Raw genomic sequence first — 57,671 nt, forward strand, 5'->3', positions numbered from 1 at the left:
TTTTTTTAGAGTCGTTATGTTCGACTTTTGGGCGAAGAGGGACTTGAACCCCCGACATCCTGCTTGTAAGGCAGGCGCTCTCCCAACTGAGCTATTCGCCCTTGATTTGTATATCTCTCAATCAACGAGATGAAAAATACCATAAGATCTTATAATTGGTCAATAGTATCTTTTAAAAAAACATCAACTCTGTCTGTTAATTTGTTAGAACTATCATAAACATAGATAAAAAAACTCTTTTTATTTGGAATAATCTCAATTTCAAACTGATTATCTTTAAATAAACTACTTATAATCTTAAAGTCTCCCTTAAAATTTGGTTTATCAATATAGACTCCATTAAGTATAATTTTATCATCAAAATACTTAATTGTTGTTGAACCTAATATTCCAGAAGAAAAATTAACTACAGAGATATAAGATTTACCATTAAAATAGTTAGAAATACCAATAAAGTTCCACTTTTGATCTAATAATACCCTATTATGGGGCTCACTATCGATCCAGCTATCTAATAACTTATCTAGGGATGTGGAATAACCTACAACTTCCCCATAATAAAACGATGTAACCCCTGTATTTTTGACCCTTACCTCTAGGGAGTCACCCATCTTACCTTTATGGGTAATAATTGACCTACTTACTAAATAATCTAGATGATTCTTAGATGATCTAAGTAGGTTCTCTGAACTAACCAATGTATTTAACCCCTTCTCCTGCCTATATAGGTTAATTTCATCTTGTAGAGGGGAATTAGAGAAGAGATAGATAGACTTAATAGATATAAAAAAAAGTAGTATTAGAGTTTTGGGAATGTTAATTGTTTCCCACCTATAATATGGGCGTGGATATACTCAACTTCCTGTCCACCCTCTTCTCCATTGTTAAAAATTACTCTATAACCCTTATTTAAACCTAACTCTTTTGCTACAACTGCGACTCTTTTAATAAACTCCCCAGTTTTAACAACATCTTGCTCCTCAAAATCGCTAAACCTTTGGATCTTTTCCTTTGGTATAACTAATACATGTATTGGGGCAATTGGGTTAATATCCTTAAAAGCGTATACAACATCATCTTCGTAAATCTTAGTAGATGGGATTTCTCCCTTCAAAATTTTATCAAATATAGTTTCATTCATATACCCATTATAAAAGTGTTATAAATATTTGTACAGACTCTATTAATTAGAAAGCATAACTATGATATTATTCAACTATTATGGCTGAAGAAACAACAAGAAATATTGGAATTATGGCACACATAGATGCCGGTAAAACAACTACGACCGAAAGAATTCTCTATTACACAGGTAAGAACCATAGAATTGGTGAAGTAGATAATGGTAATGCAACAATGGATTGGATGGAACAGGAGCAAGATAGGGGAATAACAATAGTTTCCGCTGCTACTACATGTTTTTGGCATGACCACCAAATAAATATAATTGATACACCGGGGCATGTTGATTTTACTGCTGAAGTAGAGAGATCTTTAAGGGTTTTAGATGGAGCAGTAGGAGTTTTTTGTGCTGTTGGAGGCGTAGAACCCCAGTCAGAAACAGTTTGGCACCAGGCCGATAGATACAGTGTACCAAGAATTGCATATATAAATAAGATGGATAGAATCGGTGCAAATTTCTATAATGTTCTAGAAGATATTAAAACTAGGTTAGGAGCAACACCTGTTCCCCTTCAGATACCAATGGGAGAGGAGTCATCATACTGTGGGAATATAGATTTAATTACTATGGAAGAGCTAAGATGGGACTCAATGAGCGATGGTTCAGTTATTACTCGATCACCTATTAAAGATGAGTGGTTAGCAAAAGCTGAAGAGTGGAAAGAGAAACTACTTGATGAATTAGGTGTATATTCTGATGAGATAATGGAGTTATACCTTGAAGGTAAAGAGGTTCCTATAGAGCTATTAAAATCAGTTATTAGAGAGAACACAATTAATCAATCTATAGTTCCTATTTTTGTAGGTTCTTCCCTTAAAAACAAGGGAGTTCAACCTGTTTTAGATGGTGTAATTGACTTCCTTCCGGCTCCAGAAGAGTTAGAGCCGGTAAAAGCCCATAGTGTTAAAAAAGATGAGGATATACTTATAGAGAGATCTGCTAAGGGTGACCTTGCCGGTCTTGTATTTAAAATCCAACAGGATAAGGATGCTGGAGCACTATGTTTTATTCGTATCTACTCTGGAGTACTCAAATCAGGAACTGCTGTATATAATGTTAATAAAAAGAAGAAAGAGAGAATTGGACGAATTCTAAGAATGAGTGCAAACTCATCGGAGCAGATATCCTCAGTAGGTGCAGGGGATATCGCTGTAGTAGTTGGGATGAAATTTGCACAGACCGGAGATACAATAACAACAGAGGGTAACCAAATACTATTAGAACAGATGGAGTTCCCAGAACCTGTAATATCCGTAGCTATTGAACCTAAAACAGTTAGTGATCAGGATAAGATGAAAAATGCTCTTGAGAATTTAAAAAGAGAGGATCCTACATTTAAAGTTGCAGAAGATGCTGAAACAGGACAGTTAGTTATATCAGGGATGGGAGAGCTACACTTAGATGTTTTAGTAACTAGGGTTCTAAAAGAGTATAAAGTAGCTGCAAATGTGGGTAACCCTCAAGTATCCTACAGGGAGACAGTAACAAGTGAAGTTGTTCACAATGAAATTTTTGAGAAAACCCTAGGTGGTAAAGAGAACTTTGCAGATATAACTTTAAAAATATCTCCACAGTCCAGAGGTGAAGGTAATTTATTTATCTCTGAGTTAAAGAAAAATCAACTACCTCTAAATCTTGTAGAGTCTATAAAAAATGGAGTAGAAGCTGCCTTTGGAGCTGGTTCCCTAATGGGTTACCCAACAGTAGATATTAAAGTAACACTTGTTGATGTTAATTATGATGAGTTAAAGGCAAGTGAAACAGCATTTGAAGCAGCTGGAGCACTAGGTTTTGACTCCGCCTTTAGAAAAGCAGCACCAGTTTTATTAGAACCCCATATGAACCTTGATGTTCTATGTCCTGCAGACTATGTAGGTGAAGTAATTAGTGGTTTAACAAAGCGTGGTGGTATTGTTAATAGCATGGAGAGTAAAATTGCCCATGAGCATGTAAAAGCTCAAGCACCCCTTGTTAAGATGTTTGGTTATACTACAACCCTTAGAAGTCAAACCCAAGGACGTGGTACCTTTGCAATGGAGTTTAGTCACTACGCTCCTAAAGAGTAGTTTTAATAACATGGATAGGATAATATATCCTATCCATATATTTTTTATTAACTTTAAAACTAAACAATAGAGTTTATAAACCCTTTCAAGGACTCTTCTAATATGTCTATAACAATATTAAAACCGTCATCTGCACCATAATATGGGTCTGGTACATCACTATTTCTATAATTTGTTGAGTAGTCTGTCATTAATGATACTCTGTTTTTATACAAGTTACTTTTATCTAGAGATAGAACATCCCTTAAGTTACTTTTATCCATAACAACTATATGATCAAAATTAGTAAAGTCCTCTGTTGTAAACTGCCTAGAGTTTGAATTTAACTCATAACCTCTTTTTTGGGCAGCCCTTCTCATTCTAACATCAGGTGTTTCTCCTACATGGTAGGCAGAGGTTCCTGCTGAATCTATATAAAACTGGGAATCTAATCCCAAATCAGAAACTATACTTTTAAATATTCCCTCTGCAGTTGGACTTCTACATATATTACCAAGACAGACAAACAGAACTTTTATCATAAGACCTCCAAAACTACTATTTTACAAACTCTATTTAGTATAAAATTATTACATATTATTGTTTCAAAAGGAATATATATGTTAATTACTAATGAGTATTTTGAAGGAAAAGTTAAATCCATATCATTAACCACAAGTGAGGGCCCTGCAACTGTAGGAGTAATGGAAAAGGGAGAGTATCAATTCTCTACAACGAAAAAGGAGATTATGATTGTAACATCAGGTAGATTAAAGGTTAAACTCCCAGGTAAAGAGAAGTACAAAACTATAGTAAAAAACAGATCTTTCCAAGTTTATGAGAATAAAACATTTGATGTAATTGCAGAAGAAGAGTGTTCCTATATATGTTATTATAAATAAGCGAATAGGGATGATTTACTGTATCTACTCCATCTCTAATTGTATTAAATATAATCTGAAATCAAACTCTAATTGAAAGTAGTTTGACTCCATATTTTGACATAGGGAGTAGAATTTCTTATCATGATTTTTCTCTTTTAAATGGGCTAATTCATGAACTACTATCATTTTTAGAAATTCATCTGGACACTTTTTAAATATAGATGAAATTCTAATCTCAATTACAGACTTTGTTTTTCTTCCATGGGAAAAAGATTTTGAACTATTTAATCCTAAGGCCTTATAAACCCTATCTATACTATCATCATAGGATACTTTATGAAGAGGTTGGGATTTTTTAAGATACCTATTTTTTAACTGTTTTGCATAGAGAAGTAACTCTTTATTATTAGATATAGAGTGATAATTAGGATATCTATCTAATAGATACTTTTCTAACATATTATTCTCGATTAAAGAACAAACAGAATTATAGGTTTCTGTAGAGTAGTTTGATATTAGACTTAAATCTATCTCTTCTATTTTAGGCATGGGATAGATTTTATATATAAACCTAAGTATTGGCTATAGTAACTAATACTTAGGTTATACTTTTTTAACCCATAACTACACTAATTTTATTAATTGATCCTTCTTTTTGTGGCGGAACAATATTACCACTAATATTTGTACCATTTACAGATATCATTCGAACCCCTTTTTCCACACAGTTAGGGTTAGTGAAATTAATTATATATCTTGCTCCTCTAAAGTTTCTCTCCATTTTGAAGTTACTCCACTTAGGGTCTACACAGGGATCAATAACAAGCCCACCATAATCAGCTCTTACACCAAAAATGTACTCTGTTAATGCCATATGCATTGTTGGTGCAGTTCCAGTTAACCAAGTATGGCCTCCTCTCCCATGACTATCTATCCCCTTTCCTCTAACATACTCTGGGTATACATAGGGCTCAGACTTATATACATCCTGATCAGCACTCATATTCTCCGGAAGGTTTTTTTGGTAGTGGGCAACAGCTTCAGCACCTTGTCCAACCATACAGTAGGACTGTACTAACCAGGCATTTAAATGCATAAAAATCCCACCATTCTCCTTCATTGCAGGAGGCTCTTTCTCTATATTCCATGTTCTTTTTGGCAGCTTTTTATTTTCCGACAGGTCTGAATACACAGGATAACAGAGCATAGCACCCCATTTTGAGTCTAAATATTTTTTAACCGCATCTAGTGACTTACGCCCCTGTTCTTCATCTGCTACTCCAGAGTTAATACCAAAGGCCTGGGGTTCTAAAAATATTTTAGCAAACTCACTCTCAGATGAACCAAGATCAGCCTCCTGTTCTTCATTAAAGAGAGCTCTTTTAAAATAACCCTCCTTATCCATACAGTACTCTTTTATTGAATTCTTAATTTTTAATGCTCTATCCTCGTACTCTTTAACTAACTCTACTCTTCTATCTGAAGCTCTAAATAGATTAGCCATATCAATTAAGCCTGAATATAGTTGTTGGGCAACCATTACAGATTCAACATCTCTATTCGGGCCACTTCCTTTTCTATTTTCATTAAGGTCATCATTCCAATCACAATCCTTCATATATGGTAGATGTCTTGGAGAAGAGTCTGCCCAAACAGAGTCTAACCCTTTTATACAGTGCTCAAGAATACTCCCTTTAAAATCACCTAGACCCTCTTTTTTATCGGCGTAATCTGTAACTTCATCTAAAAAATTAAAATCTCCACTCTCTTTACAATATTTAACAACTGCATTTGCAAACCATATAGGGTCGTCAGATGCTTCTATGGATCTATTACCTAGCTGATCTATAAAAAAATTATGATAGGTCTTCCCGCTATTAAACATCTGGGTAGATATATGTTTTAAAACTCCAGCCATCTCCATACCCCTATATGGAAAAGTATATAGAATATCCTGAAGTATATCCCTAAACCCCCAGCCATACTCATATCCTGTATGATACCTAGACTTCATCCTATTTAATATATATACAATTTCACACTGGTATTGCAGCCACTTAAAACCATGATTTATTTTTTCATCAGGAGAGTAAATATTTAGTCTATTTAGTGTTTTTTCCCACCAAGAGACAACATTTTTAATCATAAACTCTCTTTTATCCCCATTGTGTATTAGATCTAAATACCTTTTAAACTCTTTTTTACCATTATTATAGTAGTCATTCGTAGATCCAGATATTAAGGTTACTGCAAATTCTAGACTCTCCCCTGGGTTAATAGTCACTTCATTTTTAAAAACACCACAGGCGTTTCTTAAATAGGGAGTATTTTCCGACTTTAATGAGTCATTTAAAATTGCTCCTGGATTTTTTTGGTTATTAAACCTGCTTCCATAAAAGTTCTCAAGATTTGTATCATACTTTGTGCTCTTGTTATTAAGTGTAGAGTGGAAGATAGCAACATTTCCAAGCATTCCATTAATATCATCCCTATTATCCTTAATCGATATTCCATGATTCCTACGAAATACAATTGATTTTAACTCTGAGTCATAATATGACCCACCAAAAAAACCGTCATTATCACCGGCAAGAAGCCTATCTAGAGCATCCCCCATATGTATTGGAACAAAGGGATAAAGGGTCAAGTTTTTAACTTTATCGCTACAGTTTTTAATAGTAACATTCTGTATCCAGCCATCAAACTCTTCTGGAACAACCATCACCTGAGTTGTTTTTATTCCGTTATATTCACTATTAAAGGTTATTTTCCCAAACTCTAGTGTAGTATTTAAACTCTGATTCTTTTTTCTTATTGGTTGCCATGTAGTTGTAAATAGATCCTTATCATCCCTATCATATATATAGATATACCTACCCATATTATCCTCGTCATTAAGGTGTAGTTTTGTATCTACAAATGTATTTTCATGGGTACCACGAACATCAAATCCACCCCCTGTATATGTTACACCACTACAAAAAGTCTCAGTCCCTGGTTGATTTACCCGTATTAAGTAGTGAAGCCAGGGTTCCGGGGTGTAGGGATTTGTTATTTTATATTTATCATCTGGGGTAAAAAAGCCGTACTTGTTCATTCATCTCTCCTATTTTATCTTTACATAGCTATTTTCAATCAAAATTCTACCCTCTTTTTTAAGGGCATAAATTATACTATCTATATCATTTTCACTAACTTGGATTTTCTTTTCATGTTGTAGTAATTGGGGTATATCTTTAATAAATAAAATTTTATTTTGTTTAATAGTATTAATAATTAAACTCTCTACCTTATACTCTATCTTCTGCTTATTTTTCATTTTCTCAATATGAACTCTATTAATAACCTCTGCTATTGGTTTAAGATCCTCAAAATACTCCTTTTTACACTTTATATAGACAGCTATTTTATCCTCGGTTCCTGAATTTCTACAAAACATAGAGCCTATAACTATTCCATCTAAGTAGATTGAGGCGTACAACATACTACTATCTTCTTTCGATTCAAACTCTACACTATAACCTCTATCTAATTTTTTAACTCTACTTAGAATTAGATCCTTATCTTTATTCCAAATATCACTGCTTGGATAGAATAGAGTTTTATTTACAAAATATGTGTAGAATGTATGACTAGACCCCTCATCGTAGGGGTTTGAAGCATGGATAGTATCTAAACCAAGGGTATTTATGGCGTAAATTGTAAAAAGAGTTGTAATTAATCCATTGCCAGACTTAAGAGAAACCTCTTTACCTCTGGAGTTTTTAAATATAAATGGAAGTATCAGATGTCCCGAAGACTCTAATCCAAGGAGTAGATCTCTATCTTTAAATGTACCGATCCATTTATCTCCTACGCTAACTATTTTAGAGTTCAAGCCTAGTTTTTTAGAAGCCCAATAGGAAGTCATTATATCTGACTCTACAGTTGTTATAAAATCCTTGTTTAAATTTTTAGGGTCAGTATGACAAAGGTATGTTGCAATTAAATAACCACACTTATCTCCATCTAATACAACTACACTATCATCATTCTTATTATATAGTAGGACAAATCCCCTATCACCATCACCATCTAGGGCTATTCCGTAGATAGGATCCGATGACTTACAGCCTAGATCAAACATTTTTTTTACTAAAGTGTTTGAGTTATTATACTCATTTCTAAAAAATGTCCCATGACCCTCTATTTCCGCAACTCCGCAGCCCTTATTAATATTATACCCCTTAGGAGCTGGGTCTATACTTATAAAATTTAATTCTTTTCTCTTTAAAAATTTCCTAGAAAGGTCAAAATAAGCACCAGAAGCACTATCTAATAAAAGGATAGACTTCTTTAGTTTCTGGTATATATCTATAGGTAAAATAGTGTCTAGAAGCTCCAGGGCCTCAATATTTAAGCTTTTATATTCAATCTCATCCCTATGACTCTCCTCTGACTTATCAATGTATAATTTGTAGATCCAAGCTGAAAAAGAGTAGTCTCCATATAAACCCTCAGGGAGGTTTTTACTACCATCTAGAAAGAATTTTATCCCATTTTGATTACTTGGATTATGACTTGCTGTTAAAACAGAACCACAATGTAGTTCCTCTTTTAACATTTTATATGGAATAAATGGAGTTGGAATTACTCCAACATCCAATACCCTAATACCAGCTCTATTATACCCTGCTATCATAGCACTATTTAACTTCCAATTAGTAACAATATCTCTACCATCATTACCTATACAGGCAAAACTGTTTATTGTAACTCTTTTAGAATCTAATAACATTTTAGAGTAAGCATAAGTTGTTATCTCAATAAGTTCTGGGGATATTAAATTATCATTAATAAAAGAGGATATAGGATCTTTTATATCCTTTATGGAGACTTTACCTCTTAAACCATCTGTACCTAAAAAAGAGAACCTAGATTGGAGTATAGTTTTTTCTACTTTTTGAGAAAAACTCCCCTCTAACATAGGGTAGATCCTTATTATCTTTCCAATATCTAATATAACAGGATACTTATACTCTTCTAAATAGCTTGATAACAGTATACATTTTAAAAACTCATACTCAATCTTACTAAATTTTGTTGTATCAAGATTCTTATCTATTTGGGATATATCTAAAACAAAGATATTTCGTATAGCTAAACTGTTTATAATCTTATTTAACTCGTTCACACTCTATACCATCACAACTTCTACTAAAAGATCACGACCTGAAAAGTAACTATTAGGTATTGTATACCCCTCTATTTTCTTACCATTTACATTGATACTTTTAACACCCTTATTACTACCATTGGGGTTTTCAAAATTAATAGTTACCCTACAACCTCTATACTGTCTAACTGCAGAGAATTTTTTCCACTTTGATGTAACACAGGGATCAATTATTAAACCATCATATGCTCGTCTAACCCCATATATCCAATCTATTAACACGCCTAATCTTGTAGGGGCTGTTCCTGTTAACCAAGTGTGGCCAGCCTTCCCGTGGTCATTAGATGCAGGTCCAGAACAGTACTCAGGGTATACAAATCTTTCTACAGCGTACTGATATGGGTCATCCTTGGAGCAGACAGATGGAAGTGTTTTAATATATAGGTCATGGGCCTCTTCTCCATACCCAAATTTACATAGAGATGCTATATACCAGGATTCAAGGTGTCTAAACTCCCCTCCATTCTCTTTTTTACCTGGAGCATTTCTCTTCCATGCCTGCCCATCTTCAGGAAGTCCACCCTCTACCATAACCCTATCTCCTTGACAGATTGAGATACCATAGACATCCTCTAAATCTTCTTCACAGGATTTTTTACATTTATCAAATCTACTTTTATCAGCAATACCTGAGAATCCAGACCATGCAATTGGTTCAAAGAATGTAAAACCATCGGTTTTAGAGCTCCCCATATCCTTAAGTCCATTCTCACCAATTCCCTTTATCTCATCTTCAATTTCAGTTAAATCTAACTTTGATAACCCCATATCCAGGGAATTCAATACCTGCTTATAATCCTCTGGTGCTAAAGCTCTTATGTAGTGACCTTTCTCATCAATACATCTCTTTTCTACAGAATTTTTAATACTTCTAGTCCACTCTTTATACTTTTCAACAAGATCTAACCTAATTTTTTTTACGTTAAACAAATCGATCAAATCATTTAAAGCTTTATAGAGTTGTTGAGCAGCCATTGTGGATGTATGGGTAAAAAGCCCAGAGAGATCATCATTCCAATCTGCCATTAACATATATGGTAGCCCTTGATCAGAACATCTATAAACCTTCTCTACAGCAACAATTAAATGATTAAGAAGAGTATCTTCTCTATTATCAATATAGGGAACACTAATATCTAATATGGCAAAATCCCCAGACTCTTTAATATATTCACAAGTTGCATAAACTAGCCATAGGGGATCATCTGCAGTTACAAAGTCCTTATTCCCCTCAGCTGATACAAAGAAATTATGATATACAAATCCATCGGAAAACATCTGTTTAGCTGTAAAAAGTATAAGCTCTTTAGCCTGTTTAGGACTGTATGGTAGTAGGGCTAATAGATCCTGAAGAATATCTCTAAAACCATAACCATACTCAAAACCAGAGTGGAATCTAGACTTCATTCTATTTAATAAAGCAACCATTTCACACTGATATTGTAGCCATTTATAACTAGGTTTCAACTCCTGATCCAGACCATGAACATCTATCTGTAACATTGCTATTTTTTTACTCCAACCCTCTTTTACTTGATTAAATTTTGCCCAAGCATTTGTAGGTTGTAAAATATCATTAAGGTAGTTTTTTAAATCTCTCTTTTTATTTAAGTAGTAATCCTCTGTTGATGAGCAGAGGGTTACTAAAACAATCTCTCTCTCTTCCCCAGCATTTAAAGTTAACTCATTTTTAAGTGTTGATAAAGCAGAGCATAACTCGTGGGCATCTCTATTAGGTAGTTCCCAATTATCAACTACTGCCTGGGGATTAGCCATTGTATTACTGTGGTGACCAACAAACTCATCATACCTTGTTGCACACTGGTTATTTTTTAAGGATGATGTATGGACTACAACTTTTCCAAACATATAGTTAATTTTCTCTCCGTCTGATTCAAACTCACGACCATAACCGTATCTCCATACTGTTCCGTTTACATCTTTATCTACAATTGCCCCACCCATCATTAGTGTATTAAATCCTGAGAACTGAATCTCCCTTGCATCACCAATATTTATAGGATTAACACTAAACATCGATAACTTTTTATCCCTATCAGAGTTATTTTTAACCTTAATAATTTGGACCATAGCATCAAAATCATCTGGAACAAAGCATGTGGTATTAACAGAGATATCATTATATTTTGTTGAGTATTTTACATAACCAAAACCGTATGTTGTTATTAACTCCTGCTCCCGATTTAAAGTTGGGTACCAAGTATTTGTAAAATAAGAACCCGTCTCCTCAAAAAAATATGTATATGGACCTAACATTCTAGTTTTATATGGGTCTTCATGAACAAATCCATTAACAATGTCCCCCTCTTGAGTTCCAATCCTGGCAAATGCTGTCCCATTATTTGTTAGTCCCCAACAAAGAGCATCGGTAGGTTTTTGTTCTCTTCTAGCAAGAAGCATTAGCCAAGGCTCCCTAGTTTTATTATTTATATCCTCTTTTATTACAACTTCATCATATTCATTAAATTCAAAGTCTCCATTTTTTCTAACAGTTTTCATTCTACTCCCCCGATTTATTTTATATCATTTATTTTCTTCACGTGAAAATAACTATAAAACATATTAAACATGAAATCTTTGTTCGTCAAGTTTTTATGTGAAAATAAAACTACAAACTATTTAAATAGTTAATGCTATTATTTAAATGATCTTCTTCCTCATACTCTAAAACAGCAATCTGTATATCTAGCCCTAGTTCCTCTATAAAGTCAAAAAGTTCATTATAAGGAATAATTCCAGAACCTAAAGAAGTCCAACTTGACCTATTTTGATCACTATCGGATGTATCAATTAAGTGTAGATAGAGGGGCAAGTTTAAAAACTTAATATAAGTTAATAGCTCCTTAGTTTTATACATAGGGTCAATTTTAGAAGAGATCCAAGAGATAAAGAGCCTTGGAATATCAAGTAGAGGATAGAGTTGTAACCTCTCCCTCTTAAATAGCAAAATAATCTCTTTATAGTGTTCTATACACTTTAAAATATCACATTTTAGTGGATAGAAGTTCTCTAATAGAGGTGTGATACCATGGTTATTCAAGGTCTTAACAATATCTAAAATATCTTTTATAGGCGCAGTATAGTCATGATGGAAAACTACAAGACTTTTTTGAGGTTTAATACTTTTTACAACGTGTAAAAGATCAGGATTCAAAGCTTTTCTATTTAAATAAGTAGGGGCATGGAGTAGGAAATTAAGTGAATTAGTATAACTATGGTTAATATTTTTCCCTAACTGATCATCAATAAAGAAGTTATCCCCTAAAAATATCTGAATGTAGTCTAAATCTAGTTTCTTTGTAATTTCAATGGAGTAGATAGGATCCCAATTATGTTTATAGGATAGAGATGTGGATAGGGAAATATTTTTAATCATAAATAAAAATATACCCTATCCACTATTATTTCAATATAAACATATTATTAAAGAAGAACAGCTTTAATTCTTCTAACACCTGCAGATGATGATTGTTCTTTTTTAATTTTGAAAACACCTAAATCTCCAGTGTTTTCAATATGTGGTCCACCACAAACTTCTAGGCTAAAATCACCCATTTTATATACCTTAACCTGCTCACCATACTTACTGGAGAATAGAGCCATTGCGCCTAGATCCTTAGCCTCTTCTACTGTCATAGTTTGCATTGTTATTGGTAACTTATCCTCTATAGCCTTGTTAACTAAGGCCTCAACCTCTTGAATCTCTTCCTTAGTCATTTTATCAGGATGGCTAAAATCGAACCTTAATCTCTCAGAAGTAATATTACTTCCCTTCTGATTTACATGGTCACCTAAAACAATTTTTAGAGCCTTATGCAGAAGATGTGTTGCAGTATGATATTTAGTAGACATTACAGAGTCATCTGCCATTCCACCTTTAAAGATCTTATCAGCACCCTGTTTTGATAACTCCTTATGTTTTTCAAAGGCCTTATCAAAACCATCTCTATCTACAGTCATCCCCTCTTCTTTTGCTAACTCTTCTGTTAACTCTAGGGGGAATCCATAGGTATCGAATAGGGTAAAAGCAACTCTACCAGGGATTATTAATTTTGGATTCTTTTTAAGATTAGGAAGTAGTTTAGAGAATTCCTGCTCACCCTTTTTAAGGGTTAGACCAAACTTATCCTCCTCTGCTTCTAATACAGAGAAGATAAACTCTCTCTTTTCATTTAACTCAGGGTATTGATCTTTATACATATCAATTACAATATCTGCAGGTTTAGAGATAAATTTTTCCTCTAAACCTAGTTTTTTACCATGACGAATAGCTCTTCTTAACAATCTTCTTAAAATATAACCTTGACCTACGTTAGATGGTTGTACACCCTTCTCATCACCAATAATAAAGGTTGATGTTCTTATATGATCACATATTATTCTTATGGACATATCAGTATCTTCTGATTCCCCATATTTAGCACCACTTAGTTCCTCTATCTTTTCAATTAGAGGTATAAATAGTTCTGTTTGATATACGGATTTTTTACCCTGTAGCATAGTTATAGTTCTCTCTACACCCATACCTGTATCAACACATGGCATTGCAAGAGGTTTAAATGAACCATCCTCCTGTTTATCATACTGCATAAATACATTATTCCATATTTCAAAATATTTACCACAACCGCAGCCAGGAATACACTCAGGAGAACACACTTCCTTACCTGTATCGATAAACATCTCTGTATCAGGTCCACATGGTCCTGTTTGACCAGCAGGACCCCACCAGTTATCCCCCTTTGGGAGTTTATATATACGACTATCAGGAAGGCCTAACTCCTTCCAATAACCAATAGAATCGTTGTCACATGGTGCATCATTGTCACCCTCAAAAACAGTTACAGATAACTTATTTATATCTATTCCTATAACGTCTTTTAGAAAATTAAAACTCATATTAATTGCTTCTTTTTTAAAGTAATCCCCTAAAGACCAGTTCCCTAACATCTCAAAAAAAGTTAGATGTGTAGCATCTCCTACATCATCAATATCACCTGTACGGATACACTTTTGAACATTAGTTAATCGTTTTCCTGCGGGATGAACCTCACCTAGAATATAGGGTACTAAGGGGTGCATTCCTGCAGTAGTAAAAAGTACTGTTGGATCATTTTCTGGTAACAATGATTTTCCAGAAATCTCTTTGTGATTATTTGATACAAAAAAGTCTATATATTTTTTTCTTAAGTCATCTGCTTTCATAAAGTGAATAATACAATAAAAGTTACTTTTTTATCAATAGATCCAATCATCTTCCCCTAGTATTCTAAGATCTCCATCGGCCTCTTTTTTATGAATTAATTCAATAAACTCTTTTGTCTTTTTATCAGCGTCAGATTTTTTTATTAAACCAATTAAATCCATCTCACTTTTTACAAGAGCTCTTCGTCCTTCTGACATAGCTGACCAAATTCTAGCTTGTATCTCAGTGGACTCTCCCTTTATTAGATAGACAAGATCCGTATCTGATAATTCACTGATTATTTTTTGAAAATCCAAGGTATCAATATTATAGATAATATCTATAGTGTATAATCTGTCCCTAATAACTTCCCCAAGAAATGGATCACTCTCTTCAATTTTACTTAATATACTATTTTCAGAATCCCTATCCATATGTTTTAAAATATCAGCTAATGTACCTCGACCATCAATATCTTGATACTCATTATTACCTAATAACTTGATTTTTTCTTTTAGACTCTCTCCTATTATAGAAATAACCTGGGGACTTACACGTTTTAACTTTGAGAGTCTTTTTACAACATCCCTTTGGGTATCAGGGGGAAGGGATTCAATTATAGGTGATGCAAGTTTAGGTGATAGATAACTTAGTACTATTGTTAAAACTGATGCACTCTCCTTTCTTAATACTAACATTCTCTGTCTAAAGTCCAAATCATTTAAAAATGAGAAGGGTTTATCTGCACTATCAGGTACTGCTGAATAGAGTATCTTGTTCCCCTTCTCCTGTCCAAAAGCACTTACAAGAATAGATCTAGCAGTCTCTATTCCACCTTGATTTCTATTAAATAGATCGCTATTTTTTCCAAACTCCTCTAATAGTTTAGAAGCTTCACTCTTACTTACCCTGTCAATCTTTGTAATTTCCATAGAGATCAATTCGATCTCCTCTGGAGGTAGGTGTTTAATAACCTTTGATGCCTCTTCTTTTCCTAGAACAAGAAGAAGTTTAGCCACTTTTTGATACTTATTATCTTTTATAGGTTTGACTACAGTTTTTATTAAACCATCTCTTTTAGGTTGATCAGGTGTATAGTTATTGTCATCTATTTCATCAACTTCAGGGTTGTTATCCTTTGTTGCACTTTGGTATGCCTTTATTCCTCGTTTAAATTGATTCATATAGACATATTACATACTAGTTCAATTTATTTACAATACTTATTGACTAAATTGTAAGATTTTAATATAAATATACTCGTAAATGCCGCTGTAGCTCAGTCGGTAGAGCAGGGGACTGAAAATCCCTGTGTCATGAGTTCAAGTCTCATTGGTGGCATAAGAGTTAAGACATTTAATGTTTTAACTCTTTTTTTATATACTTAATAATTGCCGGAGTGAGTCTTTTTACAGTATCTTCAACTATTAAGTTGTTATTTTCTCCAATTTTGTACTCTAAGTTGCTAATTAACCCCTCTATATCACTCCCATCCCTATTATTACTATTTATATTATCATAATTTGTTAAATCCATTAAAACATCTCCTGAGTTATAGGACTCTTCACTAACATAGTTTGAACACGCCTTTAATAGAGAGATAATCTCATCCTCGTTGTTTAAAACTTTTAGTTCCCCATTTTCATCCCTATAGATCTCAGCCTCCTGTTTTAAAAGCATAGTATCATTAGCTTCTAGAGAGTCAATAATCAATTGTAAAATCTGTACATCCTTAGCAAAAACGTAGCCCATATAAAAGATTATAAGTGTTAATATTAAAAGAAGTGTTGTTAATAAGGCTAACATTATGTAGTTTTCATACTGGGTAACCTTATTTTGACTTATGACAACACCATTATTTGGTAGTTTAATTCCGTCTTTTGTAGTAAAGAATCCTTCTCCTAAGTTGATCTCAATATAGTTATTTAATTCACTTTTAAGAAGGTTTATTACTTTAGTATGGTCGTTTAATATACTACCATCTGGATAGTAAATTACGGAGTCAATAGTATAAAACTGTATATCATTTCTTAGATCGACTAAATCCCCTACACTGTAGTTAACACCATAATATTGTGCCTCTAAAATTCTAGTTTCTCTCTCCACAAGGGATGTAACTACTTTGTTATCAATTACAATAATTCCAACTACATAGATCATAACAATAGATACACCTATTTTCATAATTCTGTCTTGAACCCACACTGAATCTGTTTTCATTCTCTTTAAAAAATTAAAAACCCTTAAAAATCGTAATATTCTAATTATTTTAAAGAATCGTCCAACCTTAATTATTTTAAATATTGATAAGAGAGGTGTGTTATCCAAAAAGAAAAAGATCCCTGGTAAACTAGCTAATAAATCTACCCACCCATAACCATTTAAAAAATATAGCTTAGGGTTAAAAGAGATCATTCGTATAGCAAAATCTATAACAAAAATTACAGATATCACTTTATTAGGTGTAAGAACAAAGCCTTTTAATGCCGTATATTCACAAAATAGCCCAATTATTGAAATTATTATTAAAAATGGATTAATTGCATCTAAAATTTTTATTACCTTTTTAAAGCTCTCTCTTGGTTCTACTAACATATATTTAAATCCCCACTTCTATTTACTATAATTATATTCAAATAAGTCTTTTGCTGTAATAATATCTAGTTTTACACCCTTAAACTTCTTATAGGTATTTAAAACCTCTATAGACTCATTTTTATATGCTGATATCTTTCTAGATGCAATATTAAAGGCGTTTGTAACTAACATTTTTCTTCTAGTATCACTACTGTATAACTTTTCTAATTTAAGTCTTTGATCTAGGGATATACTATTGAACTTATTAGATATTTCGTAAACTTGAGCAGCTAAAACAAGATTGTATGTGTGCACAAAGAGTATTGTTACATAATATATTGACCGTACTCGCCCTATTCTATCGTTAATAAAAGCTTCTACATTTGATATTATATTTAGATTTGACAATTGGGATTGATTAGCACCATTTAGTAAAATATAAAGCCCTGCATAACAGAATACGTCCTGGGGATCTTCCCCTCTCTGCTTACTTACAAAGGTTAAAAAGTCTATAAAAAAATTAATAAACTTACTGTTTTTATATCCTAAACAGATTGCTAAAACCTGGGGATTTAACTTCTTTTTATTAATCGAGTCATTTAAATACTTAATAATTTCACTCTCATCAATCTCTTTACCACCATTTATTTTTTTTACATTAGTTGGTATTAAATTAAAATTCTTAGTAGTTAACTTCAAAAGCTCTGTTGCATAATCCCTCTCTGAGTTGGTAGTTGTACTACTTTCTGATTTTGTTATCTGATTTATTTTTAGAAGATTATAATAGAGTAAAACATCATTATTACTTAAACCAATGGACTCTCTGTTTAAAACATCAATCAATCTCTTCTGTTCTAAATTATCAATATTTAAAAGATCAATTCCTTTTAAATTATTTCTAAAAATATCCTTATTTATTAATATTTTCTCTTCTGGTAAGTAAGTTGATAGTTGCTCTTCTGTGGTTATATCGTTATTAAAACCTCTACTTAATAATAGGGGATAATCAATAGAGCGATTATCTCCCTTATTAGAGTTTTTCCATATTTCTAAAAATATTTTATAAGTGGGTCCTGGGTCGTTTGATATGATACTACTTATACTTTTAAAAAGATTAGACGGTATCATTTTTTTGTTATTAATAGCATTGATTATATATGTTGCTAACTTTATTGTTTCTTCTCTCTTCATGGTTTTAATAATAGTATTAGTTCATTACTCATGCAATACTATTCTAAACTCACAAAATTTTCCTGCTGAAGACTTAATATTTAACTTTCCTCCAACACTTTCTACATGATTTTTAATAACACTCATACCAATACCCTGTCCAGCTAGATTATTAACACTTTTTTTTGTGGAAAAGCCTGGATGAAATATAAGTTTTACAGCCTCTGAACTTGTCATATTTTTCACTTTTTCAACTGGAAATCCTTTCTTTTCTATAGCAGCTTTTTTAATATTATTAATACTTAATCCTGCTCCATCATCCATATAACTAAAGACTATTTTATCTCCAACCTTATTTAATGATAATTTTATCTTGCCCACTGGATCCTTTGATCTTTTAACTCTCTCATCCCTATCCTCAATACCATGGGCAAGGGAGTTCCTAATAAACTGGTTAATAGAGTCCTTTAGAAGACGTCTATACTTTTCTGGGATCAAATCATTATCATACTCTGTAACATCTAGTTCGACCTCTTTCCCATGCTCAATTCCTAACCTATTTAGGGATTTTTTTAAAGACTCCTCAAAAATATATTTCTTATTTTTTACATCAGATCCTACCTTTTTTTGAAAAGAGACAATTTTATCAATTAAATCATTTATTTGATTAATATCATGTTTTAATTCTGCAAGATTTACTGTTAGTTTTAACAACTCCCTCCATGTTGGATTAGTATCCTTTAACTCCTTAATATACTCTTCAAAATCTTGTAATTTACTTGCTACCGTATTTAAACCTAAAAGTAGAGCATTACCCTTTATACTATGAACTAAAGAGAAGATATAATTAATAGTCTCTCCTGTATCATCAGACTCTACTTTTAAAAGCTCATTTATCTTATTAATCTCATCATTAGTATCCTTTAAAAACTCATCCATTAATTCAGGGTTTACATGAATAATCTGAAATAGACTCTCCATATTTTTAAGACTCTCACTCTCTTCTTTCTCAAGCTGCTCTTCAAGTAAAACCCTCTCTGTTACATCCTTAAATAGACCTAATATCTGTATTGCACCGTCTTTTAACTTAATTCTTTGAAAATCAAACTCTAACCAAACCTGGGATATATCACTACTATTAGCTGAAAAATTCATCAATATCTTATCTATAGGGTTTATAGAGCTTAAAAGTGTTGGGTTAACAGTTTTGTTAAAAAACAGCTCTAAATAATCCTTTGTTGCAACAAAATCCCTTTGTGGTAATTTATCTTTTATTAAGTCTAAAAATGATTGATTATCTTTAGGCTCTCCAAAAAGTTCATTAAAATATGTTGATCTCTCATCTGCAAGTTTAAGTTCACTATCTAATAAAAAGATCCCCTGTTTTACATTACTTAAGATCATTGTAGTCTGTCTTCTTTTCTCAACAAGGTCATTTGTTGTAACTTCTAACTGTTCAAAGGCTTTTATTCTAATTATTTCAAAAGCTACAGTAAAAAAAGATACTCCAACATAGCCTCCTAATGCCCTTGTAGCCATCTCTGGTATAAGTTCTAAACCTTTTAGACTTGGTATATGAAACATTATAAAATATGAACTAATACTAAAAAGAGATGTTAATATAGACCCGTGTATAATACCTAAGAAAAATATCGATACTAATGGAAATAACATCATCCAAAAGTATCCAGCTTTTTCTGCCCCATGGGAGTACAAAAGTAGGGAGAAAAATAGATAGGCTATATAACTTACAAATGTTGTACCTATACTAATTTTCTTAGTTATACCAACTACAACCATTGATACAGCTATAAGTAAAGCAGTGGAAGCTGTAATAACAGTTACTATTATTTCACCCTTAAAAACATCATATATAGCAAAAATAGAGAGAATGATTATACCAATTGATGATATACTATTTAAAACAGCGCTTCTTGATTTATCTCTTAAACCAGAATCTTCCTTTAAACCATTAAATATTAGTGAGAGCAAGATTTTTTTTAGCATTGGATAGCCACCTTAATTTATTTTATTATATTTTCTAAACCAACTGAAACATGGAATAAACCCATGGATGTTTCAAAAGGAATAGAGATAATAGGCATGTTATGATTTGTAGGCCATGCAATTTTATGATTATTCCCTTTAACTATAGAAGGAAGAGAAATTACTAATCGGAACTGCTCTAAACCTTTTTTTGCGTTACCAGCTATAATATTAACAACTTCTCCTGTTGAATCTACTACATCATCATCTAAATCCTCAATTGGGTATCCAACTAACTTTTCGGTTAACTTTATTATAAGATCCTTTGGGAAACTAAGTGTAATAACACCTTTTGTCTCTCCAGCTATTCCAATAACTGCAGATAGATCCCAACCTAGATCTTCATTTTTATCAAATAAAAAGGGAGTTTTTAAAATAGGTTCTTCCCCATAAAACTCCTTAAAAATATTTATTGTAGCTTCTATAAATGGTTCTATATATTTTGTGTCCATAATCTCCCCTATTTCACTGACTCAAGAACTTGGTCTATTTTTTCTAATAATTTATCATCTTTAATTGGTTTTATCATGTAATCGTTAACACCGGCTTTTACAGCTTCAATTACATTGTATTTAGCAGCTTCTGATGTAATCATTATAATTGGGAGTTTAGCGTGTTTAGGAAGGGATCTTAACTCCTTTACTAGATCCAAGCCGTTTAAGTGGGGCATATTCCAATCTACAAGGAGTATATCAATGTTCTCTTTTTCAATAATGTTAAACGCGTCAACACCGTTGTCCGCTTCAACAAACTCATGATTTGCTTTTTTATCACTTAATAATGAGTTTTTTACTATATTCCTCATTATCCTTGAGTCATCTACGACTAAAATTTTCATAATTATTAAATCCTATTTTTTAAATTATATTACCATTAATAAATAAAATCGGTCAAATAGTTAAATTTATTTGCTCCAATATGGTTAGAAGCCTTTTTTCTGAAACTTTTACTGGAATCTTAATATTACCTGCAAATACAGAGACTCTAAACTCTTCTAATAAAACAGTGTACTCTCTCATTAGTTCTAACTTTTCCATTGAAGCTGCAGGGGATAGATCTTCTAATATTTTTGCGTACTTTTGTTCATAATATAGAATAATATCCCTCTTCTCCCTATCTTTTATTAAATTTAGAGGTCCTTTATTAATCCTCTCATTAAGGGCCTTTAGATATCTTAATAGGCTGTTATAATTTTCTGCTTTTATTAAAAAATCATTAGGCATCAACCTTATAAGTTCGTTATTAATATCCTCGACAAAGGATTCTCCCCTATTACCTAATTTATCAATAACTCTTGATAGACTCTCTCTTACGTTTTTATACTCATACAATATTGGTATAACTCTACTAATATGCTCCTTTGAGAGTTCTAACAATCTTGGAGAGAGGGATTCTACAAATAACTCAAAATCTGATCTACTACGAATGTTTTTATCTACACAATCTTTTATTAATCTAAAAAATAGCTGTTTATAAAACTCTTTTTCTCCATCAAAATAGTTAGTGATCATAGACTGATCCTTAGTTAATAAAATATCCTCTTTGATAGCTTTTAACTGTTTATTCAATCTATTAATAATAAGCAGGGATGTTCCTTCTATATGCTCTTTCAAAGCCTCTTTTTCCCTATTAAAAAGTAATAAACTTACTGTATCACTATTTACCTTAAGACCAGGATAGTATTTTATGCCTTTTATAATAACACTTTTTTCTATAGGCTCTTTAAAGTCCCAAGTTGTGATATTAGTCCTTTCATACTCCTCTTTAGCTTGCTTTACTTTTTTAATATTATTTAACCTTTTGCTATAATCATCATATAAAATATCTCCATCCCGGGAGGATTTTATCTCTTTACCTTTTTCATCAATAATAGCTACTCTTATTTTTAAATATTCAGGGAGTTTATTATCATCCCACTCACCTACAGGTATATTAAATCTCCAGTTTCTATAGATGTAGTTGCTTAATTGTAAATGCAAATTAGAATCTGTAACTTCCATATTCTCTATAATATCATCTACAGTAGAGTTTATTGGAATTAATCTTTTTCTATAAACCTTAGGAAGTCCCTTTATTAGAGCAGTTATTCTATCTTTTAATAAACCAGGTATTGCAGTATCCAATTTCTCTTTTGGGACATCCATAGCAACACGAGCAGGAACTTTAATAGTTACACCATCTAACTCCTTCCCTGGATCAAAATTATAATCAATTTTAAATGTAGAGTCTCCTAGGGTATATGTATCAGGAAACTCATTTAGTCCACCGGGTATTGAAGTATATAGGTCTTCTTCCTTCATTCTTAAAAAATCATCCCCACTTTTTTTCCTAATTAGTGATGTTAATTCATTTAAGGATGATATATTTGTTATTTTTTGAGTATAAAATGTATCAATTGCACTTGAATCTACCAAAATATTTCGTAGTCTAAGTTTATCTTCCATTTTACTAATTTTTTCAATTAAGGAGAGATTAAAGTCTAAAAACTTATACTCCTTTCTCTGTTTTGGAGTAAGCTCTCCCTCAACTAAACAAGTCTGAATAAATATTTTTGTAGCCTCATTTTTATTATACAGACCATAGTCCACATCCCTATTGTATACAATTGGTAACCCAAAAAGAGTAACCCTTTCAAGGGCTCTAACCTGGCCTAATTCAGTACTGTAATATGGTGCTGAGTAACTTCTTTTACAAAGCTCTCCTCCTAATCTCTCTAACCACTCTACATCTATATTTCCAACTGTTCTTAAAAATAGTCTACTTGTTTTAACCTGTTCAAAGGAACAAACCCACTCTCCTCCATTATTAAAGAGTCCTGATCCTGGATAGATCATCCCCTCTCTATCCCTTGTTAATCTGTAAAAGTTTTTCTCTCTTTTAAGGGCTATAGTGCTTAAATACCCGGTTAAAATAGATCTATGAATTCTTCCATAATTGTTATTAAGCTCTTTTTTTGTCCAATCTTCCTGGGGGAGAGATGTAATTGTTATATTATTCTCTTTATTAAGTGTAATAATCTGATTATATATATCACGCCACTCCCTCAATCTTTTGTAGGAGATAAAGTTCGTTTTACACCAGTTTTTTATTTTACCGTTTGTTGATGCTCTTTTATTTAACTCTATCTGATACTCATTCCATATATTTAAAAGGGTTAAAAAGTCAGATTCTGGGTGTTTAAATCTATTATGTTTTTCATCAGCTTGACTTGCTTGTTCCTTTGGTCTATTTCTAGGATCATGTATTGATACAACTGCAGCAATAGCTGAAATTTCTTTAACACAGCCCTCTTTTTTAGCCTCTAAAATCATCCTAGAATCCCTGGGATCAATTGGATATTTTGACATTATCTTACCATCAGAGGTTAAAACCCAACTATCTCTATGTTTTTTAATTGCTCCAAGTTCTAATAGAAGGTCATATCCATCTTTTATACCCTTAGCTGGAGGAGTATCGATAAATGGGAAACTTTTAACATCGCTTAGTTTTAGGGATATCATTCTAAGTATTACTTCCCCTAAATTAGTTCTTTGTATTTCTGGAGGGGTAAACAGTGATCTTTTATTATAATCTGCTTCTGAGTAAAGCCTAATGCAGATACCATTCTCTACCCGACCACACCGTCCCTTTCTCTGATCTGCACTACTTTTAGATATTGGAGAAACTGGTAGCCCCATTGTTCTTGTTTGGTGGGAGTATTGGGAAATCCTTGCAACACCAGAGTCTATTACATATTTTATTCCAGGAATTGTTAATGATGTCTCTGCAATATTAGTACTAACTATTATCTTTCTCTTGTTTGTTCTTGTAAAAACAGCCTTTTGCTCTGACTGGGTAAGCCTAGCGTATAGAGGAAGAAGTTCCATCTTGCCCAAAAAGTTTTTATTTAAATTTTCTATACACTCTCTTATATCCTGTTCTGTAGGTAGAAAAACTAAAACATCACCAGAAGGTGTGGTCTCTATAAGTTCCGTTGTAGCAGATGCAGCCCTTTCACCAAAACTAGACTCTAGATCCTCAGCTTCTGGTTCTCTGTATATTACCTCTACAGGGAATGTTCTTCCACTTACCTCTATAACAGGGGCATTATTAAATGCTTTAGAAAATTTCTCAGTATCAATAGTAGCAGAGGTTATAACAACCTTTAAATCCTTACGTTTTTTTAGTAAGTCACGTAAGATTCCTAATATAAAGTCAATATTTAAACTTCGTTCATGGGCCTCATCAATAATGATACAGTCATAGTTATTTAAAAATCGATCACCTTGGGTCTCTGCTAATAACATTCCATCTGTTAAGACTTTAATATAACCCTTATCTGAAAACTCTTCCCCAAAACGTATTTTGTATCCAACATCCTGCCCAAGGGGAGTTTTTAGCTCCTCTGCTAATCTTGTTGCTACAGATATGGCAGCTATCCTTCTAGGCTGAGTACAGGCGATAATACCACTCTCTCCACAACCTGCGTCTAGACAGAATTTAGGTATCTGTGTAGTTTTTCCAGACCCAGTTTGCCCAGAGATAATAACCACTTGATTATTTTTTATTGTCTCTATGATCTCTTTTTTTCGTTTTGTTACAGGTAATTCTTCATTATAATATACTTTTGGTTTATTTATAATTCGACTCTTCTTAAACTCAATAGACCTCTCTATCTGAGATAGAACCCTATTTAAATCGTTTTTATCAAATTTCTTTTCAATTCGTTTTAATTCTCTAAATAGTTTATACCAATCTCTTTTATAAACCTGTTTAAGGAGTTCAAATGTCTTATTAATTTCAGTCATATAAAATCATTATATAGTTTGAAATTAAATAGCTCAATAGATCTATTTGGAGTTAATAAGTTGATTTAAATGTCCAATAATCTCATTCCTTTCATTAAATGAGTGACCTCCATAGTTATATAATACGATCTTTTCATTAATGTTATTATAATGTTTTATTGAACCGATATATGGAATTTTATCATCATTCTTTGCCAAAATAATAATCTTATTACCAGAACCAATATCCTTAAATCTAGATATATCCTTCATATATATAAAGTCTTCAAGGGTGAACTGGAAAGAATCATTGGAATCAAAATAGCTATGTTGTCCAATAAATGGTTCCATTAAGGCTACATCTGTTAATGGATTTATAAGAAGTGTATCTAATGAATTTAAGTTACTAAAATATTCGGCATAAAAACCACCTAGAGATGAGCCAACAATAACAGCAGACTGATATTTTCTCAATAACCCTTTTATTAATGGTATATCTTCTGTGGGCTTACTTGTTAAATTTGGACATATAACCCTCTCCCCAAAAAACTCCTTTAAAAAACAGCCTTTTTTAGAGTTTGAATTTGATGCAAAACCGTGTAAATATATAATTTTCTGTAGAGTAGACATAATATGTCTCCTTTTTATTTTAAGTAAGGAGTTTCAATGCCCCTCACAGAACCGGACTTGTAGATTTCCCACATCCGGCTCTTCAGTAAAACTCACCTTACAGGTGACACGTAAAATCTATGTATTATTCTAGGTTCTGGTAAGGGATAATGATCAAGGTAGGCATAAAATTTCTCCCAGTTCATTGACCGTTTTTGACTACGCCTATTCATCCATTTCCTTACCAATCTTAAAGTGTTTCTATAAAATCGTTCTATGCTGTCATAGTTTTCACTTACTCCATAATATTGAAAATGACCTCGAAGTTTAGATTCAAGAATCTTCCACCATTCTTTAGTTTTCACTAAATTTCTGATGCTTTTTAACCATTGGTTCATTTCCCTGCATTTTGCAGCAAATTTCTTACGACTGGTCTTTCTGCCTAATTTAAATAAGCCCTTTCTTGACCTGTCTGCATAGTGTGTAAAACCCAGAAAATCAAACGTATTTGTCCGACGTTTCTGCATTTTTGCATTCTCCCGCTCAAATCGACCAAAACTAATATTCTGACTCTTATCAGGATGTAGTTCCAGTTCATATTTAGAAAAACGATTCTTCAACGCCTTTTCTATACGTTTGGCATCTTCGGAATAGCGCACCATACAAACAAAGTCATCTGCGTAACGCACTATTTCACAATAACCATTAACGTGGGTCTTAACTACTGTTTCAAACCACATATCCAATACATAGTGGAGAAAAATATTAGCTAATATTGGACTTAAAATACTTCCTTGAGGAGTACCATAATCACTTGTAACTAACAAACCTTCATCGATATAACCAGCTTTTAGGAACTTTTGAATAAGATTCAGTAAAGATGTATCGTTTATTCTAATTTTAATAAAATCAATAAGTCTTTCGTGTGACACGTTATCAAAAAATCCTTTTATGTCTGCCTCTACAATGTGGTTTACGGGTTGGAACATTATTTGATCATTAAGCTTTTTAAGTGCCTGATGTGCGTTCCTTTCTGGACGGAAACCATAAGAGCAGTCAAGGAAATCCTGTTCATAAATACTTTCAAGTTTCCATGTAATTCCCCGTTCTACAATCTTGTTTTCGAGAGCTGATATTCCAAGAGGTCGATTTTCTGTCTTACTCTTTGGAATATATACACGTTTTGCAGGTATAGGCTTATATTTCTTACGCTTTAACCTTAAAACCAATTGCTCTAGATTTACTTCCAGATTTCTTCCGTATTCATCCCAACTTACGTTGTCAATTCCTACAGCCTTATTCCTGTTCAGACTATTGTAGCAATCCCGAAGATATTCAACATTCAACAAATGAGCTAAGCTCGTAAATTGAAAGTTACAGTCTCTTCGGGCATGACCAGCTATGAGAGATAATTTCTGCCAAGTTTCTCCAATATCAGTGTATTGCATGATAGACCTCCTCTCTCTGCATTAAACTGCTAACCCCTTCGAGTGCTTCTATAACCAGAAACTCAATAGGCATTACCCTATTTACACCTCTACTATGAGTTAGTCCGACTACCGAAACATCATACTTCCGCGTCACTTTTTCGGCTCCTTGAAAGCTTCCTTTTGGAATGCTTCGGTTCTCTGGGGTTCCAATATAAACAGTTCGTTTACTTAGCTAACGGACTTAGACCCCGACACGTCATATACACACTCACCATTTACGCATGTACTGATTCTGGCTTCCAGGAAATGAAACCCTTGACCCTGTGCAAAATGGATAATTACGGGGCTCGATACCTTCACTTGCGTTGCGGCTGATAAACTGCCCTTCCCATGGCTTCGCATAATTCGTTACCTCGTTATACTCATGGTTCAGTTCCGTGCTGGTGGTTAACCTTTACACGTGCTGGATTGTCCAGCTTGCTTACATTAGCTTAGCTTGGCGCACTCATTATTTAACCTTAGTTTTCTTTAAAAGCAGAAGAAGTGGCAATCCGATTAAGGTAGATAAACCTAAAATATAATAGGTAGTATCAATGCTTAATAGGTCTGACAACTTACCTCCAACAATCAATAAAATGGATGTTATTCCGAAATTTAGGGACATAAATATTCCATTAGCAGTTGTTGGAAAATCAAAACCATGACCTTGAATAAGAGTATATATAGCTGGCATTGAAGCAAAGGAGAAAAAACCGATTAAAATCAACATTGGGTATAATGGTAGGCTTGGAATTAAGATATACATTGTAACAAAAATAGTTGCAGCAGTTAAAATAACATATAAAATCTTTTTGGGACCTATTTTATCAATCATTATACCAGAAACAATGACACCAGCAACAGTAGCTCCTTGAACAACTGCTAAGGCTCCATTTGCAGATAGAAGTGATTCTCCATGGCTTTGTAAATATAGGGGAAGAAAACTTTTAAAAATTGTTGAAATTAGAGCTTTTTGAACAGATATTCCAGCAACTAAGATAAAAAGTAGTTTACCATCCTTAAATGTCTCTATTATTGAACCTTTTTTCTTCTCTTTAATATCCAGAGATATATCAACTTTTCTAAATGAGAGATAAAATCCAAGACTTACAAGCATGGAAACAGGTATAAGAATAAACATATTTTTAAAACCAATAGTTGAGAGTATAAGTACAATAATTATTGGTCCTAGGGTTCTTGCAGCCTCACCCCCTATTTGAAAAGCAGTCATAGCCATCCCTATTCTATTAGGAGCACTTCTTTTTAAAAGAGTTGGTGCTGGCACATGAAAACCTGCAGCACTTATTCCTGATATTAAGACTAAACCCATTACTATGTAAAAATTTGGTGCTAAACCTAATAAGGATATGGATATAGATGTAATTAAAGGACAAAAAATAACAAACCATTTAGGATTATGTTTCTCGGCATACTCTGCAATATTTGCACTTAATAGTGATGGTATTCTCACAGCGACTAATATCCACCCTGCATGGAGGTAATCCAGTTGAAAATTATCTTTTAAAACTGGTAATAATGGTATTACAAATGCCGTAAATATATCATGCCAAAAATGACCAAATGATACTAATAATATTATTAAAAGGGATTTCAAACTTCTACTTTTCATAGATTAAGATTATCCCTTTAAATTAAAAAGTTCCATATCCTATATTAAAATAATTAAAGTTTTGGTTCTATATGTTTTGTTAAAACCTTATTACCTGTTTCTGTTATTAGTACCATATGCTCACATCTAGATGAAAGTTTTCCATCCCTAGTCTTAGTAACCCAATTTTTATCACGGATAGCTCTTCGCCCCTGGTTTATCATAGGCTCAATACAGAATATCATACCTGGTTTTAAAACTTCTCCAACCCCTGGGGTCCCATAATTTGTAACAGATGGTGACTCATGCATATCTAAACCGATAAAATGCCCACAATACTCTCTTACAACTGAGTATCCATTGGATTCGGCGTGACTCTGTATCGCAAACCCTATATCTCCAAGAGTATTTCCCGGTTGTGCAGCCTTTATACCCTTATATAAACACTCCTCGGTAACATCTATTAATCTTTGAGCCTCACTAGATATCTTTCCAACAGCTATAGTTCTTGAACAATCTGAATAATAACCATTTCTCTCAATAACTAGATCAATGTCAATTATATCTCCTTCTAATAGTACTCTATCATCTGGGATTCCATGGGTTACAGACTCATTTACAGATAGACAACTAACACAGGGAAATCCATGATAACCCTTACATGGACCATTTACCCCCATTTTATTCATCTCATCCTCAATTTTTTTGTCTAATTCAAAAGTTGTTATACCTGGTTTAACCCAAGATAAGCTTTTATTAATTAATTCAGTAATTAAATCTGCCATTATTGTTATTTCTTTAATTTCTTTCTCTGTTTTAATCATTGCCATATAAATAAATTACTATAAAGATTCCCCTTAGTCTATCTCTGAATTGTAATGCTTTGGAATTTTGACATAAGTATAATAATATTATTCTCAAAAAACCTTGAGAGCCTCATAAGCCTATAGATTGAACGTAGCTCTCTATTTGCAATATCCCTAGTAATCCCACCATCCTTATATAGTTTTAACATTCTATTTTGTTGAAGATGAAGCTTTGCATACCACCTTAGAACTAAATACTCTAAACTCTTTAATATATTTCTAATCATAACTTACTCCTTAAAACAAACTTAACAATTGCCCCCGAATCCTTATTTCGCACAATTTATTTATTTTAAAAAAAATTACACTGTAATTAAGTTATATTACTTTTTTTCATTTAGTTTAAAAATACTACTAAATAGGTATTTAACAAACAAACTAGATACTCTAATATTCTTCAATGGAAAAATTGAAAGAGTATTTACTCTCAAAAAAAACAATTTTAATTATGATATTAGCAATGTCCCTCCCAGCAATTATAGAGATGGCTTTAAACACTATGCTAGGTGTTGCAGATACTATTATGTTAAGCCGATTTATTGGAAAAGAGGCCCTCTCCTCTGCTGGTTTTGCAAACCAGATTGTTTTTACTCTAATTTTTGTATTCTCATCATTCAATACAGGAGCTGTAGCATTAATCTCTAGATCCTATGGAGAGAAAAATTTTAAACGGTTAAAGGATGTTGCTGTTCAAAATGTAACCCTAAATCTATTTTTAGGCCTTATAATGACTGTTATTGGTTTACTTTTTAGTAAAATAATTTTTGGAATATACGATGTATCAGAGAGAGTATATTTAGATTCAGTAAAATATTTTGAGATTATTTTAATTGGTCTTTTACCAATGTTTTTGTCCTTCTCCTTTGCTGCGACATTAAGGGGTTCCGGTAATACAAAAACACCTATGATAATAACTTGTATTGCAAATATAATAAATATTATAGGTAACTATGTTTTAATACTTGGTATTGGACCATTCCCAAAGTTGGGTATTGCTGGAGCAGCATGGGCCACTACAGGATCAAGGTATATTGCTACATTTCTATATATTTATGTTTTATACTTTAAAGATAGTAAGTTTAGGCTAAAGTTTAGGTTATTACTTAATAAGGATATAATAAAACCTCTATGGAATATAAGTTTACCAGGGGCTATAGAGCAAGCTCTGATGCAATTATCCTTTGTCTTACTAGGTGTTATTGTATCAAAACTTGATACTGTAGCCGAAGCTTCATTTAGAATATTGATACAGATAGAGTCACTATCTTTTATGCCAGCAGTCGGAATGTCCATAGCTACCGCAACCCTTGTTGGAAAATCTTTAGGCGAGAAGAACTCAAAAAAGGCAGTTGAAATAGGTTACCTATCTACTCTACTAGGCTTAATTTGGGCGGTAATTATGGCAAGTTTTTTTATTATATTCCCATCGTCTATTATCGGAATATTCTCAAATGAAGCTATAGTTATTACCACAGGTATCCCAGTAATGCTATTTTTAGCTATAAACCAGTTGGGACTTAATATTCAAATAGTAATCTCAGGAGCATTAAGGGGCGCAGGTGATACAAAAGTTGTTATGCTAAATACTATATTAAGATTATGGATAATATTTGTTCCATCCTCATTTATATTTATTAATATCTTTAATACTGGCCTTGTGGGAATCTGGTATGCAGAAATTATATCGTTTATATTCTTCTCAACCCACCTACTTCTTAGATTTAAAAGTAAAAAATGGATTAAAGAGATATAAAAAAAACTGGATATAAATCCAGTTTTTTTTAGTTTATAGACATCTCTAGAATTACTAGATCATCACTATACTCTTTGTAATGGGTAAAGTTTAAACCAAGAAGTTCATCAAAAAGTTTTTTTACATCATCTTTATTTTCGTTTATTGTAATTTTACTATCAATAATATTTGTAGAATCATTGTTTACAACTAATTTAGCAGAATTATCTTTTTTTAACAAATCAACTTTTTTACTACCTTGTTGGGTTAGAGATAAAATCTTATCTCCTGCTTTTAAATAGTGAAGTGTTGCAACACTACCATCTAGTAATAATTTAACAAAGCCCTGTTCTTTAATTTCACTCATAGTTTTCTCCTTATTAACAAATACATATTAGTAATAATTACTATTAAGGTCAATATATTTCTAATATTTATTAAAATATAGTTTATTACTAAGGTAATAGCAAATTAAAAAAGAAATAGAAAGCTAATTGATTACTAATAAGAATTCCCATATCATTAATATAGAGGCTAAAAATGATAATAAAATGTTGGGGTACTAGAGGGTCAATACCTGCACCTGGAAATAAAGCACATATATATGGTGGAAATACAACTTGTTTTGAAATTAGATCAGAGAAGAATAACTTAATAATAATTGATGCTGGTTCTGGAATAAGACTTTTAGGAAAAGAAATTTTAGAAGATAAAAACAGAAAGGATATACATCTTCTTTTAACCCATGCCCATTGGGATCATCTAATGGGATTTCCATTTTTTACCCCCGCCTATTTTAGTAAGTATAACATCTATGTAAGAGGTGGAAAATATGCAAAGAAGTCCCTAGAAAAGTATTTAAAACATCAAATGGAACCACCCTACTTTCCTGTTAACTTCAATCTTTTAAATGCAAATTTTAATTTCCAAAGAGGAAAACCTAAAATGATTAAAGATGACCCAATAAAAATTGAGTCAATTAATTTAAATCATCCAGATGGTGGGTTTGGATATAAAATAGTAGAGAATGGTAAAATATTCATCCTGTTAACAGATAATGAACTTGACTACCATCATCCTAAGGGTCCAAGTAAAGAGACATTTATTGATTTTTGTAAAGATGCTGACCTCCTATATCATGATGCACAGTATACAGAAGATGATTATAATACAACTAAGGGTTGGGGACACTCTACATATGATTCTGCAGTAGAATTGGCCATTAAATCAAATGTAAAAGCTCTTGGGTTCTGCCATCATGATCCAGATAGAACTGATAAAGAGTTAGATGAACTAGTTCTAAAATACCAGAAAGTAATTATTAATAGTGGCAAAAAAATAGACTGCTTTGGAGTAAAAGAGGGTTCAGTAATAAAACTGTGAAGAATTTATTTTTAATATTTTTCTTTTTTTATTGTTTTTAAGTTGCACTTTTATATCGTGCACGATATAATTTAACTAAATTGAATTAATTGGAGATTGAAATGAAAGATAATTTTTACGACTTTAAGGCAAAAGATATAAACGGTAATGATGTATCAATGGAACAGTACAAAGGTAAATCTGTATTAATTGTTAATACAGCAAGTAATTGTGGTTTTACACCTCAATATGATGGTTTGCAACAGCTATATACAGAAAAAAAAGATGAAGACTTTATAATTCTAGGTTTTCCTTGTGACCAATTTGGCCATCAAGAACCTGGAGATGAAGGGGAAATTTACGCTTTTTGTAGGAAAAACTTTGGTGTAACTTTCCCATTATTTTCAAAAATTGATGTAAATGGGCCCAATACACATCCAATATTTGATTATTTAAAAGAGAGTTTACCTGGAGTTATTGGAGGAAATATTAAATGGAACTTTACAAAATTTTTAATTGACTCTAAAGGGAACCCTGTTAAGAGGTTTGCACCAACAGATACACCTGATAAGATAACAAAATACTTAAAAAAGAATAATTATTAAGGAGTGTTATTAGTGTCTGGTTACGAACAGCTTAAATTGGATAATCAACTATGTTTTCCACTTTATGCCACATCAAGATTAATTACTAAAATTTACCAACCACTTTTAAAGGAGTTAGACCTAACCTACCCCCAATACTTGATTATGTTAGTATTGTGGGAAGAGGACTCTCTAGCTGTAACTGCAATTGGGAAAAGGGTTATTCTTGAAACAAATACCATAACACCTCTGCTTAAAAGGTTAGAATCAAAGGGACTTATAACAAGAGAAAAAAATATAGAGGATGAACGTAGTATTATTGTATCACTTACAGAGTTTGGAAAAGAGATGGAGAATAAAGCTTGCTTAATCCCTATTAAACTCTTAGAAAACTTTCAAGATAAGTTTACAATATCAGAAGCTCAAGATTTAAAGAGAGGGTTAGATAAGCTTATAGATATCTTAAAATAGTTTTAACCTAACTGTATATACGATTTTATGATTAGTGTTTATACTTAACATACAAAGAGGGGATAAAATGAAAAATATTTTTTTGATAATAATAATATCACTTTCAACTAACTTATTTGCACTTCTTCCAATTAGTCAACAGGAGGAAGATGGATTAATATGGCTTTTAGAATCTACAAAACTCTCTAAGGACATATATAATGATCTACACGAAATTTGGAATATTCAACTGTTTTCTAGTATTGAATTAGTAGAGGATAGAGATTATAAGAGTATAGAGAAACTATTAGATAAATATCTTATCAAAAACCCAATAAAAAGCATTAAAAAAGGAGAGTATTCTAGTCCATATATATCCAAGTTATATTCAGATTTTAGTCAAAAATATGATGATTCAGAGTATGAAGCGTTAAGAATTGCTGCAACCTTAGAAGATTTAATGATAAGTGATATTAATGATTTATTAGAAACCTCTACAAATGAAGAGTTTATTAATCTCTTTACAACTTTAAGATATAGTGCAATAAGCCATATCCGTGGGATAAATAACCTAATGAAAAAGAAGTATAAGGTTGAGTATCAAGCTCAGTTTTTATCTATTTTAGAATTAAAAAATATTTTATAGCGGTTTATTTAGATGAATATAATTGAAGTAAAAAATCTTAATAAAAAGTATGGAAACATTGAGGCGGTAAAAGATCTAACTTTTACAGTTAGAGAGAACTCTTTATTCGCTTTTTTAGGGCAAAATGGAGCTGGGAAAAGTACTACTATAAACATTATTTCAACACTGCTTAATTTTGACTCAGGTAGTGTAAAGGTAGCTGATAACATTTTAGGTAGTGATGATGATAGAATTAGAGCAACCATCGGTGTAGTATTTCAGAACTCAATGTTAGACGATTTATTAACAGTAAGAGAGAACTTACATGTTAGAGGTTCATTTTATGGTTTAAGTTCTAAGGAAGTAGATTCTAGAGTTGATGAGTTAAATGCTTTATTAGAAATTAAGTCCTACTATGGCCAGAAGTATGGGGAACTATCTGGGGGGCAAAAGAGGAAGGCCGATATAGCCCGAGCTCTAATAAATTGGCCCAAAATACTATTTCTTGATGAACCAACTACTGGTTTAGATCCTAAAAGTAGAAGAGATATTTGGGAACTGATAAATCAATTACGAATAAAAAGAAATATTACAATTTTTTTAACTACCCACTATATGCAAGAAGTTCATGACGCTAATAAAGTAGTGATTATTGATAAGGGACGTATATTAGCTGTAGGTTCCAGTGAAGAGCTTAGAAAAAAATACTCCAATGATAGATTAAAACTACTCTACTCTAAAGAGTTAATAAGTGAATTAGAAAAAGATAATACAGAGTTCTATTTAATGAATGATACAATCAATATAATATTAAAGGACTCTTTTCAAGGTATTTCTTATGTAAATAAATATAGAAGTTATATTAATGAGTTTGAAATAATTAAGGGAAATATGGATGATGTCTTTTTAAATGTTACAGGAAAAAATATAGGAAAAGAGTTATGAAAATGTTGATACAATTAGTTAAGAGGAATCTACTTTTATATCTAAGGGATAAAGCTTCTGTTTTTTTTAGTTTTTTATCAGTAATAATTATAATTGCGATGTATATACTATTCCTTGGAAATATGCAGATAAATGATCTAACCCGGAGTGTTGGAGATATTCCTGGTTTAAACTGGTTAACAAGTAGTTGGATTATGGCTGGTATTTTAACAGTTTCAACTATAACAGTTCCACTAGCCTCCCTTGGAACTCTAATTAAGGATAAGGAGAATGGTAAAATTGTCGATTTTTATACATCTCCAATTAATAGAAACATTTTAGCTTTAAGTTATTTAATTAGTTCTTGGATTACATCATTTATTATGGTTTTTCTAAATTTTATTATTGGGCAGATCTATGTTATTTTAAATGGTGGGGAATTTTTTAATATTATTAAAACCTTACAGTTAGTTAGTCTGTTTTCAATCTCAATAATCTCTTTTAGTAGTATGTTTTTTTATATAAGTCTATTTATGAAGAGCCAAAATGCCTTTGGACTTTTAAGTACTATTGTTGGAACATTTGTTGGATTTCTAGGGGGTATCTATATTCCTATAGGAGTTTTAAGCAGTAGTATACAGAGAGTAATGAATTCTCTACCAACTTCACATAGTGTTACTTTAATTCGTAGGACATATATGTCAGGAGCTATAAATAAAGTATTTAAAAATGCTCCTGAAGATATATATGACAATTATGCGGATATTTATGGATTAACAATAAAAATTAATGATACAGATATTAGTGATACAATCATGTTATTATATCTAATTGTTTTTGCACTGTTTTTCTATATCTTAAGTATTATTAAATTAAAAAATACTAAGTTAATTTAATCTATTCTTAATACCATATGAATCTAGAATCTCCTTTATTTTTTGCTTCCCTTCTGGTTTAGAAGGTTTGCAATTACTTATAGGAACCTCAGATCTAATTAGACCATTAGCCATACCTTCACAACCAGGGTATCCACAGGACCCACAGTTAAAGTGTGGTAGGGCGTTATATACTGCCACAACTCTCTCATCAACTTTTACTTCAAATATTATTGAAGCAACTCCTAATAAAACTCCAATTAATAGTCCAACAACTCCTATAACTATTACCGCTGTAAGTATAATACTATTCATCGTTATCACCTCTCTGACTTGGATTTATACCGCATCCAGTGCTGCTACATCCATCACACTTTTTAAATGAGTCTTTCATCTCCTCTGGTAATTTCTCACGTCTATTTAATTTCCAACCGATAAAGTAGAAGGAAATTAGAAATAGAACTACTAATATACCAATAAAAACTCTCATTAAAACATACCTACAAAACCATTAAACGCTAAAGCCATTACAAAGGCAGTTATTAATGCAATAGGAACACCCTTTAAACCTGCATGTATAGGTGTTTTACCTATCTGCTCTCTAATTAGAGAGAATAGATATATTACAAATGCATATCCAGCTGCAGTAAAAAAGCTAAATATAACCATAATTAGAAAATTCATACCTAGGGAGTAATCAAGATCTATTCTCTCAATATTTAGAAGTGCAACACCTAAAACGGCACAGTTTGTAGTTATTAATGGTAGATATACCCCTAAACTTTTATATAGTCCAGGGAAGTACTTTTTAATTACCATCTCCACAAATTGAACTAAGCCACTAACAACAAGAATAAATGAAATGGTGGATAAAAACTCTAAATTATATGGTTCTAAAACAAATATATATAGGGAGTATGTTGCTATTGATGAGAGGGTTATAACAAAAGTTACCGCTAACCCCATACCAAGGGCTGACTCCTCCTTATTCCCTACTCCAAAAAATGAGCATAGACCTAAAAACTGAGTTAAAATTATATTTTGAATTAGAAATGCACTAAATGCAATTGATATTAAACCTACAACACTATTCATCTTTATCTACCTTATCACTACTCTCTTTCTCTAACTTTTCCTTAGCTTCCTTTGCAAGCTTAGCCTTTTCCATTTTTTCTTTTATAAGTAGAGCTTTTTTAAGTTTCTCTTCCTTCTCTTTTTTTAATTTAATAGTATTTATCATCCATGCAATAAAACCAAACATTAAAAAAGCTCCTGAGGATTGAACAAATATAACAGGTGCATGGGCTGCATCAATAATCCTAAAATTAAGAAGCTCAACTGCTCCAGTTCCTATTAACTCCCTAAAAAAAGCAAGGGTTGATAAACCTAATAAAAAACCAAGACCACTTGCAATTCCATCCATAAAGGAGTCCATAACTCCATTTGTTGATGCAAATGCTTCTGCCCTACCTAAAATAATACAGTTAACAACAATTAATGGTAGGTAGATACCAAGACTTTCAAATAAAGCGGGTAGATATGCCTCCATTAACATCCCTAAAACAGTAACAACTGATGCTATAACTGTAATGTAGACTGGAATTCGTATATCCCCTGGAATTATCTTTCTTATTAAGGAGATTAGTGTATTAGTAATAGATAAAACAACTACAACACTTACCCCCATACCAATGGCATTACTTAGATTATTTGTTAATGCTAGGGTTGGACACATTCCTAAAAAAAGAACAAAGGTAGGGTTTTCCTTTACAATCCCCCTATATAAATCTGCGGAATAATTTTTCATTTTAGAACCTCACTTATCAAGTGTTTAGAGCTTGACTCAATACTCTCTTTCATAGCCCTAGAGGAGTAAGTAGCTCCTGTAATCATATCAACTTCCATCTCAGACGCGTTCTGATTATATATTTTATCTAAGTAGTTATCCTTAGTAATTTTATCACCACGGCCCTTAGTCTCCCGCATCTGAACATACTGAATTTTTACTACATTACCATCACTATCATAGGCTATTAAAAATATTATATTATCATTACGTCCTTCAGGGCTCATCTCGTAAACATAATTAACTCTATTATTATCTAGATTAACTAGATATAGAGAGTCACAGTTAGATACTCTTTCTAGATCATACTCCGCTGATATATCCTTATATTCAAAGGTTGTATTAGAAAAAATACTATTTAAATTATCACGAACCTTCTCTATTCGTCTCTCAATGATTATTGGATCAACAATTACAAATACTGATGATACAAAAAGAGCACAAATAGATGCGGCTATAAACAAAATACCACCATACTTTAGACTAGTTTTTAACATATTCATTCACCACTATTTTATTTTCAGAAATTCTCTGATCAAGAATGTTATTAACAAACAGACCTGATCCCAAAAGTATTAAGATCAAAATAACTCCACTAATAAAGCTGCTCTTATTTAATCCTAGCTTTTTACTAGTAGTTTTTTTATTTAGTAGTGGAACAAAAAGATTGGCAAATAGTAGGGCGTTAAAAACCCCGTCTGCATCCTTTCCAAGAAATCTTATTAATATAAATACTAATGAGAATATGGAAGAGTAGAACATTAAACCATAGTTAGAGAATGGTTTTGTAAAAGGATCTGTCATCATAAAAATAGATACAAATAAAAACCCACCAGCTAATATATTAAATAGGATATAATTGATAGTTAGATTAAAATGTAGAGTTATAACACTTAACATTACAGTTGTTGTAACAAAAGTAAAAAGTAGTGGTTTAAGATCTAATGTTTTTCGCACAATAAAGAATATTATTGCTAATATAAAAAAGATTGATGGTATAGAGAATAACATTCCATTATTAGGTAGAAAGAGTAGTTCTTTTATAGAGCTCATGTTGTTTAAAGAGACAATACCATTAGCCTGTAACTGCATTAATGGAGATAGAATCTCTTCAGAAAAATCTCTTTTAAAGATAATTTCAAGGAGATAGTTATCAAAGCTATTAGAAAAGTTTAATGTAACTAATAGAGGCCAGGATAGGGATACAAAAAGTTTACCAATTATAGCTGGGTTGAAAACGTTAAAAGAGTAACCACCAAAAACCATCTTCCCAACAAATATACTGATAAAAGCTCCAACTGCTACTACAAAAAGTGGTGTTCCTACAGGTAACAACAGTGCATAAATTATAGCAGTTATTTCAGGTTTTGTAGTAACCAGAGACTCCTTAGCCTCTGACCTTGGAATATCTAACTTCTGAGATACAAATAAGATCTCAGTCTCTCTACAGATAAGAGTACTAACTAAAAATATTAAAAGAGACTTAATCCCATAGGCTAAATCATTAAATGAATTATATATAATAGATAAACCAGCAAAAACAAATAAAACCTTAATAAAATCATTAACTGTTTTATCAAGCTCACCTTTTAGATGTGAAACTGGCAATTTATTTAGAATTACTTTCATTATATTCTTCTCCCAAAACTAATATATTTCCATAATTGATACCCAATAACTATAGGTAAAAATACAAGGGATACACCAGATATAATTTTTAAAGTATGGAATGAAGATGCTGCATCAACTATTAATAAACCATCATTTAAACTAATTGTAGAAGGAAGAATAAATGGAAAAGATGCAGTAAAACCACTAAATAAAACTAGGGATAATCCTAAAACTATGGATATGAACATAAGAACATATTTTTCTAAAAGATGGAAAACAAATTGTAGAATATAAAGAATCATTGAAGCTATAGGCATTATCCAAAGTAGTTTATTTGTTGAAAAAAGACCAACTTCAAATAGTTTATACTCATTTGTTAAAGATAAGAATATTAGAGCTACAACAAAAACTGCCGCTCCACTTATCCATAAAATTGATACTTTGGAAATTATTTTGAAATCCCTTCCTAGGGTAAGTTTGATCCATGTATAACCTAAAGAGATTGCGGATAGAACTAATAATAATCCCATTAACAGGGATGCCCTAGAAAATATTGTTAAAAAGTTCTCGGTCATTAGTTGATTTTTAATTGGTAGGCCAACAATTAAGTTGATTAAATATATTCCCTCTATAAATATAAGAATAAAACTTGATATCCCCCAGATTTTACTAACAAACTTTTGCCACTTAGAATCATCTGACTTATAAATTAATTCTATAGATGTGCCACGAAATATTACAGAAAAAAGAAGAAGAAAGATAGGAATATATAAGGCTTGGAGGGTTAGGCCATAGGCTTTTGGAAATGTTGCAAATAGTCCTCCTATAGCAACTATTAACCAGACTTGTATTCCATCCCAGAATGTACCAACACTCTCATTTATTTTTTTAAAACTGATATCATCAACTTTGAATGTTAAACTTAACATTCCAACCCCAGTAACAAACATCTCTTGGCTTAAATATATACTCCAAACTAAAACTAATACAAAATACCAAATATTAGCTAATATTTCATGATTCATAGAGACTCCTCCTTCACAAGTGGTGAGGTTATTCTTTTCTTAATAAGATAAATACAACCAACGGCTAAAATAGCATACATAACAAAGATAGTAATAAGTGAGAACCATACCTGCATTACAGGGACATTACTTACAGCATCATTAGTTAACATTAATCCGTATACAACATAGGGCTGTCGTCCAACTTCTGCAACTATCCATCCTGCAAGTATTGCTATATATGGTAGGGGAAAAGTCCATAGATAAAACTTCTGCATAACTGGAGAATTCATAAATCTTTTAAAAAATATAAGGGTATATATTGAGTAAAAGATGAAAAATGTTCCAAGTCCAACCATTAAGCCAAAGCTTATAGTAACAAATGGAGAGCCTCCACTAATTGCATCAATCTTTGTTGATTGAATAGGAACTATGTAGTTAAAGTAAGAAAATCCTACAGCAGGCATTAATAGGGATGTAATCACTAATAGGATATTAGCTGGTTTGAAGCCTAACTCAAAGGTTTTAGCCTCCTGTGATTCTTTATCAATCTTAAGATATCTATATGCTCCTATACCAAGAACAAAGTATGAACCTAGAAGAATTGCTGAAATATTATTGTGAACTAACATATACCAAGCGTATGGATTAAATATTATCTCCTTGAAGTTCTCAACTAAAACTCTACTTCCATCCGCGGCTAATGCATATCCCACAGGATTTTGCATAAAACCATTTGCTGTAATAATCCATAGAGCTGAAAAATTAGTTCCAATAAAAATGAGAAGAACAGTTATAAACCTTAACCTATTAGACATCTTGTTCTTCTTAAATATCCATAAACCTGTAAAGGTTGATTCTAGAAAAAAAGCAATCATTGCTTCAAATACCAATGGAGCACCAAAAACATCCCCCATATATATAGAATAGGCAGACCAGTTAGTACCAAACTGTAGACTCATTGTTATTCCAGTAACAATTCCAAAAGCATAATTGATAACAAACATATCACCGTAGAACTCAGATAAGTGTTTATACTTAACCTCTTTACTTTTTAAATATTTATATTCATATATACAAACTAAAAAAATTAGGCCAATACTAAGTGGAACAAATAAAAAGTGAAATCCCACTGTAAAGGCAAACTGTATTCTACTTAAAATTTCAACCATACAGATCCTCCAACTATTATTATATGGAGCTAAACCGTATTTTTACAACATTTTTTTTAATAATTACTACTAATAAAGGGTAGATTAACTTTTTTATCCTAATTGTTAATAAATGAAAATAGTGGTTTAATAATTTTAATAATAGATTATTATTTATAATATATAAGGAGCTAAGTTAATGTTAAAAAGGATAATTTTAATACTAATTTTATCAATAAGTGTAGTAAACATATTTTCTGATGAATTAGAATATAAAAATATAACTGTAAAGAGCGCACAGATTAGGCAGCGTCCTAGTTTTTTAGGGAAAATTCTATTTACCCTTAACTATACAGATGAAGTAGCAATCTACGAAACTAAAAACGGTTGGTCTTATATAGGATTTAATAGTAACAAGGGTTGGATCCATAACTCCGCCTTAAGTGATAAAAAGTTAATACTTAAAAAGAGTGATAGTAAAATAGAAGACAGAGTTTCAGGTAGCGAAGTTGCCCTAGCAGGGAAAGGCTTTAATAGTGAAATAGAGGAGAACTATAAATCACAAAACAATTTGGATTATTACTGGATCGATCAGATGGAAGAGTATCAAGTAGATATAGAATCTCTTATAGACTTCTCTTATAGTTATAATTTAAATATTGGAGGTTTAGAATAATGAAAAGAGTACTCTTACTATTTATTTTAACTCCATTTTTTTTCTCCTGTACTACTATTGGCCCTATAGCTGAGCTTATGGGAGAGATCGGTTACCTATCAGACTCCCAGGTTGACTCTATTTCAAAATCAGCTGAGGCTGGAGCAAAGGCTGCTGAAGATATAACACCATCGGAGGAGTATTATATAGGTAGATCATTAGGAGCAATAATATTATCCCAATACTCAGTATATAATGATACTAAATCTACAGAGTATTTAAACAAAATTGGACAATTATTATCCCTAAACTCCTCTAGGCCTGAAACCTTTGGAGGTTATCATATTCTAATATTAGATAGTGATGAAATAAACGCATTTGCTGCACCAAGTGGTCATATATTTATATCTAAAGGTTTAATAAAACTAACAGAAAATGAGGATGAACTAGCTGCAATTATAGCCCATGAGATAAGCCATGTAGTATTACAACACGGTTTAGAGGCTATTAAAAAATCAAGAGTAACTAGTTTTGTAACGATTTTAGGAAGTAGTGCCTTAAAAGAGTTTGGAAGTAAAGAGGTCGCAGAGCTAACTACCCTATTTGAAGACTCTTTAGCGGATATAACCTCCACACTAATCAATTCGGGTTATTCTAGGAAGTTTGAATTAGAAGCAGACTTAATGACAATAGATATTTTAAGAAGAACCGGTTATGACGTTTATGCTCTTAGTAAAGTTTTAAAAAATATGTCTAAAGTACTAACTCCCAACGGCTTAGATTTTGCAAAAACCCACCCTGACCCAGAGGACAGATTAGAAAACCTCAAGGAAGAGGGTGATATTAATGGTTTTGGTAAAAAAATAGATCCTAACAGAAGATTTATAGAGAATCTAAGGAACTTATAGTGGGAGTAAAAAAATACAGAGGTATTATAATTGCATTTATATCAGTTTTACTATCCACTCTACTCTGGTTAACAGGTAGTTTAGACTCCTTTGAAAATTTAACATGGGACAGTAGAGTTAAACTATTATCCAATAATGAGAAGGCCTCTGATAATGTGGTATTAATACTACTTGATCAAATTAGTTTAGATTGGGCAGAGCAGGAGCAAGGCCTCCCCTGGCCCTGGCCTAGGGAGGTACTAACAACAATAATAAATAGTGTTAGTAGAGCTGGGGCTAAATCCATATCTTTTGATGTTCTATATACTGAAGCATCTATACATGGAGTCTGGGACGACAGTGCATTTGGGGACTCTATAGAAGATAGTAATATTTTCATTGGATCTACAACCTTAATGAACAAACCGACTAAGGATAATATATCCCTTCCAACCGGTGAAATTGTGATTGATGGTCTAAAAGAGTGGCTAGATTTAAAAAGCACAAATATTGATATTTTTAACTCAATTACAGAGACCATCCCAGAAGTCCTAAACAAGTCACGATTTGTAGCTAATGTTAAAATTGAACCAGATAGTGATGGAACATATAGAAGAGGTCAACTTTTCTATCTATATAATAATAAAGTTATACCTTCCCACGCCTTAGCCTCTTACATAATGGATAAAAAATATAAGATTTCAATTAAAAAGGGTATTTTAAAAATTGATGATAAAGTAATTCCTATTAACAATAGAGGTGAGGCTATTTTAAACTTTAGAGGGCCCTCTGGAACATATAAGAGTATAAATGCAGCAAAAATTATAAATAGTGAAATTTCCTACCTAAATGGGGAGGAATCGGATATAGATTTATCAATATTTAAGGATTCCCATGTTCTCTTTGGTTATAAGGCTGCAGGTCTATTAGACTTACGAGCAACTCCAATATCTGGGAAAGAGACTGGAGTAGAAATTCATGCAACAATGCTTGATAATCTACTAACAGATGACTTTATTTCTGAATTTAATATATTTTTATCAATATTACTAACTCTACTTCTTTGTTCCATAGCAGGATTTTTATATACAAAATATCAGGATATAAAAAAAGGAATATTTTTTTATCTGGTATTTATTGGTAGTACAATTGTTTTATCTATAATTCTCTATGTTAATAATATTTGGTACCCTCTATTTTATACTGAAATATCGATTTTAATAACACTTACGACTTCAGGTATCTTTAATTTAGCAACAGAAGGAAAACAAAAAAGATTTATTAAAAGTGTTTTTAGACAATACCTCTCACCTGATTATATTGAAAACATTCTAAAAGATCCTGGTAAACTAAAACTTGGAGGTGAGAAAAAAGAGTTATCTATATTTTTTTCTGACTTAGAAGGTTTTACTACAATTTCAGAAGGTTTAAGTCCTGAGGATTTAACAAAACTAATAAATGAGTACTTAACAGCAATGACAGATATTATTTTAGATGAGGGAGGAACTATTGATAAGTATGAGGGAGATGCAATAATTGCATTTTGGAATGCACCAATTGATTACCATGACCATGCAATTAGAGCAGTTAGAGCAGCCCTTAGATGTCAAAAAAAATTAGAAGAGTTACGTCCATATTTTAAGGAGACAACAGGACATATAATGAAAATGAGAATAGGTATAAATACAGGTGATGCTATTGTTGGAAATATGGGTTCAAATACTAGATTTGATTATACAATGTTAGGAGACTCTGTAAATTTAGCAGCTAGACTAGAAGGTGTTAATAAACAGTTTGGAACATATACCATGATTAGTAAATCAACCTATAACAGGTTAAATAGTGTTTTTCCTGTAAGAGAGTTAGGAAAGGTTCGGGTTGTAGGAAAACGTGAAAGCATTACTGTATATGAACCTATGTTAAAAGAGGATTATAATGATAAAATATATGACCGTTTTTTAATTGGTTTAAATCATTTTTACAACTCTAATTTTAATGAAGCTATTGATAATTTTTCTGAAATACCTTCAGATCCTGTTTCCCAAAAATATATAACTATGATAAACAGGATAAAAAACAGTAACCAAGAGAAGTGGGATGGAACCCTTACTTTGACAGAAAAATAGTTTCAAAAATATTTTAAGACTCAATGTGTCCAATTAACTCATGAACACTATTTATTAATGAGTAGTTGATGATTTTAACCGAATCATCAACACTTATTATTGATTGATTAATATTTATTATCCCCTTTATTCCTGTTTCTTTTAAGATCGAGAGAACCTTATCTGATTTATCACTATTAATACTAAAAATAGCAGTTTTTATACCTAATCTAGGAATTAGGTCCTTTAATCTCTCCATGGGATAAATTGGAATTAGACCATCAATCTTATTATCCACATAGTCAAAACAAACCCGTAGGTTATACTCTTTTAAATATATTTTAGGTTGTTTTAGTATAATATCCCCTAATCCCCAAGATCCGATAAGTATTAAATCCCTAGTAGTCTCTCCTCTAATAATTTTTTCAATTTTTTTTATTAACTTAACCCTAGGATACCCTTTTTGAGGGGTACCCTTTATAGATAAATATGCCAAATCCTTTCTTATTGTAATAGGTAGTGAGTCTGTATATAAGTTTAAAAGAGTTGTTGAGACCCATGTATCACTTATAGACTCTAGAACCATTAGATACTTAGAGTACCTTTTAAGAGTGGGAAGTGGTATTTTTATCTGTTTTTGCATATTTCCTCTAGTTTCTTTTTGCTAATATCTGGAGAGACTATGACACCTGGGCCATTAATACAGCCTCCTTCACAAGCCATAACTTCCAAAAAATCAAATCCATGGGGTATTTTATTAAAAACCTTTAATTTCTTTATGGATTTTTTTGATAAACCATTTAGAGCTTCACCTTTGATCCAGACCCCATAATCTCTAACACCATGACTAACCCCAGTTAAAACACCACCAGAGGAAGCAAACCTATATCCACTTTTATTAATAGAGCTTTCATTAGATTTAAGGGATAAAACATCTATATTTTTAGCCATAAATAGTGCTCCTAACTCCTCAAATGTAAGAACATAGTCTATTAAATCACTTTTACTAGCCTCAACCTTTTTAGCAAGACAGGGTCCTATAAAAACGTTTATAACTTTATCATCACTATCTTTTATACTCTTTCCACATAGTATCATAGGGGATTCTGTATGTGAAACATTACTTTTCATATTTTGCAGATGTTTGTCTACACACTCCATATAGGATGGGCAACATGATGAAGTCATTATACAATCCTTATCTATAAACTCCTTTGCCTCTTTTTGGGCTACAATACTTGCAGATTCAGCCACATCAATTACATCATGGAACCCAAGTTTTTTAATTCCTAATTTAATTTGTGATAATTCACCTGGGAATTGACCAATAATTGAAGGAGCTATTAAAGCATTAATTTTACTGCCATTTTTTAACTCACTAATAATATATGGTATTTGACTCTTCTCTGTTATTGCTCCAAAGGGGCAACTTTTTAAACAACGTCCACAACTAATACATTTATTAAGGTCAATCTCTGCAATATTTTCTCTATTTTTTTTAAGTGCATCAACTGGGCAAGATATCTCACAGGGTACAGGCACCTTAACTATCGCATTATATGGACAAACAGTAGTACACTTTCCACAATCTATACAAAGCCCCTTATCTATAACAGACCTACCATTTATGACCTTTATGGCATTTTTTGGACATATAGTTGTACAGGGTCTTGCAACGCAACCAACACATACATCGGAAATATAGTGATGCCCTAATTTACAACTTCTACATGCATCCTTAATAACTGTTAGAATTCTTTTATCAGCCTTATTATAAACATCGATCCTAGAAGCGTAGGATGATAACTGTTCAATCTCATCAATTTCATCTTCAATAGAGTACCCAAGAGCAGCCATTACCCTATATTTAATAACTGCTCTATCCTTATGAATACAACATCTGATATTTTCTAGATTTCTTGGAGCTGCTTCTACGGGAATTCTATTTAACCTATCAAGATCAGAATTCAGTAGAGCCAATGAAGTTCTATATAATATGTCTCTTTTAATCTGAATAGCGTTATTATAAATCATAGAACTCCCCCTCTAAAAGTTCTGTTAATTTTTTGGGTGTAACCTCAGAATAGACTTTCCCATTTATTTTTATATATGGAGGTCTTTTATCTATGTCTTGACAAAGGTTCATACATGTTGTCCCCTCTAATTCCACACTCTTAAACTTATTCATATCCATCTCTATTAGTTCTGATGCCCCCATAATATAACAACTTGTTCCACAACAAACCTTGACTTTTATCATAATAATCTCCTTACTTAAACAAATATTAATTCTGTCTCTTTTAGATACTTATCCTTTAAGAGCCGACTAATTTTTTTTACAATATTCCTTCTTATTTCTAACTCAACAGGCATGTTAGGATCCTGGTGGGCATCATTTATTTTAGTCCCTATAAGGAATGTTATTTTATCTCTGTTAAGAAGTTCTTTAACAATTAATAATGCGGGGTTTCTAGAGTTACAATCCTCTGGTATTTCTGTATCAAGAAACTCCGAAACCTTACCCAAGGTAATAATCCCCTCACTTATCAGATCAATACCGTCCATAATTCCCATAGGGGGCATGGATCTATCAATATTTGTTAATGGTACAGAGATCTCCTTACCCCACTCTCTGGCTAAAATATTGGCTGTAGTTCCACCACATATAATTTTTTTACCCTTAAATGATGTAACCCTTGAAGCTAAAGTTCTATCTCTTTTAGGATCCACAGGAGGTCCTGTTACAAGCATAGCGAGTCTAGGTTTCCTAAAATAAATAACAACACAGGATATATCATCCTTCGAATGAAAATTATCATTTAATAGAGCTTTTTTGTGATTTTATCCGCTAAGGAGCTAGCGGATATATCCTCTTTTTCTTTTATTAGTGATTCTATATAACCTATAACACTATCTCCATACCCTAGGGGATATTTTCTTGAACCTAATCCAGATTGACTTACACCATCGGAGAAAAAGATAATTCTATCCCCAGGCTCTGTACTGAACTGGGAAAAATAGAGACTATTTCTCCTACTTGCTCCACTTTTAAACTGGGTTTTTTCCCTGGACCAACTAAGTATGTTACTTCCCCTAAAGTGTAGATATTTAGGATTATCATACTCAATAATATGGGTATAGTTATCCTTTGAGATATCTACAATTGTAAATGTTGCATAACTTATTTTTCTATTACTACAAATAGGAAGTGTTGCACATATGGTTTCTGCCACTTTAACTCCAGACACACCGGCTTCAATTGTATTTAGAGCCATTTTTGCTGTTAAAGTAGATAATACACTGGCCTTAATACCACTACCTAAACCGTCGGATAAAACAGTAACAACTCTACCTGTTTTTTGGTCCTTCTTTGATAATATGGTATCTCCTACAGCAGATTGTCCCTTTTTGCATATCTGTTTATGTACAACTTCAATAAAACTAGAGGCTGGATTCATCATCATCCACCTTTCCAAAGGATTCAATAATTGAATTCAGCATAACTTCACTATCAGCGGCATTTTCACCTAATAAAAAAGCAATTTGCTGTACTGTAGAAACATTTTTTGTTAAAACTTCCTGTGCTTTTGATATTATTTTCTCTCTTTGAGATCTTGTTTCAGTTATATCTCTAAAAATTCCTCCAACAACTAGATAGTCAACAACAGGATAAACAATACATTTAATGATTTTATCCTTTACTCTAATAATAGATTCAGAGTTTGCCCCACTTTTTAAACACTGGGAAAACTGTCTAAACTGGGGAAGGATCTTATCTAGAGAGACTCCATTTAATCCCTCATTTATTTTGTAAATAGTAGAACAATCCTCACCCATTAGAGATGCAAAGGCGCTGTTACTCTCAATTATCTTTAAGTTATTATCAACCATGATTACCCCAGAGGGCATTGTATGAATAAGAGCGTTAGCCTTTTGTTCAGATAATTTCCTTAGATAATTTAGGCACATATTAGTCTCGGCCTTTCCTTCTAAAAGTGCTAAGGCAAACTCTCTACAAGTTGAGTAACCACAGGCACCACAATTTATTTCATCCTCAATTTTAACCTTACCTACACTTCTCATTACATTACGAATTTCTTCTTCTGAGAAATTTAGTTGAGTAATAGCATCAACCCTCCAATCCCTAACAATTGAGACATCTCTCTTAGCGTTTTCTTGTTTATTGGATGCACCTTCGAGAACCTTTATAGTTTTTAAAGCGGTTTGACTATGACAACTTGCACCAGGACCATTAATACACCCCCCATCACATGCCAATAACTCAAAAAAACTACCAGATAGGTTTTTATCATGTGAACTTATACCATCTAAAGAGTTAACAATAGAGTCTATTCCAGAATAACTAAATCTTAGATCATTTTTACTCTTAAAACTCTTTATCATTCCCCCTTCTATAGGATAAAAAGAGCCATTAGTTCCTCTTTTTGGAACGAAACTCTCTTCCAAGTCTTCTAAAATTATCTCTTCATCCTCTGTCCACTTATTTAAATCTTTAAATGTTAAAGCACTAAGTAATAGCTCTGGATTATTATCAGCCTCTGATTTTTTTCCTATACAGGGTCCAAAAAAGACTATTTTACAATCTTCTTTAGATTTTAACTCTTTACAATGGGCAAGAAGAGGAGAGTCTACATTTAATATACTCTTAGATAGTTCTGTCCTATACTTTTTAATATAGGATAGAGTTACTGGACAGGCACTGGATATTGTAACACCTTCTAATAAGTTGTTATCTATATATCTAGAGACAATTTGGGCGCCTATAGCTGTCTCTTCCGCCCTATAAAAGCCTAGTTTTTTAAATAGTGTATTTAACTTCTCAAAAGTAACTCCAGGGTATTCAGATAGATACGAGGGTGCAACAGAAGCTATAACCCTCTGATTAGGATTTTCCTTTAAGTAGGATTTAACATAATCTAAATCATTTCTGACTTTCTTAGCCCCTCTAGGACAGACTCTAGTACAGTGTCCACATAGAATGCATAGATCAGGCTCAATAAAAGCGTGGCCAGATTTGACCTTAATACTTTTTACTGGGCACTCTCTAATACACTTATTACAATCATTACACTCAGTAATCTCTGTATAAATTGGATTAAGTTTAGACATGATCTTCATCCTTAATCAGTTTATTTAATAGTTCATCAACTACATCATTGGTTACATTTTGGTACAAAACACCGTTAACTGTTATATTTGGTCCTGTTTTACACTCACCACTACAAAGACTTCCAACTAGTTTTATATCCCATTTAACACTATTTTCTTCGATAAAGTTCTGTATTTTTTGTAAATTATCGCTATTTCCCCTGGAGAAACATGAACTTCCCATACAAAGCTTTATTTCACTATTAACCATAATTATCCTCTTTCCTGTTTTATTCTATAAAATTTTATCAATACTTGTCAACAAAAGATAAATATTTATAGATATATTTTATCTATAAATATTACACGGTACAGAAAGGTTGCTGTCTTTTAGGATTACATAGTATATTATAAAAAATGGAGAATTTATAATGAATAAAATTAAAGTGATATTTTTCTATAGTTTAGTTCTACTACTATTTTCTTGCTCAAATAGTAAAAGTGATATCAATAAAGAGATTATAGAAGTAACAATACCAACAATAGAAGAGCCAGAAATAATTGAAGAGAAAGAAGAGAGCCCTGAAATCGATAAAAAACCCTTAAGTTTAAATATTATAAATGAGGAAATTGAGTGGGGTGAATTTGATGAAGTAAATTTTGAATCAGATCACTATGCAGTTGTAGCCAATAAGAAAACTGTTTTATATAAAAATATTGACATATATAATAAGGATGATATAAAAAACCTAGAAGAAGAGTTAACAATAGAGATAGGAACAATACTTCCAATAAAAAAGACAATAATGTTAGAAGATACAATTTTAGAAAACTATTTTAAATTTAAGGGAGATACAAACTATTTTTACTTAACAGAGTATAATAGTGAACCCTATATTGTTTGGGGTGCTAACTTACATGGGGATATAAATAATAAATTAGATGCTCAAAAACTTTCTTATTATTATACAAAAGAGATAAGCTCAGAAACTTTTATACCCTATAGTGGAAGTTATAATTTATCCAATAAAACCTTAAATAACTTATCGATAAATAGAGTTGATTTCCAGAAATTAGATACAGAGAAGTCTATTCTAAATCATTACAAAGAGGACCTAAAAGATAGATCAAATATTACATTTATTACAACAGATCTCTTTTCTACAACACTTTTTAACATAATTGATAATCTAACCTATGTTTATAGCAAAGAGGTTTTAGACCCCCAAATATTAGAGTTAAGTCGTATGTTTATTAGAGTTTTAAAGGAATATGAGAGTCAGGATGATAAACTACATAATAACTATACAAATCTACTAAACTCTACACTTAACCTTTTTGAACTTACAACCCTTCTTATTACTTTAGATATGTCAGAAGTTAAGAAGCAAATAATCAAGGATGAATTAAACTTAATTGAGAGTAAAAAAAGTAAAACTACATCCCCAATTCTAGGTAATAGTTTCGATTACACCCTATTTGAGAGGGAGAGTAAATTCTCCAAATCTATAATCTGGTTATTAAATAGTAGCTTAAAACCAGAGAACTTAATGTTAGTTAATAAAATAGTTTATGAGAACAGTGATCTACGACTATTATGGCAGAACATTAATAGGGATATTAGATATCTATTAGGGGATAGTAAAGACTTAGATTTTAATGGTACTACACAATTTATAGATGACTATATCTTCTCTATTTTTCCTAGCTGGATTGATAACAAATCAAATATGGATGACTTTATTATTTCCCATAAACTCTACAATGAAAACTTTAGATTTTTTGGAAGAGCTTTTAACTATGATGATGAAATAAGTAATAGAATAAACAACATAAAATATTATACCCCCCTAGATTTTATGTCTATTATAGGCAGTAGTGTATCTAAGAGCTTAATTAAACAGACAGAGGTGCATAATGAATATTATAATCAGTATGAGGAAGTTATTGAAAATATAAAAGACTCCATAACACTTGATAACAGATCCCTATATTCAGGATCTATTAACTTATTAAAATCTATATTTAGTTTTGAACAAAACAGGGATTTCTTTTTTGCTGAAAAGGGTAAATGGAACCAGAAAATACTATTTACATCCCACACCCTGCTTACAAGGATTAAGTCTAAAAACCTTGATAATAAACCTCATGAAAATGTTGAAATTATGACTGATCCAACTGATATTACCTTTGATGTATTAGATTTTAGTAGACCAAACCACTATATTGAACCTAATATTGATTTTTACAACTCATATCTTTTAGTAATTACAAGTATTATGGAAAATTTAGATCTAAATAGTCTATCAATTGATTATATTTCAAAGTTTGAGAACCTCACTAATATAATAATGAAAGTATTAGAGATCCTAGAGAGAGAAGTAAATATTAAAGAGTTAGATTTAGAGATGAATGACTATATCGTTACTATACCTACTCTTTTGTATAAGATAGAGATGGAAGATAACAGTAGTTATTTTATAGACAGAGATACAATAAATCGGATAGACAGCCCATATAGGCTTTATCTTGCATTAGATGATAAAGTGTATGGGAAAAGAGTTGCTGTTGGTTATATAAACCATTATAAGGTTAATGATAATAATCTAGAACAACCATTCTGGACTGAAGATAATTTAAAATAGATAGTAATAATAAATACCTCCCAGAGTTGGGAGGTTAATAGTTATTATATAGATAAAAGTTTATGAGATCCGTCGGAGTAAGCTTCATCCCTCATTTTAGAAGCAATATCACTATTAAGGTAGTCTTCAAAAGAACTCTTTCTATCAATTATACCCTTTGGAGTAAACTCTATAATTCTATTGGCTATGGACTCTATAAACTGATGGTCATGGGAGTTAAACATTAAGACACCTTTGAACTCAATTAAACCATTATTTAATGAAGTAATAGACTCAAGATCAAGATGGGCTGTAGGTTCATCCATAATTAAAACATTAGACTCTTCTAACATTATTTTAGATAACATACATCTAACTTTTTCACCACCTGATAAAACAGATACTTTCTTTAAAGACTCATCCCCAGAGAATAACATTCTACCTAAGAATCCCCTAATAAATGCATCATCTGGTTCCTTAGAAAACTGTCTTAACCAATCAGTCATATTTATATCTTTATCAAAATACGATGTATTATCCTTTGGGAAATAGGATTGGGAAGTTGTCACCCCCCATCTAAACTCTCCAGAGTCAGGTTCTAACTCACCTGATAAAATTTGAAATAAAACAGTTTTCGCCTGGTTATTAGGACCAACAAAGGCAATTTTATCATCCCCTCCTACTTGGAAGGATAGATCTTCAAATATAAGTTCTCCATCAATAGTTTTTGTTAGTTTATCTACTTCTAATATAACCTTCCCCGCATCCCTTAATGGTTTAAATGCTACATAAGGAAATTTTCTTGAAGATGCTTTTAAATCATCAATGTTTAACTTTTCAAGCTGCTTTTTTCTACTTGTAGCTTGTTTAGCTTTAGAGGCGTTACTACTAAACCTGGCAATAAAAGTTTTTAACTCTGCAGCCTTATCCTCAGCCTTTTTCTTTTGATCTTTTAATTGCTTAGAAATTATCTGGCTTGTTTGGTACCAAAAATCATAATTTCCTACAAAGATCTGAATTTTTCCATAATCAATATCTGCAATATGAGTACAAACTTGATTTAAGAAGTGCCTATCATGGGATACAACAATAACAGTATTATTAAAACGATATAAAAAGTCCTCTAACCATTTAATAGACTCTATGTCTAAATGGTTTGTGGGCTCATCTAATAAAAGTATATCAGGATTACCAAAAAGAGCTTGGGCAAGTAAAACCCTAACTTTAATAGTATCATCCATATCTTTCATTTTAATATCGTACATATCATTTGTAACACCAAGACCAGATAAAAGAATTCCAGCCTCACTCTCGGCTTCCCAACCATTTAACTCGGCAAACTCACCTTCTAGTTCACTTGCTTTTATTCCATCTTCATCGCTAAAATCCTCTTTAGCGTATATTGCGTCTTTTTCAGACATAACCTGGTAAAGTCTCTCATGACCCATAATAACAGTGTTTAATACTGTAAATTCATCATAAGCAAAATGATCTTGAGCTAAAACAGCCATTCTTTCACCTGGAGTTATGTTTATCTCTCCAGAATCATGCTCAAGTTCACCTGATAAAACTTTAAGAAATGTTGATTTACCGGCACCATTTGCACCAATTAAACCATAACAATTACCAGGAGTGAATTTTATATTAACATCCTTAAAAAGTGATCTTTTTCCAAATGCAAGGGACACGTTACTACAACTAATCAAAACTAACTCCTAATTTAATACTTAATATTTTAAGAATAATATCAAAAAAAAGAATCTCTTTCTATGCTGTTATAGGTTTAAAACAATTTTTTATGTTATTATCTATATTGTTGACAACCAAATACTTTCGTGGTAATTTTTTGTACTGAAACAATAATATAAGGATTATTTTTAATGGCTTCAAAAACTGATAATTTTAAAAAGAAAAATAACAATAGAAACATAGGTGCTCTTATTGGATCTATAGTTATTCTACTTATTGTAGTAGTAAGTTTTGTACTTTCTCCTGCGTTAAGTAAATTAGGACAATCTCAAACATCTGATATTGTTTTAGGTTCTTATGGAAACGAAAAAATAACATTTAGTTTTCTAAAAGAAACCCCATTTAGACAAGAACTTGCATCTTTAAGTAACAATAGTACTGATACAATGGATCCTCGATTAGCTCAAGTTGCGTATAAACGTGCTGTAACTAAAGCTGCTGCTATCGAAGAGTTTAATAGCAATGGTTATTTAATCACAAAAGAACAACTTGACAATGCAGTATTAAACTCTGGTTATTACAATGTTAATGGTTCATTTAGTCCTTCTGTATTTAAAAATACAACTGAGGCAAAAAAACAGGAACTTAGAGTTAACATTAAAAGAGAGATGCAGGTTGAGAGTTGGATGTACCACACTATTATCCAACAGAAAAGAAGTAGTAAGTACTTAGAGTTTATCTCATCAATGAGTAACAAAAAAAGAAACTTTGACTATATTACTTATGACTACTCTGATTATCCAGATGAGTTAGTATTAGATTATGCTAGTTCAAATCCTAAGAAGTTTACAGAACTATCTCTTTCTAGAATTACAGTAAAAGATATGAAAACAGCTGATGAAGTTATTAATAAACTAAAAAATAACGAAAACACTTTTGGTGAATTAGCAATGTCATACTCAACTGACAATTTTAAAACAAGCAATGGTGAGATGAGCTCAACTACATATGAGTATGAACTAGAATCAATTTTCGGAATTACAAATAGTGATGATCTTTTAAACAGCAAGGTTGGAGATTTACCAGTTGTTGTTGAAAAAGATGGAAGTGTAATTTTATTAACACTTAATAGTGAGATTGTTAAACCTGACTTCAAAGATCTTACAAATATTAGATCTTATATGCTCTCATTTGAGAGAGGTATTATTGAAGATTACTTTTATGATAAAATTAATTCTAATACAAGTAATGAGTTAGCTGCTTTAGGTAAAGAGATTAAGTCTACAGGTCTGTTCTCAATTAACTTTGGTGGTGAGCAGTTATTGTCAACTTCAATTGATAGAGTAAGTCAAAACTCTATATTCTCTAGGGCTGTAAATAATGATAACTTTTTTACGACACTTTTTAGTTTAGAAAACGATACACTATCAGAACCTATTGTATTAGGTGATACTATTTCAGTATTTAAACTAAAAGAAGAGTTAGTTGATGATACAAATACACAGGAATTTATTCTATCATCTTTGGATAGAGCTCTATTAAATTACAAAAGCCAAGTTAGTGAGGATTTAATATTAAAATCTGATAAGTATGTAGATAACTTTTATACTGGATACTTTGAAATTCTAAAAATAAATCAAGGAATCTAATCTTGATGGATGAAAAACCCTTACTTATTGAAACAGGTAAGGGTTTATCCTTAAAATATAAAAATAAGTTTTTATACTCTAAATTTGATCCTACAAAACAACCTAGACTAATAATTGAATCATTAGAATTAGATGATAAATGCATATATTTAATGCCTTCTCCCCTACTTTTTTATGGTTACGATCTATTAAAAAATAAATTACCAGAGAGTTCAATTATAGTAAATATCGAGGTTGATCCAAATCTATTAAATTTAACAAATCGACCGGAAGAAATACATCCTATATCAAATGGCTTTGATTTTTTAAATATAATTAGTAAAATAGACTTATCTAAATTTAAAAGATGTAAATTAGTTACATTAAATGGTGGATATACCCTTTATAAAACAGCTTATGATAGGTTTTTTAATATTCTTATAAATCAGCAACATAACTACTGGAAAAATAGATATACGCTAACTCAGATGGGACAGTTATGGATAAAAAACTGTTTGAAAAATTTAAAAGATATTGAAAAAGCACAACCTTTCTCTAATTTAAAAACAGATAAGCCTGTAGTTGTAATTGGAGCTGGTGAGTCTACTGAACAGACACTTTCACTGCTAAAAGATATTAGAGAAAAGATATTTCTACTCTGTGTAGATACTGCACTTCAGATTCTTCTTGAAGTTAATATTACTCCAGATGCGGTTGTAGCGTTAGAGGGGCAATTTTTCAATCTTCCAGATTTTTATGGTGCTAAGGATAAAAAAATTGATATTATTTATGATCTTTCAAGCTACCCAGCAGTTTTAAGGAATTTAAGTGGGAATCGATATATAACAATAACAAATTTTTCAAACTCATTATTATTAGAGAAAATAAAGAAGTTAAACCCAGATCAGGACTTTATACCTCCCCTAGGATCTGTTGGAATAACAGCAATCTATATTGCTATGCAGATAACAGAAAACTCAATTTTTTTAAGTGGTTTAGATTTTTCATATAAGTTAGGAAAAACCCATAGTAAAGGAACTCCCTACCATCTATCAACACTGATAAAAATGAATAAAATTAACTCTGGCTATAATTTTGGCAGCTGCCTAAAAAGAGGAACTTTTGCAAAAAAAAATAAATCACATAACGACGAAACTACGGACCC

General features: G+C 31.8%; 53 protein-coding genes and 2 tRNA genes (1 of these 55 running past the window's edge). 16 read left to right on the plus strand and 39 right to left on the minus strand.

Annotated features, from left to right (window positions below):
• Window positions 1-28 precede the first annotated feature (28 nt).
• The 3 genes from EW093_RS00005 to EW093_RS00015 all read right to left on the minus strand — a co-directional run bounded on the left by EW093_RS00005 (window position 29) and on the right by EW093_RS00015 (window position 1,141).
• Window positions 29-101: transfer RNA gene (locus EW093_RS00005), tRNA-Val, on the minus strand.
• A 48-nt stretch (window positions 102-149) separates the two neighbouring features.
• Window positions 150-821 (minus strand): CAP domain-containing protein, encoded by a 672-nt coding sequence (locus EW093_RS00010; RefSeq protein WP_149566410.1) that lies wholly within the window; start codon window positions 819-821, stop codon window positions 150-152.
• A complete protein-coding gene (locus EW093_RS00015; RefSeq protein ID WP_149566411.1) occupies window positions 800-1,141 on the minus strand; it encodes a histidine triad nucleotide-binding protein in 342 nt (113 codons plus the stop codon). The genes EW093_RS00010 and EW093_RS00015 overlap by 22 nt, the downstream gene beginning before the upstream one ends.
• Before the next feature lie 80 nt (window positions 1,142-1,221).
• Between EW093_RS00015 and fusA the strand changes: the two genes are divergently transcribed.
• Window positions 1,222-3,249, plus strand: a complete 2,028-nt coding sequence (gene fusA, locus EW093_RS00020) for an elongation factor G (protein ID WP_149566412.1) — start codon at window positions 1,222-1,224, stop codon at window positions 3,247-3,249.
• A gap of 59 nt (window positions 3,250-3,308) precedes the next feature.
• Here fusA and EW093_RS00025 read toward each other — a convergent pair whose 3' ends face one another.
• Complete coding sequence (locus EW093_RS00025) at window positions 3,309-3,770, minus strand: low molecular weight protein-tyrosine-phosphatase (protein ID WP_149566413.1); 462 nt, start codon at window positions 3,768-3,770, stop codon at window positions 3,309-3,311.
• A 78-nt stretch (window positions 3,771-3,848) separates the two neighbouring features.
• Here EW093_RS00025 and ppnP point away from each other — a divergent pair, with 78 nt between their 5' ends.
• Window positions 3,849-4,130 (plus strand): pyrimidine/purine nucleoside phosphorylase, encoded by a 282-nt coding sequence (gene ppnP, locus EW093_RS00030; protein WP_149566414.1) that lies wholly within the window; start codon window positions 3,849-3,851, stop codon window positions 4,128-4,130.
• 24 nt (window positions 4,131-4,154) lie between these two features.
• Here ppnP and EW093_RS00035 read toward each other — a convergent pair whose 3' ends face one another.
• The 7 genes from EW093_RS00035 to EW093_RS00065 all read right to left on the minus strand — a co-directional run bounded on the left by EW093_RS00035 (window position 4,155) and on the right by EW093_RS00065 (window position 15,717).
• On the minus strand, window positions 4,155-4,661 hold the full coding sequence (locus EW093_RS00035) for a SprT-like domain-containing protein (RefSeq protein WP_149566415.1): 507 nt from the start codon (window positions 4,659-4,661) through the stop codon (window positions 4,155-4,157).
• Between the two features lie 64 nt (window positions 4,662-4,725).
• Window positions 4,726-7,209, minus strand: coding sequence for a GH36-type glycosyl hydrolase domain-containing protein (locus EW093_RS00040; RefSeq protein ID WP_149566416.1), 2,484 nt, complete (start codon window positions 7,207-7,209; stop codon window positions 4,726-4,728).
• A 9-nt stretch (window positions 7,210-7,218) separates the two neighbouring features.
• Entirely contained in the window at window positions 7,219-9,285 is a 2,067-nt protein-coding gene (locus EW093_RS00045; protein ID WP_149566417.1) for a hypothetical protein, read from the minus strand.
• A gap of 3 nt (window positions 9,286-9,288) precedes the next feature.
• Entirely contained in the window at window positions 9,289-11,847 is a 2,559-nt protein-coding gene (locus EW093_RS00050; protein WP_149566418.1) for a GH36-type glycosyl hydrolase domain-containing protein, read from the minus strand.
• A 109-nt stretch (window positions 11,848-11,956) separates the two neighbouring features.
• On the minus strand, window positions 11,957-12,724 hold the full coding sequence (locus tag EW093_RS00055; protein WP_149566419.1) for an apurinic/apyrimidinic endonuclease family protein: 768 nt from the start codon (window positions 12,722-12,724) through the stop codon (window positions 11,957-11,959).
• 47 nt (window positions 12,725-12,771) lie between these two features.
• On the minus strand, window positions 12,772-14,553 hold the full coding sequence (locus EW093_RS00060) for an alanine--tRNA ligase (RefSeq protein WP_149566420.1): 1,782 nt from the start codon (window positions 14,551-14,553) through the stop codon (window positions 12,772-12,774).
• A 33-nt stretch (window positions 14,554-14,586) separates the two neighbouring features.
• Window positions 14,587-15,717: a flagellar motor switch protein FliG gene (locus EW093_RS00065; protein WP_149566421.1), complete on the minus strand. Its 1,131-nt coding sequence runs from the start codon at window positions 15,715-15,717 to the stop codon at window positions 14,587-14,589.
• Window positions 15,718-15,801: 84 nt separating this feature from the next.
• On the opposite strand from EW093_RS00065, the gene EW093_RS00070 reads away from it, so the two are divergent.
• A tRNA-Phe gene (locus EW093_RS00070) sits at window positions 15,802-15,874 on the plus strand.
• 15 nt (window positions 15,875-15,889) lie between these two features.
• On the opposite strand, the gene EW093_RS00075 is transcribed toward EW093_RS00070, so the two are convergent.
• The 11 genes from EW093_RS00075 to EW093_RS00125 form a co-directional block, all read right to left on the minus strand.
• The gene (locus EW093_RS00075; protein WP_149566422.1) at window positions 15,890-17,128 is read right to left on the minus strand and encodes an ion transporter; all 1,239 of its coding nucleotides are present in this window, start codon (window positions 17,126-17,128) and stop codon (window positions 15,890-15,892) included.
• A gap of 18 nt (window positions 17,129-17,146) precedes the next feature.
• A complete protein-coding gene (locus tag EW093_RS00080; protein ID WP_149566423.1) occupies window positions 17,147-18,301 on the minus strand; it encodes a hypothetical protein in 1,155 nt (384 codons plus the stop codon).
• Between the two features lie 24 nt (window positions 18,302-18,325).
• Window positions 18,326-20,287 carry an ATP-binding protein gene (locus EW093_RS00085; protein WP_149566424.1) on the minus strand — a complete coding sequence of 654 codons (1,962 nt, stop codon included), beginning with the start codon at window positions 20,285-20,287 and terminating at the stop codon, window positions 18,326-18,328.
• A gap of 17 nt (window positions 20,288-20,304) precedes the next feature.
• On the minus strand, window positions 20,305-20,778 hold the full coding sequence (locus EW093_RS00090) for a chemotaxis protein CheX (protein ID WP_149566425.1): 474 nt from the start codon (window positions 20,776-20,778) through the stop codon (window positions 20,305-20,307).
• A gap of 8 nt (window positions 20,779-20,786) precedes the next feature.
• Window positions 20,787-21,164, minus strand: a complete 378-nt coding sequence (locus EW093_RS00095) for a response regulator (RefSeq protein ID WP_149566426.1) — start codon at window positions 21,162-21,164, stop codon at window positions 20,787-20,789.
• A gap of 52 nt (window positions 21,165-21,216) precedes the next feature.
• Complete coding sequence (hrpA, locus tag EW093_RS00100) at window positions 21,217-25,113, minus strand: ATP-dependent RNA helicase HrpA (protein ID WP_149566427.1); 3,897 nt, start codon at window positions 25,111-25,113, stop codon at window positions 21,217-21,219.
• Between the two features lie 42 nt (window positions 25,114-25,155).
• On the minus strand, window positions 25,156-25,722 hold the full coding sequence (locus EW093_RS00105) for a YqiA/YcfP family alpha/beta fold hydrolase (RefSeq protein WP_149566428.1): 567 nt from the start codon (window positions 25,720-25,722) through the stop codon (window positions 25,156-25,158).
• A gap of 92 nt (window positions 25,723-25,814) precedes the next feature.
• Entirely contained in the window at window positions 25,815-27,149 is a 1,335-nt protein-coding gene (gene ltrA, locus EW093_RS00110) for a group II intron reverse transcriptase/maturase (RefSeq protein ID WP_149566429.1), read from the minus strand.
• 490 nt (window positions 27,150-27,639) lie between these two features.
• The gene (locus EW093_RS00115) at window positions 27,640-28,800 is read right to left on the minus strand and encodes an MFS transporter (protein ID WP_149566430.1); all 1,161 of its coding nucleotides are present in this window, start codon (window positions 28,798-28,800) and stop codon (window positions 27,640-27,642) included.
• Window positions 28,801-28,853: 53 nt separating this feature from the next.
• A complete protein-coding gene (gene map / locus EW093_RS00120) occupies window positions 28,854-29,609 on the minus strand; it encodes a type I methionyl aminopeptidase (RefSeq protein WP_223111625.1) in 756 nt (251 codons plus the stop codon).
• 32 nt (window positions 29,610-29,641) lie between these two features.
• A complete protein-coding gene (locus tag EW093_RS00125) occupies window positions 29,642-29,872 on the minus strand; it encodes a hypothetical protein (protein WP_149566432.1) in 231 nt (76 codons plus the stop codon).
• 173 nt (window positions 29,873-30,045) lie between these two features.
• Between EW093_RS00125 and EW093_RS00130 the strand changes: the two genes are divergently transcribed.
• Entirely contained in the window at window positions 30,046-31,398 is a 1,353-nt protein-coding gene (locus EW093_RS00130; protein ID WP_149566433.1) for an MATE family efflux transporter, read from the plus strand.
• 28 nt (window positions 31,399-31,426) lie between these two features.
• Here EW093_RS00130 and EW093_RS00135 read toward each other — a convergent pair whose 3' ends face one another.
• Entirely contained in the window at window positions 31,427-31,744 is a 318-nt protein-coding gene (locus EW093_RS00135; protein ID WP_149566434.1) for a hypothetical protein, read from the minus strand.
• A gap of 173 nt (window positions 31,745-31,917) precedes the next feature.
• Here EW093_RS00135 and EW093_RS00140 point away from each other — a divergent pair, with 173 nt between their 5' ends.
• The 6 genes from EW093_RS00140 to EW093_RS00165 all read left to right on the plus strand — a co-directional run bounded on the left by EW093_RS00140 (window position 31,918) and on the right by EW093_RS00165 (window position 36,218).
• The gene (locus EW093_RS00140; protein WP_149566435.1) at window positions 31,918-32,760 is read left to right on the plus strand and encodes an MBL fold metallo-hydrolase; all 843 of its coding nucleotides are present in this window, start codon (window positions 31,918-31,920) and stop codon (window positions 32,758-32,760) included.
• A 101-nt stretch (window positions 32,761-32,861) separates the two neighbouring features.
• Window positions 32,862-33,344 (plus strand): glutathione peroxidase, encoded by a 483-nt coding sequence (locus EW093_RS00145; protein ID WP_149566436.1) that lies wholly within the window; start codon window positions 32,862-32,864, stop codon window positions 33,342-33,344.
• A 12-nt stretch (window positions 33,345-33,356) separates the two neighbouring features.
• Entirely contained in the window at window positions 33,357-33,794 is a 438-nt protein-coding gene (locus tag EW093_RS00150) for a MarR family winged helix-turn-helix transcriptional regulator (RefSeq protein WP_149566437.1), read from the plus strand.
• A 67-nt stretch (window positions 33,795-33,861) separates the two neighbouring features.
• The gene (locus EW093_RS00155) at window positions 33,862-34,419 is read left to right on the plus strand and encodes a DUF2202 domain-containing protein (RefSeq protein ID WP_149566438.1); all 558 of its coding nucleotides are present in this window, start codon (window positions 33,862-33,864) and stop codon (window positions 34,417-34,419) included.
• 12 nt (window positions 34,420-34,431) lie between these two features.
• On the plus strand, window positions 34,432-35,343 hold the full coding sequence (locus EW093_RS00160; protein ID WP_149566439.1) for an ABC transporter ATP-binding protein: 912 nt from the start codon (window positions 34,432-34,434) through the stop codon (window positions 35,341-35,343).
• A complete protein-coding gene (locus EW093_RS00165) occupies window positions 35,340-36,218 on the plus strand; it encodes an ABC transporter permease (protein WP_149566440.1) in 879 nt (292 codons plus the stop codon). The genes EW093_RS00160 and EW093_RS00165 overlap by 4 nt, the downstream gene beginning before the upstream one ends.
• Here the strand turns inward: EW093_RS00165 and EW093_RS00170 are convergent.
• The 8 genes from EW093_RS00170 to EW093_RS00205 are packed head-to-tail and all read right to left on the minus strand — an operon-like array spanning window position 36,210 to window position 41,830.
• On the minus strand, window positions 36,210-36,512 hold the full coding sequence (locus EW093_RS00170; RefSeq protein WP_149566441.1) for a (Fe-S)-binding protein: 303 nt from the start codon (window positions 36,510-36,512) through the stop codon (window positions 36,210-36,212). The genes EW093_RS00165 and EW093_RS00170 overlap by 9 nt on opposite strands.
• Complete coding sequence (locus tag EW093_RS00175; protein ID WP_149566442.1) at window positions 36,505-36,687, minus strand: hypothetical protein; 183 nt, start codon at window positions 36,685-36,687, stop codon at window positions 36,505-36,507. The genes EW093_RS00170 and EW093_RS00175 overlap by 8 nt, the downstream gene beginning before the upstream one ends.
• Complete coding sequence (locus EW093_RS00180; RefSeq protein ID WP_149566443.1) at window positions 36,687-37,292, minus strand: electron transport complex protein RnfA; 606 nt, start codon at window positions 37,290-37,292, stop codon at window positions 36,687-36,689. Before EW093_RS00180 ends, EW093_RS00175 begins: the two co-directional genes overlap by 1 nt.
• Window positions 37,285-38,004, minus strand: a complete 720-nt coding sequence (rsxE, locus tag EW093_RS00185) for an electron transport complex subunit RsxE (RefSeq protein WP_149566444.1) — start codon at window positions 38,002-38,004, stop codon at window positions 37,285-37,287. The genes EW093_RS00180 and rsxE overlap by 8 nt, the downstream gene beginning before the upstream one ends.
• Window positions 38,001-38,540, minus strand: coding sequence for an RnfABCDGE type electron transport complex subunit G (locus EW093_RS00190; RefSeq protein WP_187759760.1), 540 nt, complete (start codon window positions 38,538-38,540; stop codon window positions 38,001-38,003). The genes rsxE and EW093_RS00190 overlap by 4 nt, the downstream gene beginning before the upstream one ends.
• A complete protein-coding gene (locus tag EW093_RS00195; RefSeq protein ID WP_149566446.1) occupies window positions 38,527-39,672 on the minus strand; it encodes an RnfABCDGE type electron transport complex subunit D in 1,146 nt (381 codons plus the stop codon). The genes EW093_RS00190 and EW093_RS00195 overlap by 14 nt, the downstream gene beginning before the upstream one ends.
• On the minus strand, window positions 39,672-40,679 hold the full coding sequence (locus EW093_RS00200; RefSeq protein WP_149566447.1) for a cytochrome d ubiquinol oxidase subunit II: 1,008 nt from the start codon (window positions 40,677-40,679) through the stop codon (window positions 39,672-39,674). The genes EW093_RS00195 and EW093_RS00200 overlap by 1 nt, the downstream gene beginning before the upstream one ends.
• The gene (locus EW093_RS00205) at window positions 40,676-41,830 is read right to left on the minus strand and encodes a cytochrome ubiquinol oxidase subunit I (RefSeq protein ID WP_149566448.1); all 1,155 of its coding nucleotides are present in this window, start codon (window positions 41,828-41,830) and stop codon (window positions 40,676-40,678) included. Before EW093_RS00205 ends, EW093_RS00200 begins: the two co-directional genes overlap by 4 nt.
• Window positions 41,831-42,008: 178 nt before the next feature.
• Here EW093_RS00205 and EW093_RS00210 point away from each other — a divergent pair, with 178 nt between their 5' ends.
• From EW093_RS00210 to EW093_RS00220, 3 genes are read left to right on the plus strand one after another with little or no spacing between them, the layout of a single operon-like run.
• The gene (locus EW093_RS00210; RefSeq protein ID WP_149566449.1) at window positions 42,009-42,485 is read left to right on the plus strand and encodes an SH3 domain-containing protein; all 477 of its coding nucleotides are present in this window, start codon (window positions 42,009-42,011) and stop codon (window positions 42,483-42,485) included.
• A complete protein-coding gene (locus EW093_RS00215; protein WP_149566450.1) occupies window positions 42,485-43,372 on the plus strand; it encodes a M48 family metalloprotease in 888 nt (295 codons plus the stop codon). Before EW093_RS00210 ends, EW093_RS00215 begins: the two co-directional genes overlap by 1 nt.
• The gene (locus tag EW093_RS00220) at window positions 43,372-45,477 is read left to right on the plus strand and encodes a CHASE2 domain-containing protein (RefSeq protein ID WP_149566451.1); all 2,106 of its coding nucleotides are present in this window, start codon (window positions 43,372-43,374) and stop codon (window positions 45,475-45,477) included. The genes EW093_RS00215 and EW093_RS00220 overlap by 1 nt, the downstream gene beginning before the upstream one ends.
• 13 nt (window positions 45,478-45,490) lie before the next feature.
• Here EW093_RS00220 and EW093_RS00225 read toward each other — a convergent pair whose 3' ends face one another.
• The 7 genes from EW093_RS00225 to EW093_RS00250 all read right to left on the minus strand — a co-directional run bounded on the left by EW093_RS00225 (window position 45,491) and on the right by EW093_RS00250 (window position 50,836).
• A complete protein-coding gene (locus tag EW093_RS00225) occupies window positions 45,491-46,099 on the minus strand; it encodes a winged-helix domain-containing protein (RefSeq protein WP_149566452.1) in 609 nt (202 codons plus the stop codon).
• Complete coding sequence (locus EW093_RS00230; RefSeq protein WP_149566453.1) at window positions 46,084-47,490, minus strand: monomeric [FeFe] hydrogenase; 1,407 nt, start codon at window positions 47,488-47,490, stop codon at window positions 46,084-46,086. Before EW093_RS00230 ends, EW093_RS00225 begins: the two co-directional genes overlap by 16 nt.
• Window positions 47,480-47,716 (minus strand): NAD(P)H-dependent oxidoreductase subunit E, encoded by a 237-nt coding sequence (locus EW093_RS00235; protein ID WP_149566454.1) that lies wholly within the window; start codon window positions 47,714-47,716, stop codon window positions 47,480-47,482. Before EW093_RS00235 ends, EW093_RS00230 begins: the two co-directional genes overlap by 11 nt.
• Window positions 47,717-47,730: 14 nt before the next feature.
• A complete protein-coding gene (locus EW093_RS17560) occupies window positions 47,731-48,207 on the minus strand; it encodes a hypothetical protein (protein ID WP_246745056.1) in 477 nt (158 codons plus the stop codon).
• Between the two features lie 68 nt (window positions 48,208-48,275).
• Window positions 48,276-48,914, minus strand: a complete 639-nt coding sequence (locus EW093_RS17565; RefSeq protein ID WP_246745057.1) for a SpoIIE family protein phosphatase — start codon at window positions 48,912-48,914, stop codon at window positions 48,276-48,278.
• Window positions 48,898-50,586, minus strand: coding sequence for a [Fe-Fe] hydrogenase large subunit C-terminal domain-containing protein (locus EW093_RS00245; protein ID WP_187759761.1), 1,689 nt, complete (start codon window positions 50,584-50,586; stop codon window positions 48,898-48,900). The genes EW093_RS17565 and EW093_RS00245 overlap by 17 nt, the downstream gene beginning before the upstream one ends.
• Window positions 50,579-50,836 (minus strand): (2Fe-2S) ferredoxin domain-containing protein, encoded by a 258-nt coding sequence (locus tag EW093_RS00250; protein WP_149566456.1) that lies wholly within the window; start codon window positions 50,834-50,836, stop codon window positions 50,579-50,581. Before EW093_RS00250 ends, EW093_RS00245 begins: the two co-directional genes overlap by 8 nt.
• Window positions 50,837-50,996: 160 nt before the next feature.
• On the opposite strand from EW093_RS00250, the gene EW093_RS00255 reads away from it, so the two are divergent.
• Window positions 50,997-53,210 (plus strand): DUF3160 domain-containing protein, encoded by a 2,214-nt coding sequence (locus EW093_RS00255; RefSeq protein WP_149566457.1) that lies wholly within the window; start codon window positions 50,997-50,999, stop codon window positions 53,208-53,210.
• Between the two features lie 44 nt (window positions 53,211-53,254).
• On the opposite strand, the gene EW093_RS00260 is transcribed toward EW093_RS00255, so the two are convergent.
• Complete coding sequence (locus EW093_RS00260; RefSeq protein WP_149566458.1) at window positions 53,255-54,895, minus strand: ABC-F family ATP-binding cassette domain-containing protein; 1,641 nt, start codon at window positions 54,893-54,895, stop codon at window positions 53,255-53,257.
• Between the two features lie 174 nt (window positions 54,896-55,069).
• On the opposite strand from EW093_RS00260, the gene EW093_RS00265 reads away from it, so the two are divergent.
• The gene (locus tag EW093_RS00265; protein ID WP_149566459.1) at window positions 55,070-56,527 is read left to right on the plus strand and encodes a SurA N-terminal domain-containing protein; all 1,458 of its coding nucleotides are present in this window, start codon (window positions 55,070-55,072) and stop codon (window positions 56,525-56,527) included.
• A gap of 5 nt (window positions 56,528-56,532) precedes the next feature.
• Window positions 56,533-57,671, plus strand: partial view of a motility associated factor glycosyltransferase family protein gene (locus EW093_RS00270; RefSeq protein WP_149566460.1) — the 5' portion only. The gene runs 418 nt beyond the window's last position; only the first 1,139 of its 1,557 coding nucleotides appear in the window; its start codon is at window positions 56,533-56,535; the stop codon falls past the right edge of the window.

Origin of the sequence: Thiospirochaeta perfilievii, assembly GCF_008329945.1 — a bacterium.
GTDB lineage: Bacteria > Spirochaetota > Spirochaetia > DSM-2461 > DSM-2461 > Thiospirochaeta > Thiospirochaeta perfilievii.

Bases quoted from the DNA above. Each gene is read 5' to 3' on its own strand.
- EW093_RS00015 (WP_149566411.1), bottom strand. From the start codon at position 1,141: ATGAATGAAACTATATTTGATAAAATTTTGAAGGGAGAAATCCCATCT.
- fusA (WP_149566412.1), top strand. From the start codon at position 1,222: ATGGCTGAAGAAACAACAAGAAATATTGGAATTATGGCACACATAGAT.
- EW093_RS00025 (WP_149566413.1), bottom strand. From the start codon at position 3,770: ATGATAAAAGTTCTGTTTGTCTGTCTTGGTAATATATGTAGAAGTCCA.
- ppnP (WP_149566414.1), top strand. From the start codon at position 3,849: ATGTTAATTACTAATGAGTATTTTGAAGGAAAAGTTAAATCCATATCA.
- EW093_RS00035 (WP_149566415.1), bottom strand. From the start codon at position 4,661: ATGCCTAAAATAGAAGAGATAGATTTAAGTCTAATATCAAACTACTCT.
- EW093_RS00040 (WP_149566416.1), bottom strand. From the start codon at position 7,209: ATGAACAAGTACGGCTTTTTTACCCCAGATGATAAATATAAAATAACA.
- EW093_RS00050 (WP_149566418.1), bottom strand. From the start codon at position 11,847: ATGAAAACTGTTAGAAAAAATGGAGACTTTGAATTTAATGAATATGAT.
- EW093_RS00055 (WP_149566419.1), bottom strand. From the start codon at position 12,724: ATGATTAAAAATATTTCCCTATCCACATCTCTATCCTATAAACATAAT.
- EW093_RS00060 (WP_149566420.1), bottom strand. From the start codon at position 14,553: ATGAAAGCAGATGACTTAAGAAAAAAATATATAGACTTTTTTGTATCA.
- EW093_RS00065 (WP_149566421.1), bottom strand. From the start codon at position 15,717: ATGAATCAATTTAAACGAGGAATAAAGGCATACCAAAGTGCAACAAAG.
- EW093_RS00075 (WP_149566422.1), bottom strand. From the start codon at position 17,128: ATGTTAGTAGAACCAAGAGAGAGCTTTAAAAAGGTAATAAAAATTTTA.
- EW093_RS00080 (WP_149566423.1), bottom strand. From the start codon at position 18,301: ATGAAGAGAGAAGAAACAATAAAGTTAGCAACATATATAATCAATGCT.
- EW093_RS00085 (WP_149566424.1), bottom strand. From the start codon at position 20,287: ATGCTAAAAAAAATCTTGCTCTCACTAATATTTAATGGTTTAAAGGAA.
- EW093_RS00090 (WP_149566425.1), bottom strand. From the start codon at position 20,778: ATGGACACAAAATATATAGAACCATTTATAGAAGCTACAATAAATATT.
- EW093_RS00095 (WP_149566426.1), bottom strand. From the start codon at position 21,164: ATGAAAATTTTAGTCGTAGATGACTCAAGGATAATGAGGAATATAGTA.
- hrpA (WP_149566427.1), bottom strand. From the start codon at position 25,113: ATGACTGAAATTAATAAGACATTTGAACTCCTTAAACAGGTTTATAAA.
- EW093_RS00105 (WP_149566428.1), bottom strand. From the start codon at position 25,722: ATGTCTACTCTACAGAAAATTATATATTTACACGGTTTTGCATCAAAT.
- ltrA (WP_149566429.1), bottom strand. From the start codon at position 27,149: ATGCAATACACTGATATTGGAGAAACTTGGCAGAAATTATCTCTCATA.
- EW093_RS00115 (WP_149566430.1), bottom strand. From the start codon at position 28,800: ATGAAAAGTAGAAGTTTGAAATCCCTTTTAATAATATTATTAGTATCA.
- map (WP_223111625.1), bottom strand. From the start codon at position 29,609: ATGGCAATGATTAAAACAGAGAAAGAAATTAAAGAAATAACAATAATG.
- EW093_RS00125 (WP_149566432.1), bottom strand. From the start codon at position 29,872: ATGATTAGAAATATATTAAAGAGTTTAGAGTATTTAGTTCTAAGGTGG.
- EW093_RS00130 (WP_149566433.1), top strand. From the start codon at position 30,046: ATGGAAAAATTGAAAGAGTATTTACTCTCAAAAAAAACAATTTTAATT.
- EW093_RS00135 (WP_149566434.1), bottom strand. From the start codon at position 31,744: ATGAGTGAAATTAAAGAACAGGGCTTTGTTAAATTATTACTAGATGGT.
- EW093_RS00140 (WP_149566435.1), top strand. From the start codon at position 31,918: ATGATAATAAAATGTTGGGGTACTAGAGGGTCAATACCTGCACCTGGA.
- EW093_RS00145 (WP_149566436.1), top strand. From the start codon at position 32,862: ATGAAAGATAATTTTTACGACTTTAAGGCAAAAGATATAAACGGTAAT.
- EW093_RS00155 (WP_149566438.1), top strand. From the start codon at position 33,862: ATGAAAAATATTTTTTTGATAATAATAATATCACTTTCAACTAACTTA.
- EW093_RS00160 (WP_149566439.1), top strand. From the start codon at position 34,432: ATGAATATAATTGAAGTAAAAAATCTTAATAAAAAGTATGGAAACATT.
- EW093_RS00165 (WP_149566440.1), top strand. From the start codon at position 35,340: ATGAAAATGTTGATACAATTAGTTAAGAGGAATCTACTTTTATATCTA.
- EW093_RS00170 (WP_149566441.1), bottom strand. From the start codon at position 36,512: ATGAATAGTATTATACTTACAGCGGTAATAGTTATAGGAGTTGTTGGA.
- EW093_RS00175 (WP_149566442.1), bottom strand. From the start codon at position 36,687: ATGAGAGTTTTTATTGGTATATTAGTAGTTCTATTTCTAATTTCCTTC.
- EW093_RS00180 (WP_149566443.1), bottom strand. From the start codon at position 37,292: ATGAATAGTGTTGTAGGTTTAATATCAATTGCATTTAGTGCATTTCTA.
- rsxE (WP_149566444.1), bottom strand. From the start codon at position 38,004: ATGAAAAATTATTCCGCAGATTTATATAGGGGGATTGTAAAGGAAAAC.
- EW093_RS00190 (WP_187759760.1), bottom strand. From the start codon at position 38,540: ATGTTAAAAACTAGTCTAAAGTATGGTGGTATTTTGTTTATAGCCGCA.
- EW093_RS00195 (WP_149566446.1), bottom strand. From the start codon at position 39,672: ATGAAAGTAATTCTAAATAAATTGCCAGTTTCACATCTAAAAGGTGAG.
- EW093_RS00200 (WP_149566447.1), bottom strand. From the start codon at position 40,679: ATGAATCATGAAATATTAGCTAATATTTGGTATTTTGTATTAGTTTTA.
- EW093_RS00205 (WP_149566448.1), bottom strand. From the start codon at position 41,830: ATGGTTGAAATTTTAAGTAGAATACAGTTTGCCTTTACAGTGGGATTT.
- EW093_RS00210 (WP_149566449.1), top strand. From the start codon at position 42,009: ATGTTAAAAAGGATAATTTTAATACTAATTTTATCAATAAGTGTAGTA.
- EW093_RS00215 (WP_149566450.1), top strand. From the start codon at position 42,485: ATGAAAAGAGTACTCTTACTATTTATTTTAACTCCATTTTTTTTCTCC.
- EW093_RS00225 (WP_149566452.1), bottom strand. From the start codon at position 46,099: ATGCAAAAACAGATAAAAATACCACTTCCCACTCTTAAAAGGTACTCT.
- EW093_RS00230 (WP_149566453.1), bottom strand. From the start codon at position 47,490: ATGATTTATAATAACGCTATTCAGATTAAAAGAGACATATTATATAGA.
- EW093_RS00235 (WP_149566454.1), bottom strand. From the start codon at position 47,716: ATGATAAAAGTCAAGGTTTGTTGTGGAACAAGTTGTTATATTATGGGG.
- EW093_RS17560 (WP_246745056.1), bottom strand. From the start codon at position 48,207: ATGCTTGTAACAGGACCTCCTGTGGATCCTAAAAGAGATAGAACTTTA.
- EW093_RS17565 (WP_246745057.1), bottom strand. From the start codon at position 48,914: ATGAATCCAGCCTCTAGTTTTATTGAAGTTGTACATAAACAGATATGC.
- EW093_RS00245 (WP_187759761.1), bottom strand. From the start codon at position 50,586: ATGTCTAAACTTAATCCAATTTATACAGAGATTACTGAGTGTAATGAT.
- EW093_RS00250 (WP_149566456.1), bottom strand. From the start codon at position 50,836: ATGGTTAATAGTGAAATAAAGCTTTGTATGGGAAGTTCATGTTTCTCC.
- EW093_RS00255 (WP_149566457.1), top strand. From the start codon at position 50,997: ATGAATAAAATTAAAGTGATATTTTTCTATAGTTTAGTTCTACTACTA.
- EW093_RS00265 (WP_149566459.1), top strand. From the start codon at position 55,070: ATGGCTTCAAAAACTGATAATTTTAAAAAGAAAAATAACAATAGAAAC.